56 protein-coding genes (1 of these 56 only partly in view) are annotated in these 55,749 nt (G+C 69.1%); 31 read left to right on the top strand and 25 right to left on the bottom strand.

Annotated elements, in window-relative coordinates; genetic code table 11:
* The first annotated feature begins 132 nt into the window (after nt 1-132).
* Both AB0I12_RS00525 and AB0I12_RS00520 read left to right on the top strand, forming a co-directional pair.
* The gene (locus tag AB0I12_RS00525) at nt 133-666 is read left to right on the top strand and encodes a hypothetical protein (RefSeq protein WP_359922467.1); all 534 of its coding nucleotides are present in this window, start codon (nt 133-135) and stop codon (nt 664-666) included.
* Between the two features lie 109 nt (nt 667-775).
* On the top strand, nt 776-1,264 hold the full coding sequence (locus tag AB0I12_RS00520; protein WP_359922465.1) for a hypothetical protein: 489 nt from the start codon (nt 776-778) through the stop codon (nt 1,262-1,264).
* 68 nt (nt 1,265-1,332) lie between these two features.
* Here AB0I12_RS00520 and AB0I12_RS00515 read toward each other — a convergent pair whose 3' ends face one another.
* A complete protein-coding gene (locus AB0I12_RS00515; protein ID WP_355485921.1) occupies nt 1,333-1,884 on the bottom strand; it encodes a YceI family protein in 552 nt (183 codons plus the stop codon).
* Between the two features lie 225 nt (nt 1,885-2,109).
* Here AB0I12_RS00515 and AB0I12_RS00510 point away from each other — a divergent pair, with 225 nt between their 5' ends.
* The 3 genes from AB0I12_RS00510 to AB0I12_RS00500 all read left to right on the top strand — a co-directional run bounded on the left by AB0I12_RS00510 (nt 2,110) and on the right by AB0I12_RS00500 (nt 3,502).
* The gene (locus AB0I12_RS00510; RefSeq protein ID WP_359922462.1) at nt 2,110-2,598 is read left to right on the top strand and encodes an FBP domain-containing protein; all 489 of its coding nucleotides are present in this window, start codon (nt 2,110-2,112) and stop codon (nt 2,596-2,598) included.
* A 49-nt stretch (nt 2,599-2,647) separates the two neighbouring features.
* Nucleotides 2,648-2,902, top strand: a complete 255-nt coding sequence (locus AB0I12_RS00505; protein WP_355698312.1) for a hypothetical protein — start codon at nt 2,648-2,650, stop codon at nt 2,900-2,902.
* 81 nt (nt 2,903-2,983) lie between these two features.
* Complete coding sequence (locus AB0I12_RS00500) at nt 2,984-3,502, top strand: phosphoribosyltransferase family protein (RefSeq protein WP_359922459.1); 519 nt, start codon at nt 2,984-2,986, stop codon at nt 3,500-3,502.
* A 1-nt stretch (nt 3,503) separates the two neighbouring features.
* Here AB0I12_RS00500 and AB0I12_RS00495 read toward each other — a convergent pair whose 3' ends face one another.
* Both AB0I12_RS00495 and AB0I12_RS00490 read right to left on the bottom strand, forming a co-directional pair.
* Nucleotides 3,504-4,733: an exonuclease domain-containing protein gene (locus AB0I12_RS00495; protein ID WP_359922456.1), complete on the bottom strand. Its 1,230-nt coding sequence runs from the start codon at nt 4,731-4,733 to the stop codon at nt 3,504-3,506.
* 70 nt (nt 4,734-4,803) lie between these two features.
* The gene (locus tag AB0I12_RS00490; RefSeq protein ID WP_355698324.1) at nt 4,804-5,304 is read right to left on the bottom strand and encodes a hypothetical protein; all 501 of its coding nucleotides are present in this window, start codon (nt 5,302-5,304) and stop codon (nt 4,804-4,806) included.
* Between the two features lie 150 nt (nt 5,305-5,454).
* Here AB0I12_RS00490 and AB0I12_RS00485 point away from each other — a divergent pair, with 150 nt between their 5' ends.
* Nucleotides 5,455-5,610, top strand: coding sequence for a hypothetical protein (locus AB0I12_RS00485; protein ID WP_355485930.1), 156 nt, complete (start codon nt 5,455-5,457; stop codon nt 5,608-5,610).
* Nucleotides 5,611-5,710: 100 nt separating this feature from the next.
* Here the strand turns inward: AB0I12_RS00485 and AB0I12_RS00480 are convergent, their stop codons facing one another.
* A complete protein-coding gene (locus tag AB0I12_RS00480; protein ID WP_359922452.1) occupies nt 5,711-6,202 on the bottom strand; it encodes a metallophosphoesterase in 492 nt (163 codons plus the stop codon).
* An 11-nt stretch (nt 6,203-6,213) separates the two neighbouring features.
* Nucleotides 6,214-7,203 carry an oxidoreductase gene (locus AB0I12_RS00475; RefSeq protein WP_359922449.1) on the bottom strand — a complete coding sequence of 330 codons (990 nt, stop codon included), beginning with the start codon at nt 7,201-7,203 and terminating at the stop codon, nt 6,214-6,216.
* Between the two features lie 189 nt (nt 7,204-7,392).
* Between AB0I12_RS00475 and AB0I12_RS00470 the strand changes: the two genes are divergently transcribed.
* A complete protein-coding gene (locus tag AB0I12_RS00470) occupies nt 7,393-7,704 on the top strand; it encodes a hypothetical protein (RefSeq protein ID WP_359922446.1) in 312 nt (103 codons plus the stop codon).
* An 89-nt stretch (nt 7,705-7,793) separates the two neighbouring features.
* On the opposite strand, the gene AB0I12_RS00465 is transcribed toward AB0I12_RS00470, so the two are convergent.
* The 9 genes from AB0I12_RS00465 to AB0I12_RS00425 form a co-directional block, all read right to left on the bottom strand.
* A complete protein-coding gene (locus tag AB0I12_RS00465) occupies nt 7,794-8,189 on the bottom strand; it encodes a hypothetical protein (RefSeq protein ID WP_359922443.1) in 396 nt (131 codons plus the stop codon).
* Nucleotides 8,186-8,413 carry a hypothetical protein gene (locus AB0I12_RS00460; RefSeq protein ID WP_359922441.1) on the bottom strand — a complete coding sequence of 76 codons (228 nt, stop codon included), beginning with the start codon at nt 8,411-8,413 and terminating at the stop codon, nt 8,186-8,188. The genes AB0I12_RS00465 and AB0I12_RS00460 overlap by 4 nt, the downstream gene beginning before the upstream one ends.
* A gap of 168 nt (nt 8,414-8,581) precedes the next feature.
* Nucleotides 8,582-9,058 (bottom strand): hypothetical protein, encoded by a 477-nt coding sequence (locus AB0I12_RS00455; protein WP_359922438.1) that lies wholly within the window; start codon nt 9,056-9,058, stop codon nt 8,582-8,584.
* Nucleotides 9,058-10,182 (bottom strand): hypothetical protein, encoded by a 1,125-nt coding sequence (locus AB0I12_RS00450; RefSeq protein ID WP_359922435.1) that lies wholly within the window; start codon nt 10,180-10,182, stop codon nt 9,058-9,060. The genes AB0I12_RS00455 and AB0I12_RS00450 overlap by 1 nt, the downstream gene beginning before the upstream one ends.
* A 226-nt stretch (nt 10,183-10,408) precedes the next feature.
* The gene (locus AB0I12_RS00445) at nt 10,409-10,669 is read right to left on the bottom strand and encodes a hypothetical protein (RefSeq protein WP_130388988.1); all 261 of its coding nucleotides are present in this window, start codon (nt 10,667-10,669) and stop codon (nt 10,409-10,411) included.
* Between the two features lie 17 nt (nt 10,670-10,686).
* On the bottom strand, nt 10,687-11,364 hold the full coding sequence (locus tag AB0I12_RS00440) for a hypothetical protein (RefSeq protein WP_359922431.1): 678 nt from the start codon (nt 11,362-11,364) through the stop codon (nt 10,687-10,689).
* The gene (locus AB0I12_RS00435; protein ID WP_359922428.1) at nt 11,361-14,105 is read right to left on the bottom strand and encodes an FtsK/SpoIIIE domain-containing protein; all 2,745 of its coding nucleotides are present in this window, start codon (nt 14,103-14,105) and stop codon (nt 11,361-11,363) included. Before AB0I12_RS00435 ends, AB0I12_RS00440 begins: the two co-directional genes overlap by 4 nt.
* A gap of 118 nt (nt 14,106-14,223) precedes the next feature.
* Complete coding sequence (locus AB0I12_RS00430; RefSeq protein ID WP_359922425.1) at nt 14,224-14,619, bottom strand: VOC family protein; 396 nt, start codon at nt 14,617-14,619, stop codon at nt 14,224-14,226.
* 7 nt (nt 14,620-14,626) lie between these two features.
* The gene (locus AB0I12_RS00425; protein WP_359922423.1) at nt 14,627-14,824 is read right to left on the bottom strand and encodes a hypothetical protein; all 198 of its coding nucleotides are present in this window, start codon (nt 14,822-14,824) and stop codon (nt 14,627-14,629) included.
* Between the two features lie 132 nt (nt 14,825-14,956).
* Between AB0I12_RS00425 and AB0I12_RS00420 the strand changes: the two genes are divergently transcribed.
* From AB0I12_RS00420 to AB0I12_RS00400, 5 genes are all read left to right on the top strand, one after another.
* Nucleotides 14,957-18,031, top strand: a complete 3,075-nt coding sequence (locus AB0I12_RS00420) for a PD-(D/E)XK nuclease family protein (protein ID WP_359922420.1) — start codon at nt 14,957-14,959, stop codon at nt 18,029-18,031.
* A 36-nt stretch (nt 18,032-18,067) separates the two neighbouring features.
* Entirely contained in the window at nt 18,068-21,646 is a 3,579-nt protein-coding gene (locus AB0I12_RS00415; protein WP_359922417.1) for a UvrD-helicase domain-containing protein, read from the top strand.
* A gap of 629 nt (nt 21,647-22,275) precedes the next feature.
* Nucleotides 22,276-22,623: a metalloregulator ArsR/SmtB family transcription factor gene (locus tag AB0I12_RS00410; RefSeq protein ID WP_359922414.1), complete on the top strand. Its 348-nt coding sequence runs from the start codon at nt 22,276-22,278 to the stop codon at nt 22,621-22,623.
* A gap of 293 nt (nt 22,624-22,916) precedes the next feature.
* Entirely contained in the window at nt 22,917-23,486 is a 570-nt protein-coding gene (locus AB0I12_RS00405) for an SRPBCC family protein (protein WP_359922411.1), read from the top strand.
* Entirely contained in the window at nt 23,486-24,106 is a 621-nt protein-coding gene (locus AB0I12_RS00400) for a dihydrofolate reductase family protein (RefSeq protein WP_359922408.1), read from the top strand. The genes AB0I12_RS00405 and AB0I12_RS00400 overlap by 1 nt, the downstream gene beginning before the upstream one ends.
* A gap of 214 nt (nt 24,107-24,320) precedes the next feature.
* On the opposite strand, the gene AB0I12_RS00395 is transcribed toward AB0I12_RS00400, so the two are convergent.
* Nucleotides 24,321-24,890: a LysE family transporter gene (locus AB0I12_RS00395; protein ID WP_359922405.1), complete on the bottom strand. Its 570-nt coding sequence runs from the start codon at nt 24,888-24,890 to the stop codon at nt 24,321-24,323.
* Between the two features lie 148 nt (nt 24,891-25,038).
* A complete protein-coding gene (locus tag AB0I12_RS00390; protein ID WP_359922402.1) occupies nt 25,039-25,935 on the bottom strand; it encodes a DUF6531 domain-containing protein in 897 nt (298 codons plus the stop codon).
* A 214-nt stretch (nt 25,936-26,149) separates the two neighbouring features.
* Between AB0I12_RS00390 and AB0I12_RS00385 the strand changes: the two genes are divergently transcribed.
* On the top strand, nt 26,150-26,776 hold the full coding sequence (locus tag AB0I12_RS00385) for a DUF6308 family protein (RefSeq protein ID WP_359922399.1): 627 nt from the start codon (nt 26,150-26,152) through the stop codon (nt 26,774-26,776).
* Between the two features lies 1 nt (nt 26,777).
* Here AB0I12_RS00385 and AB0I12_RS00380 read toward each other — a convergent pair whose 3' ends face one another.
* The gene (locus AB0I12_RS00380; RefSeq protein ID WP_359922397.1) at nt 26,778-28,286 is read right to left on the bottom strand and encodes an LLM class flavin-dependent oxidoreductase; all 1,509 of its coding nucleotides are present in this window, start codon (nt 28,284-28,286) and stop codon (nt 26,778-26,780) included.
* A 71-nt stretch (nt 28,287-28,357) separates the two neighbouring features.
* Nucleotides 28,358-31,384: a BTAD domain-containing putative transcriptional regulator gene (locus AB0I12_RS00375; RefSeq protein ID WP_359922394.1), complete on the bottom strand. Its 3,027-nt coding sequence runs from the start codon at nt 31,382-31,384 to the stop codon at nt 28,358-28,360.
* A 93-nt stretch (nt 31,385-31,477) separates the two neighbouring features.
* On the opposite strand from AB0I12_RS00375, the gene AB0I12_RS00370 reads away from it, so the two are divergent.
* The 4 genes from AB0I12_RS00370 to AB0I12_RS00355 all read left to right on the top strand — a co-directional run bounded on the left by AB0I12_RS00370 (nt 31,478) and on the right by AB0I12_RS00355 (nt 33,828).
* Nucleotides 31,478-32,041: an NAD(P)H-dependent oxidoreductase gene (locus AB0I12_RS00370; RefSeq protein WP_359922392.1), complete on the top strand. Its 564-nt coding sequence runs from the start codon at nt 31,478-31,480 to the stop codon at nt 32,039-32,041.
* A gap of 12 nt (nt 32,042-32,053) precedes the next feature.
* Nucleotides 32,054-32,593 carry a dihydrofolate reductase family protein gene (locus AB0I12_RS00365; RefSeq protein ID WP_359922389.1) on the top strand — a complete coding sequence of 180 codons (540 nt, stop codon included), beginning with the start codon at nt 32,054-32,056 and terminating at the stop codon, nt 32,591-32,593.
* 186 nt (nt 32,594-32,779) lie between these two features.
* Nucleotides 32,780-33,340 carry a hypothetical protein gene (locus AB0I12_RS00360; RefSeq protein ID WP_359922386.1) on the top strand — a complete coding sequence of 187 codons (561 nt, stop codon included), beginning with the start codon at nt 32,780-32,782 and terminating at the stop codon, nt 33,338-33,340.
* The gene (locus tag AB0I12_RS00355) at nt 33,337-33,828 is read left to right on the top strand and encodes a hypothetical protein (protein WP_359922383.1); all 492 of its coding nucleotides are present in this window, start codon (nt 33,337-33,339) and stop codon (nt 33,826-33,828) included. The genes AB0I12_RS00360 and AB0I12_RS00355 overlap by 4 nt, the downstream gene beginning before the upstream one ends.
* Before the next feature lie 61 nt (nt 33,829-33,889).
* Here AB0I12_RS00355 and AB0I12_RS00350 read toward each other — a convergent pair whose 3' ends face one another.
* A complete protein-coding gene (locus AB0I12_RS00350) occupies nt 33,890-35,248 on the bottom strand; it encodes an FAD-binding oxidoreductase (RefSeq protein ID WP_359922380.1) in 1,359 nt (452 codons plus the stop codon).
* Nucleotides 35,249-35,518: 270 nt separating this feature from the next.
* Between AB0I12_RS00350 and AB0I12_RS00345 the strand changes: the two genes are divergently transcribed.
* Nucleotides 35,519-36,070 carry a dihydrofolate reductase family protein gene (locus AB0I12_RS00345; protein ID WP_359922377.1) on the top strand — a complete coding sequence of 184 codons (552 nt, stop codon included), beginning with the start codon at nt 35,519-35,521 and terminating at the stop codon, nt 36,068-36,070.
* On the opposite strand, the gene AB0I12_RS00340 is transcribed toward AB0I12_RS00345, so the two are convergent.
* Nucleotides 36,055-36,966 carry a LysR family transcriptional regulator gene (locus AB0I12_RS00340; protein WP_359922375.1) on the bottom strand — a complete coding sequence of 304 codons (912 nt, stop codon included), beginning with the start codon at nt 36,964-36,966 and terminating at the stop codon, nt 36,055-36,057. The genes AB0I12_RS00345 and AB0I12_RS00340 overlap by 16 nt on opposite strands.
* Before the next feature lie 78 nt (nt 36,967-37,044).
* Between AB0I12_RS00340 and AB0I12_RS00335 the strand changes: the two genes are divergently transcribed.
* Nucleotides 37,045-37,953 (top strand): DMT family transporter, encoded by a 909-nt coding sequence (locus AB0I12_RS00335; RefSeq protein ID WP_359922372.1) that lies wholly within the window; start codon nt 37,045-37,047, stop codon nt 37,951-37,953.
* The gene (locus AB0I12_RS00330; RefSeq protein WP_359922369.1) at nt 37,950-39,008 is read left to right on the top strand and encodes an alpha/beta fold hydrolase; all 1,059 of its coding nucleotides are present in this window, start codon (nt 37,950-37,952) and stop codon (nt 39,006-39,008) included. The genes AB0I12_RS00335 and AB0I12_RS00330 overlap by 4 nt, the downstream gene beginning before the upstream one ends.
* Here the strand turns inward: AB0I12_RS00330 and AB0I12_RS00325 are convergent.
* Nucleotides 38,989-39,705, bottom strand: coding sequence for a hypothetical protein (locus AB0I12_RS00325; protein WP_359922367.1), 717 nt, complete (start codon nt 39,703-39,705; stop codon nt 38,989-38,991). The genes AB0I12_RS00330 and AB0I12_RS00325 overlap by 20 nt on opposite strands.
* Nucleotides 39,702-40,046 carry a hypothetical protein gene (locus AB0I12_RS00320; RefSeq protein WP_359922364.1) on the bottom strand — a complete coding sequence of 115 codons (345 nt, stop codon included), beginning with the start codon at nt 40,044-40,046 and terminating at the stop codon, nt 39,702-39,704. The genes AB0I12_RS00325 and AB0I12_RS00320 overlap by 4 nt, the downstream gene beginning before the upstream one ends.
* 154 nt (nt 40,047-40,200) lie before the next feature.
* Here AB0I12_RS00320 and AB0I12_RS00315 point away from each other — a divergent pair, with 154 nt between their 5' ends.
* The gene (locus AB0I12_RS00315; protein ID WP_359922361.1) at nt 40,201-42,339 is read left to right on the top strand and encodes a histidine kinase; all 2,139 of its coding nucleotides are present in this window, start codon (nt 40,201-40,203) and stop codon (nt 42,337-42,339) included.
* Complete coding sequence (locus AB0I12_RS00310; RefSeq protein ID WP_359922359.1) at nt 42,336-42,986, top strand: response regulator transcription factor; 651 nt, start codon at nt 42,336-42,338, stop codon at nt 42,984-42,986. The genes AB0I12_RS00315 and AB0I12_RS00310 overlap by 4 nt, the downstream gene beginning before the upstream one ends.
* A 183-nt stretch (nt 42,987-43,169) precedes the next feature.
* On the opposite strand, the gene AB0I12_RS00305 is transcribed toward AB0I12_RS00310, so the two are convergent.
* Nucleotides 43,170-44,183, bottom strand: coding sequence for a WYL domain-containing protein (locus AB0I12_RS00305; RefSeq protein ID WP_359922357.1), 1,014 nt, complete (start codon nt 44,181-44,183; stop codon nt 43,170-43,172).
* 54 nt (nt 44,184-44,237) lie between these two features.
* Here AB0I12_RS00305 and AB0I12_RS00300 point away from each other — a divergent pair, with 54 nt between their 5' ends.
* From AB0I12_RS00300 to AB0I12_RS00275, 6 genes are all read left to right on the top strand, one after another.
* A complete protein-coding gene (locus AB0I12_RS00300; protein ID WP_359922354.1) occupies nt 44,238-45,368 on the top strand; it encodes an epoxide hydrolase family protein in 1,131 nt (376 codons plus the stop codon).
* Nucleotides 45,369-45,717: 349 nt separating this feature from the next.
* Nucleotides 45,718-46,068 (top strand): hypothetical protein, encoded by a 351-nt coding sequence (locus AB0I12_RS00295; RefSeq protein ID WP_359922351.1) that lies wholly within the window; start codon nt 45,718-45,720, stop codon nt 46,066-46,068.
* Nucleotides 46,065-46,709 carry a hypothetical protein gene (locus tag AB0I12_RS00290; protein ID WP_359922348.1) on the top strand — a complete coding sequence of 215 codons (645 nt, stop codon included), beginning with the start codon at nt 46,065-46,067 and terminating at the stop codon, nt 46,707-46,709. The genes AB0I12_RS00295 and AB0I12_RS00290 overlap by 4 nt, the downstream gene beginning before the upstream one ends.
* Nucleotides 46,710-46,796: 87 nt before the next feature.
* On the top strand, nt 46,797-49,895 hold the full coding sequence (locus tag AB0I12_RS00285; protein ID WP_359922345.1) for a DUF3427 domain-containing protein: 3,099 nt from the start codon (nt 46,797-46,799) through the stop codon (nt 49,893-49,895).
* A gap of 24 nt (nt 49,896-49,919) precedes the next feature.
* The gene (locus AB0I12_RS00280; protein ID WP_359922342.1) at nt 49,920-50,813 is read left to right on the top strand and encodes an HNH endonuclease; all 894 of its coding nucleotides are present in this window, start codon (nt 49,920-49,922) and stop codon (nt 50,811-50,813) included.
* A 155-nt stretch (nt 50,814-50,968) separates the two neighbouring features.
* Entirely contained in the window at nt 50,969-51,943 is a 975-nt protein-coding gene (locus AB0I12_RS00275) for an aldo/keto reductase (protein ID WP_359922339.1), read from the top strand.
* A 57-nt stretch (nt 51,944-52,000) separates the two neighbouring features.
* On the opposite strand, the gene AB0I12_RS00270 is transcribed toward AB0I12_RS00275, so the two are convergent.
* Nucleotides 52,001-52,864, bottom strand: coding sequence for a LysR family transcriptional regulator (locus AB0I12_RS00270; protein ID WP_359922336.1), 864 nt, complete (start codon nt 52,862-52,864; stop codon nt 52,001-52,003).
* A gap of 61 nt (nt 52,865-52,925) precedes the next feature.
* Here AB0I12_RS00270 and AB0I12_RS00265 point away from each other — a divergent pair, with 61 nt between their 5' ends.
* Nucleotides 52,926-53,909, top strand: a complete 984-nt coding sequence (locus AB0I12_RS00265; protein WP_359922333.1) for an aldo/keto reductase — start codon at nt 52,926-52,928, stop codon at nt 53,907-53,909.
* Here the strand turns inward: AB0I12_RS00265 and AB0I12_RS00260 are convergent.
* Nucleotides 53,906-54,793 (bottom strand): LysR family transcriptional regulator, encoded by an 888-nt coding sequence (locus tag AB0I12_RS00260; RefSeq protein WP_359922330.1) that lies wholly within the window; start codon nt 54,791-54,793, stop codon nt 53,906-53,908. The genes AB0I12_RS00265 and AB0I12_RS00260 overlap by 4 nt on opposite strands.
* 100 nt (nt 54,794-54,893) lie before the next feature.
* Here AB0I12_RS00260 and AB0I12_RS00255 point away from each other — a divergent pair, with 100 nt between their 5' ends.
* Both AB0I12_RS00255 and AB0I12_RS00250 read left to right on the top strand, forming a co-directional pair.
* Nucleotides 54,894-55,310: a hypothetical protein gene (locus tag AB0I12_RS00255; protein ID WP_359922328.1), complete on the top strand. Its 417-nt coding sequence runs from the start codon at nt 54,894-54,896 to the stop codon at nt 55,308-55,310.
* 18 nt (nt 55,311-55,328) lie between these two features.
* Nucleotides 55,329-55,749, top strand: partial view of a GNAT family protein gene (locus tag AB0I12_RS00250; RefSeq protein WP_359922326.1) — the 5' portion only. Its footprint extends 140 nt past the window's final position; the window shows 421 of its 561 coding nt (coding positions 1-421); its start codon is at nt 55,329-55,331; the stop codon falls past the right edge of the window.

Below are 55,749 nucleotides of genomic sequence, written 5' to 3'. Positions count from 1 at the left end.
GGGTAGGGGGTCGATGTGATCCAGGTCACAGTGACCACGATGCGTGTCCCGACGTTACACGGTCAGTGCCGAACAGTCCGCACGGCTCGCTGTGCTGCCGACGGCGCGTCCAACAGGAGGTATCCGGACCCCATGCGCATGCAGAACCTGGCAGTGACCGCCACGCTGATCCCGGTCTTGCTCCTCGCCGGCTGCGGCACCGACGCCGGCGTCGCCGCGGCCGCGCCCGCGGCCCGGAAGGCGACCCGGACCACGACCGTCGACGAGGCGGTGAGCTCCGACGACCCGGTGCTGAACGCCTACTACGGGTACCGCGTCGCGCTCGACGTGATGATGCGCAGCGGCGGCGCGAGGACCAAGCAGCTGGAGCCGGTGATGACGCCGACGATGTTCCAGGCGATCAGCGCGCAGGCGAAATACTTCCGCAGCCGCAAACTGCGCAACACCGGCACCACCAAGGTGCTCTGGGCGAAGCGCACCCTGGCGTCGAACGGCGTCATCGTCAGCGCCTGCTACGACACCTCCGCCGCGCGCACCGTGAACGTCCGCGGCCGCGGCGTCCTCCCGAACACCACCCCGACCCGCTGGCTCGACCAGATGCGCGTCCTCAACCAGCAGGGCCGCTGGGTCGTCGACGGCGGCACCACCACGCCGAACGCCTGCTGAAACCCACGGCTTTATGCCAGTGGGATCACGATCGCGTGCCCCCTGGGTTCCACCGCACCGGCCCGGGAAGACTTCGCCGTAAGTGCCGGCTAGGTCGAGGGGTCCGCCGATGATCGACACGAGTATTGGACGCTGGCTGCCGTTCCTCGGACGCCGCCGTACGCCGGATTCGCTGCGCCCACGCGGTACCAGCTCGCGGGTGAGCCGGCTCGCCGCGCAGTACGACGCCGACGTCGACGCGGCCCTGCAACGCCTCTGGCCGAAGGCGCGGATCTACCACGATCGCGAGTTCACCCGGGACCGCGCCGACTTCCTGCTGGTGGTCCGCGGCCGCGGCGTAATGATCGAGACCAAGGTCAAGAGCGACCCCGGCCTGTTCCGCGGCTCCACCCTCCCGCCGCTGCTGGACCGCCTGCAGCGCGACGGCCGGCGCCTGGTCGTCCTCGTCAACCAGGGCGACCCGACTCCCGCCCGCGACCTGATCACCACCAAGCTCGGCGACAAGGGCCGCATCGTGGTCTGGTCCGGCCCCCACCACGACACCGAACTCCGCCGAGCAGTCGAGTCCCTGCTCCAGCAAACCACCCGCCACGCCTGACCCTGGACACGAAACGGGGACCTTGGACAGGCAGCAGCTTGTCCAAAGTCCCCGTCGGGTGTGTGCGGTCAGGCGTTCTTGATCGCCGAGACCTCGAGCTCCAGCGTGACCTTCTCGCTGACCAGGACGCCGCCGCCCTCGAGCGCCGCGTTCCAGCTGACGCCGAAGTCCTTGCGGTTGATCACGACCGAGCCCTCGAGGCCGAGCCGCTGGTTGCCGAACGGGTCGGTCGCCGTACCGGTGTACTCGAAGGTGACGTCGACGGACTTGGTCACGCCGCGGATCGTCAGGTCGCCGGTCACCACGAACTCGGCGTCGCCGGCCGGCGCGATCGCCGTCGACACGAAGGTGATCTCCGGGTTCTCGTCCATCGCCAGGAAGTCGTTGCTGCGCAGGTGCTCGTCGCGCTGGCTGTTGCGGGTGTTGATGCTCTTCGCCTGGATCGTCACCCGGCCGGACGAGTTCGCCGGGTTCTCGCCGTCGATGTGGAACGAGCCCTCGAACTCGTCGAACGCTCCCCGTACCTTGGTCACCATCGCGTGCCGGGCACTGAAGCCGATCCGGGTGTGCGAGGCATCGAGGGTGTAGTCACCGCTGAGAGCGGCGTACTCGCTGGACATCGCGGATTCCTCCAGGAAAGTAGTTGAACTTTAGACAGTACAGGTTTCACCCTTCCGGCCCGGATGTCCACTCCCCCAACCGGCGTGTCCGAGTCGTGGACGCGGACCTGACCGCAGAACGGACTCGAGCCACCGCGCCAACCGTTGCCCGTAGCAACAGAGTTATCCGGTTGCGGCCGCGCGGGCGAGCTTGTCTCATAGGTGGTCGGAGATCGGAGGACCGTCGTGGAACCGCTCAGCGCCGAGGACGTCAGGCGCTCGTTCGTCAATTCGTCCAAGAGTCAGATCAAGGCGATGGCACTGCCGCCCAAGTTCGCCGAGCTGCCCTGGGAGTCGCTGGACTTCCTCGGCTGGCGCGACGGCAAGGCGCCGAACCGCGGCTACCTCGTCGTACGGCGGGACGCCGGCGTGACCGGGATCGCGGTGAGCACGCAGGCGTCGGGCGCGGCGCGCCGGTTCGCAGGGCTGTGCGACCTGTGCAACACCGCGCACCACGTGAGCGACGTCGCGCTGTTCGCGGCCCGGCGGGCAGGCTCGGCCGGGCGCGAGGGGAACACCGTCGGCATGTACATCTGCGCCGACCTGGCCTGCTCGCTGTACATCCGCGGCCTGAAGGAACTCGACGTCCCGCAGGGCGAGACCGCCACGCCGGACGTTCGCGCGGAACGCCTCGCGACCCGCCTGGAGGCTTTCGTCCGCCGCGTGTGTGCCTGACACTACGCTGGTACCCCACAGTCGGCCTCGGAGCACCAGGGAGAGCGCGATGACCGAGTTCCGGATCACGCACGAGATCCACAAGACACATCCGGATATCCGCGAGCGGCTCACCGCGACCACGATCGAGGCGATCAACGAGTCGAGCGCCCGCTCCGCCGACGACGCGGCCCGGGTGCTGCGCCACAAGCTCGCCGAGATCAACGTCCAGATGAGCGAAGACGCCTGCCTGGCCGCGATCGAACGGATCCGCTCCGGCAAGCAGCTCCGCTTCGAGGTCGAAACCGTCCCCGACGAGGAGTAGCTCTCAGACCGGCGTTTGCGCGGCGCGTACGGCGTGACGCCGCGGGAAGGGCACCGGCGCGCCGCAGGTAGGGTGCGGGGCGTGGAGCTTGCTGAGCTGGGACGTCGGGTACACGCGACCGCGCATCTGACCGGGGAGTTCTTGCTCCGGTCCGGGCAGACGACGACGGAGTACTTCGACAAGTACCGCTTCGAGGCGGATCCGGTGCTGCTGGACGAGGTGACCGCGGCGATGGTCCCGCTGATCCCGGACGGCACCGAGGTGCTGGCCGGCCTGGAGATGGGCGGTATCCCGGTCGTCACCGCCCTCGGACGGCACACCGGCCTGCCGTGCGCCTTCGTCCGCAAGCACGCGAAGTCCTACGGCACGTGCCGCCTGGCCGAGGGCGCCGAGACCGAGGGCCGCCGGGTCACCATCGTCGAGGACGTCGTCACCACCGGCGGGCAGATCGTCCTGTCCACCCACGAGCTCCGCGCTCTGGGAGCCACCATCACCGACGCCCTGTGCGTCATCAACCGCAACCCCAGCACCCCGGCGCCGCTCACCGAAGCCGGCCTGACCCTGCACGCCCTGCTGACCCCGGAGCACCTGCGGCCCTGATTCAGCCCGCTTTCCGGGGGGCGTCCGGGAGGAGCCGGCGGAAATCGTCGGCGGAGATGATCGGGACGTTGAACTCCCGGGCCGCACGCGCCTTCACGGACAGGCTGTCGACGTCGGCGGCGACCACGAACGTGGTGTCGGGGCGGACCGCCTCCTGCGGCGCGAACCCGGCCGCCACCGCGCGGTCCCACCACACCTCGCGCGGCTCGACCATGTCCCCGGTGAACACCAAGGTGCTCCCGGGCGGAAACCCCCGCGCCCCAGGACGATCCGGTACGACGTACCGCCCGGCGCTCGCCCGGAGCAGCGCGTCGTCGACGTCGGACGCGCGCTGCCCTAGCATGACCGCGACCTTGTCGAGATCGCTGCGCTGGTCGGGCGTGATCTCGCCGGTCCCCCACGACGCGGCCGCCAGGGCGGACACGTAGAACCGATGCAGGTGGTCCACCTGCGGACGGGTGAGGCCCAACTCGGTTGCCACCTGCACCAACTGATCCGCGTCCGCCGCCGTGATCTCCCGATCGGCGATGAGCGTGTCCAGAAGCACCAGATACGAATCAGCCTGGGGTGGCTCCGGGACGCGCGGCAGCTGATCGACGAGCCGGCTCATCCAGCCGTGCCGCCCGCCGGCGTGGACGGGCCGGACGGTCGGCGCGACCTCCGACCCGGGCAGGTCGGGCCAGGGCAGGCTCCGGACCTCTTCGTAGGCCCACTGCCACGGCGGCGGCGACGCGAACGCCCCCAAATACTGAGCGAACAGCTCGGCGGTCGCGCGCGTGTCCGCCAGCGCCGAGTGCCAGCCCTCGATCGAGATCCCGGCCGCCGCGCAACAGGCTCCGAGCGTCCGCTTGGCGCCCGGATGCAGATATCCCGCCAGCGCCATCGTGCACATCGACCGCTCGGTGATCAGCGGAACCGCGACGCCGAGCCGCGCGAACTCCGCCCGCAGGAAACCCAGGTCGAACTCGACGTTGTGCCCGACAACCATCCGCCCGGCCAGCAACTGCCCGAGCTGTCGCGCGACGTCCCGGAACTCCGGCGCCGCCAGCACATCGGCGGTGAGGATCCCGTGGATGTGCTGCGGGCCGAGGTCGCGCTGCGGATTCAGCAACGTCACCCACTCACGCTCGACCTGCCCGCGCGCGTCCAGCAGCACCACGGCGATCTCGATGACCCGGTGCCGATGGGTCGGCAGCAGGCCGGTCGTCTCGGTGTCGATGACCGCATACATCCCGGGCCTCCTCCGGCTCGCTGACCGACTGGAACAACCCAATCACAGCCCGCCGACAGTTTCCGTCCGCTCAGGAATCCGGCACGTCGACGGCGATCTCCGCGCCCAGCTTCGCGCCCTGTGCGAGCTGCAGCTCGTCACCGCTCCAGAACCGGCCGGGGTCGTACCAGTTCGGCCGCCGGCCGCGCAGCAGTCCCATCGCCTCGTACGTCACCGCGACCACCTCGGCGCAGTACGCCGACTCCAGCTCGAGCTCCCGCGATCCCTTCCGCAGCGCCGGCACCCGGCCGCGCACCCACCGCGACGCGAGCCGGGCCGTCGACGGAAACGGCGTACCGTCGAGCCGCGCGACGGTCTTCAGGACGGCGTCCTCCATCGCGCGGGTGACCGGATGGTCGAGCTGCCGCAGCCAGGCGCGCTGGCCGTACTTGCGGCCCCACACCACGACGGCGTCCCGCAGGTCGTGCAGCTGCACCCCGCGGTGGTGCTTCCCGGTCCAGACGTCCGGGAGCGAGCGGCCGAGCTCGGCGTGCCACATCAGCGGCGGCAGGTCCTCGATGACGATCGCCATCCCGACATGGTTGACCGGGCTGTTCGTGGTCAGCTGAATGGCTCGGTCCGCCGCGCTGTCGCCGCGGAACAGCCAAATGTCACCTGTTCGTGTCAGTTCCGTAGCGTCATCCAGTGAAATCCGGCTGGTCACATCGCTAGGTTAGTCGCCATGAAGGTATGGAAGGTGGTAGGGCTTGCGGGGCTCGTCGGCGTCGCCGCGACGGGTGTCGTGATCGCCCGCGGAGAGCGCAAGCGCAAGGCGTACACGCCCGAAGAGGTCCGTGATCGTCTCAAGGCCCGGGTCAAGGAAGCAGCGAACGCCTGACCCCGGCTGCGAAGCCCGGCCGGGCAGTCGTGGATGCGCCGTAACTCGGTGGTACGGCGGCATCCACGTCTGCCCGGCCGTTCTGGTTGCGGTACGCAACCTAAAGGTTGTGCAAGGCAACCTGTTCCAGGCGTCCGCTGGTGATCGTCGCGGTCTGGTAGGTGCAGTACGGCTGCCGCCTGCGGTCGGTCGGCGACCCCGGGTTGAGCAGCCGGAGCCCACGCGGGCCAGTCGTGTCCCACGGGATGTGGCTGTGCCCGAACACGAGCAGATCCACCCCCGGGTACGCCGCCTCGCAGCGAGCCTCGCGCCCCTTGGCCGGGCCGGTCTCGTGCACCACGGCCACCGACATGCCGTCCAGAGTCACCCGCGCGACCTCGGGCAGGCGCGCGCGCAGCTCCGGGCCGTCGTTGTTGCCCCAGCACCCGATCAGGCGCTTCGCGCGCGCCTCCAACTCGTCGAGTAGCGCGACACTCACCCAGTCACCCGCATGGACGACCACGTCGGCGCCGTCGACCGCCTCCCATACCGGCGCCGGCAACTTCTTCGCCCGCACCGGCAAGTGCGTGTCAGAGATGAGCAGGAGGCGCATGCGCCCACTCTCTACGCCTCGAGGGACTCGATCAACTCCTGCTCCCTGGCCGGGCTCAGGCCTGCCTTTCGCTCACGGTCCAGGCCGAGCTCGCGTTCCCAGGCGAGGGCGTCCGCCAGGAACTCCCGGCGGGACCGATGGGTCAGCCCGGCCGCCGCCGCTGCCGCGCCGCTGCGCGACGACCAGCCCTCGTACCCCGGCTCGACCAGCCACATCGCCAGCGAGTCAGGCCCCATGTACTGGTCGACCTTCTGCTCCACCAGCCACTCCCGCGGCGCGCGCACCACAGGCCCGGTGTGACCGCCGACCTCCCGGGTCAGCTCGATCCACTCACCGAACGGCACCAAGGGCCCACGAACGTCGAACGTTCCGGTCCGTCCCTCGGTCGCGTTGTCCAGCAGCCATCCGGCAAGGTCCCTTACGTCGATCACCGACGTCGCCAGCTCGGGCGTGTCGGGCACCAGCAACGGCTCCTCGGGCGCCCGCGCCGCCCGCGCGACCCAGGCCCCCGCGCGGTCGCTGCGATCCCCGGGGCCGCCGATCAGCCCGGCCCGCGCGATCACCAGCCGGTCCCCGACGACCTCGCGCGACGCGAGCTCACACGCGACCTTCGCCTCGCCGTACAGCTCCCGGTCCACCGCGTCCGCGGCGGCCGGCTCCCGCAGTACGGCGGTCTCGTCCGCGCCGGGCGTGTCGTACTTCTCGTACGCGTTCACCGACGACACGTACGTCCAGTGCTTCGCCCGCGCGCCGAACGCGGCCAGCGCCCCCTTCACGAACCCCGGCTCCCACGACACCTCGAACACCGCGTCCCAGTCCCGCACGGGCACCCCGTCGTACGCATCCGGACGACTGCGATCGGCGGCCACCAGCGTGGCGCCGTCCGCGACCGCGCCGCTCTCGCCGCGGGCCAAGCACGTCACCGCGTGCCCGCGTGCGATCGCCTGCGTCGCGATCTCCCGACCGAGCCACGCCGTACCACCGAGGATCAGAATCTCCATGCGGGCCAGCCAATCAGGCGGCGGCAACGATTCCCAAGCACCTTTGCCGAGGGCAGAAACTCCCGTCGGTGATCCGCCGCCCGCGTCAGGTCACCGTCATCGTCGCCCCCTTGCCAGCCGCACGATCCGGGCGCACTGTCGAACCATCAGGACACCCAGGGGTGAGTGTCTGTGGCAGCAGGGGGAGAGATGGCTGGTTTCGTTCAGATCATCGAGTACCGCACGTCCAAGCCGGACGAGATCGCGGCGCTGATGGAGGACTTCCGCGCCAAGCGGGAAGCCGACGCGGGCGGCGCGGCGCCGACGCGCGGCATGACCTGCGCCGACCGGGACGAGCCGGGGCGCTACTTCGCGATCGTCGAGTTCGCCTCGTACGAAGCGGCGATGGAGAACTCCCGGCGGGCCGACACCACCGAGTTCTCGGAGCGGATGATGGAGCTCTGCGACGGGCCCGGCACGTTCTACAACCTCGAGAAGGTGGACGAGCAGGAGTACCGCTGATCCTCAGGTACGGCGTACGCCGGCTCGCCCGGGCGTACGCCGTACCGAGGTGACCGGTGCCGGAAGGGGTCACCCGGCACCGGTGGATCTCAGCGGAAGACGCGGTACGTCGACCAGCCGGCCGGCGGCGCCGCGCCGTGCGGACCGAGGTCGCGGTCGGAATGCAGCGGGTCGGGGTCCTGCCGCTCGGTCGTGGAGTGCAGATCCGGCCACGGCCGGGGCGGAAGCGACTCGCGCGGCGGCAGCCTCAGGTCGGGATCGGGACCCAACTCCGGGTCGAGCCATTCGATCACCGTGGCACCGCCGTGTCCGTGGATCGCGACCACCGACTCGATGCTGTCCCAGACCGTCGTGGTCGGGTAGTCGCCGTACCAGCGCAGCGCGACCGCGCCGTCGGTGAACTGCACCCCCTCGGCGACGGGTCCGGTGCCGCTGACACCGGAGACGTCCTGATGACGGATCAACCGGAAGCGACGGGAGCTCATGTCGGCGCGACCTCCCACAGCCGCTCCCCCGGCAGCCTCCGCCCCGGTCCTGGATCGTGGTCCGGAATCGGGTCGCTCGTCACCCGCAACCCGGCGAACCTGCGCGACATGGCCGCCGCGTACCGCTCGGCCAACTCCGCCTCGGCCCGGTAGTCGGCGACCACATGATCCCCGAACCAGACCCTGACCCGACGACGCTCCACCCGGACCGCACCGTCGGCCATTTCAACACACCCGGCACCGAATCGAGCCGGATCCCACCAACGCCCTCGCAAGCCAACCCTTCACGTCAATCCCTTCCACTGCCCTGTGGGGATGGGTTCACAGGAAGTGACGGCCCCGCGAGCGGTTCATGACGCGATTCCCACGAGATTTCTCACAGCCCGTGAGATTCAGCCGAGCACCCAACCACGCCAGGCGTCGAGGTCATCGGCGTCGAGGGTGGTTTGCGGTGGGAAGCTGTGGAGGCCGACACCGGGAAGGTACGCCGCCACGATCCAGGACATCGCCTCCGCGAGGACGAGGGCGACACGAGGCTGCGTCGCAGCGAGTTCGTCGAAGATCGCACGCGCTTCCTTCGTCTGCGCCTCCTCGTTCCTCGAGCCCGAGATGCGCACGTCGACCACGCCGGTGTACCGATCGATCGCCGACACGTCCTCCGGCGCCGGGTCGGACTCACCGTAGATGTTGGGCCCGACGAGCAGCAGAACCCGCCCGTCAACGGTCCGTGCACGTCCACGGAAGAAATACTGATCGGCCTGCAGCTCCGGATCGTCCAGCCGCTCCAGCTGCAAGGTGTCCGCGAGCCACCCGGCCAGCGCAACCAACGGCTGCTCGGCGGCCATGAAGATCGTGTCACTGTTGGACATCAGTTCTCCTTCGTATACGTGATCAGACGTCCGTCACCGACGATGACATGAACGACATCAGCGACTTGTCCGCCGGGCTGACCGCACGCTCTCCGGAACGCTCTCGACGCGACGTCCTCCGACAGATCGATCCCTCTGCCGTCAATGAGGATCTCGTTTCCCTCGCCCGCCTGATTGCTCGCCTCGTGGATGTTCCGCTTGATCGCGTTCGGCTTCCCGCTGATCGGCGTCTTGAACTCGACAACGACGCCTGCAGCGCCCCTGGCCTTTCGTACCATGCTGTCGGGGTTCCGCACCTTGTCCCTGGTGTGGTCTGCCGGCCTCGCGTCCACGCGCCACCCCTCTTCTGCGAGCCGCTCGGCGATCGCCCGCTCCTTCGGCGTGAAGACGTTCTCAGGGTCGACGATGCCGGGCGAGAAGCTCACGTCGAGCGGCCGCGGGTTGAAGGCCGGATCGAAGTCCAGGTCGTCCAGTGTCGGGAGGTCCGGGAGTTCGATGTCGACGACGATCGGTGAGCGAGAACCTTCTTCGGGGTCGTCGAACGTGGCCTCGATGAGGTCGGTGGTGATGGTGAAAGTGGCGTGCTCCCAGTGCCGGTCCTCCGCCATCGTCTCGAGGAAGGCCTTGACTGCTTCGGTGAGGTCAGGGTCGAGTTCGAAGTCGCGAGTCAGGCGGTCCGCGCGCTGGTGATCTTCTCTGTCGCCGCGCGCTTCGGGCTCCGGAGCCTCGTCGTCGGGCTCGCCGCCGAACTCGAAGTCCCGGGTGAGCCGTTCGGCTCGCTTCTGCTCGTCGCTCTTGTCACGTTCTTCGACGGTGAGTTCGCCGGTTTCGGTGACGGTGATCTCGAGTTCCAACGGTTCCGGGTCGTCGCGGTTCTCGTCGTCCTTCTCGTGGGCCTTGCGGTACTTCTCGAAGGCTTTGCGGGCGACGGTGATGACGGCGGGCTCGTCGTCCTCGGGGACTTCGACGTCTTCGTAGGTAACGCTGAGGCGCTTGGCCTTCAGGTCGACGGAGCCGCCGGTGGCGCGGTTGCGCTTGGCTGAGTCCGAGGACGGGCGGTTCGTGGACGGGCCGCGGTCGCCGACGAGGCCTTCGGCCCAGCCGCGGGCCTTCGGTGGGGCCATCGACAGGAAATGGGCGGCGGCTTCGCAGGCGCGGGCCGCGGCGTCGAGTTGCTGGGCGGCGACGGTCGCCTGGCCGCGGGACGCCAGCAGTGCCAGCTGGGCGTTCTCCCGGCAGCGAGCCGCCGTACGCGTGAGCTGTTCGACGACGCGCGGGATCTCGTCGAAGCAGTCGACCAGGCCGCGGGCGACCCGCTGCAGCTCGGACGGCACCGTGGTGACTCGGGTGTCAGATCTGGTCGGCGTAGTTCTTGCAGCCGGCCGAGGCGATCTCGAGTGCCTCGGCGGCCTGTTCCACGGCCTTGCTCGCGGCTTCGAGGATCTCGGTGATGTCGCGGTCGATGCCGGTGGCCGTACCCGCGATCAGGCTCTCCACCAGTTGGCTGTGCTGGGTGAACCTGAGCTTGAACCCGGCCAGGCCGCCCGCCGCCTGCTTGGCCTCCATCGAGACCTGGTGCAGCTGTTCCTTGAGCCGTAGTACGTCCGACACCTCAACCCACTCCCAAACTAGTTGCGCTTCTTCGGCAGCACGATCGCCGTACCCGCCACCACGACCGGCACCAGGATCCCGAGCCACCAGGGCAGCCCGGCCGCCATCAGCACCAGCACCGCGGCGGCACCGCCCCAGCCCCACCAGCGCGCGCCGGGCAGCCGGGGCAGCCCGAGCACCCGCGACGCGGCCAGCATCGTGACGGCGGCGATCGCCGCGGCCTCGACCCCGGCCAGGAACGAGCCGGTCAGCACCCACACCAGCACGAACCCGGCCAGCGCCAGGGCCGCGCTGATGGTACGCCGCTTGCGCCGCTCCTGGAGCGCCCGGGCCTTGGTCCGCACTTCCTCCAACTGGTCGACGCTCTCGGCGAGCTGTTCGGTGATCCGCTCGGCGATCTTCTCGATGTCGTTGAGCGCACGGATCTCGGGCAGCGTGTGGTTCGCCCGTGTTCCTTCGGCCGGCAACCCGGCGCGCTGCAGGCTTTCGGCGGCCTTCTCGGCGAGCGAGTTGAGCCGCGTCTGCAGCTTGCGCCCGCGCTCGGCCATCGCGTCGGCCTCGGCCGCCGCGGTCGCCTCCGCCTTCGACTTGTGCGCCGTCACCCGGTCCTGCGCCTGCTGCGCGTCGGCCCGCGCCATCGCGACCGTCCGCAGCGCACGCGTGTAGTCCGACCACTCCTGCTCTTCGGTCTTCATCGCCGCACCAGCTCCACCGCGCGATCCACCTCGTCCGACCGCAGCGCCGCGTACGGTACGACGACCTGCGCCTCCGGATGCAACCCGTCCCACAGCAACGCCCGGTGCGGCTCGGACGCCCAGCGCACCAGCGGACCCGCCACCGCGCGTACGCCGTCCTGCGGGTGCCGCAGGAACAGATGCGTCGCCACGTTCGCGCGCCCGTATCCGAGCTGCTCGGTGCAGACGTGCAGCCGGTTCCACCACCCGAAGGTGATGAGCCCCTGTGCCGGCCCGTCCCGCACGATGTCCTGCAACACGTTCGCCGGGCTCTCGAAGAAACCCTCGGCATGCACCTGCATTCGCGGTACGCCGTGGAACCCGAACCCGAGCAGGTACGTCCCCGCGGCCTCCCCGCTCCGCATCGCATCCCGCAGCGCGAACAGCCGCGGCGCGATGTCGTCGTGCTTGTCGACGGTCTCGACCTCGCACCCGAGCTGCCGCAGCACCTGCACCAGCGCATCCTTGCCCTCGGCAACAGACGGCGCCGAGTTCGTACCGTCGACGAAGAGGAAGCGTGGCGGCTCCATTGCCCCGGCGGCCGTCGACACCGCCAACCCGGTCAGCACGCCGAGAGCGTCCGCCGGCCCGTCGCCCAGCACGAGTACGCCGGCGCCGGGCTCGGGCTGCACCTCGACCGCGACCGGCTCCTCGGTCACCGCGATCGGCAGCCCGGTCCACGGCCGGCCGAGCTCGGGCTTCACCGCCGTCGCCGTGTCCGTCAGCCGCGCGGGCTCGGCCAGGTGGAACACCCGCGGCGGGTGCACCGCCGTACCCGCCCGCGTCCACAGCTCCTGACGCAGCGAGTCCAGCACGGCCTTGTCCGCGAAGCTCACCAGCACATGCTGGTTGTCGTCCGGCGAGCCGAAGTTCGCGTTCAGCACAGCCTCGCCGCGGAACTGCAGCTCCGCCGCCGCCGTGTTCCCACTGCGCAGGATCGCCTGCGAGTCGGCCGGCGTCGTCTTCAACGCGATCCGGTACGGCACCTGGCCGAAGATCGAGTCCCGCCGCGTCGACAACCGCTTGACGCCCTCGATCGTCTGCGTCGCCAGCACAACGTGAACGCCGTACGCGCGCCCCAACCGGACCAGCCGCTCGAGCAACTTCGCCGCCTCGTCCGCCAGCTCGTCGTCGTCCTCGAGCAGCACCTGGAACTCGTCCAGTACGACGAGGATCCGCGGCGGCCGCTCCGGGCCCGCGGGCAGCTCCGCGATGTCGGCGACGTTCCCGTGCGACTTGAAGATCTCGCTGCGCCGGGCGAGCTCGTCCGACAGGTGACGCAGTACGGCGAGACCGAACGCGCGGTCGCTGTGCACCCCGAGCACCCTGATCTGCGGCAGCCAGTGCGGCCGATCCGGGCCGGGGCCGAGCGCCGAGAACTCGACACCGTGCTTGAAGTCCAGCAGGTACATCTCCAGGTCGGACGGCGAGTACCGTGCGGCCAGTCCGTGGATGAGCACGAGCAGCAGGTTCGACTTGCCTTGGCCGACCGCGCCGCCGACCAGCACATGCGGCAGGGCCGGGTTGCCGCTGCGCAGCCGCACCAACGCCGGCGTGCGGTCGTCGTACCCGATCACCGTGCCGATCTCATCCTTGACCGGCTGCCACCAGGTCGAGCGGTCCGGCAGCGTCCGGTCGAAGTCGATGGTCGGCAGGACGGCGATCTCGGCCTGCTCGGCGATCACGTCGCAGATCCCCGCGGCGACGGTCGCGTCGAACGGCGGATCCAGCCGGGCCGGCGGCAGCTGCGCGATCTCGACCCGGTCGTTGACGACGGCAACCGGATTGAGGAGATCGAGCAACTGCTTCGAATCGACGTCGAGCTCGGCCGCCGTCGACGCGTCGTAGTGGACGAGGAAACAGATGCCGCGCCGGCCGGCGGTCGCGGCCAGCCGGAGCAGGTCGCGCTGGGCGAGTGTGTCGATGCCGAACGGGTAGTCGAACAGGACGACCACCCGATAGGGGTCGGTCACCTGACCGGTCTCCTTCAGCAGGTCCTCGAAGCGTTCGTGCCCGAGTTGCGCCTGCCGGCTGGCACGCAGCGACGACACGTCGACGAGGCCGGACAGCACCGTGTGCAGCTGTTCCGCGGTGTGCGTTGCCCTGGGCACCAATTGCGGATACTTTGTGGTCAGGTGTCCGAGTAGACCCATCATCCCGGTCAGCTTCGGGTCGAACGCGTCGATGCGCAGCCGGAACGGTTCCGATGCCGCGACCAGCCGCAGCGCGATGCTCTGCAGCAGGCGGCGTGCGGACTCGTGACGGTCGCCGGTCACCTTCCAGCCGTTGGTACGCAGCAGCGGCGCGACGACCGGCGTACCGGACTCCAGTTCGCCGACCCGCACGTACGCCGGGACGCCCGCGCCGATCAGCTGTCGCGAACGCCAGCGGGCGTCGTTCGGCGGGATCGATGCCAGTCCGGGGGCGAGCCGGTCCGCGAGCAGCCGGGCCCGGGGCTCCGCGTCGGACAGCGCCTCCGCCGTCTTGGCGTCGACCAGCGACCGCGACTCCCGCCGGGCCGCCGCTGTCTGTTCCTGCAGTTGACGATGCAGCTTCACGGCGCGCTGGTGCTCGCCGTACGTCAGGCGGCGGGCGTTGTCCAGCAACTGCCCCAACGCATGCTGCAAACCGCGGATCCGCGCTTCCAGGAGCTCCGGTGCGGCCGGACCGGGCGCACTTCCCCCGTCAGGCTTCTCCGTCACGAGCATCGTCCTTCCACACTTGCCCCGCGACCGTACTGATTGCCCCGTTGATTGCCTGGTGTAACCATGTCACACCAGTGGCCCCAGTGGTCACTCCAGGTATCAGTAGTCTCACCTGCTAATCAGGAGCGACGATCTCGAGCTCGTAGCCGTCGGTGTTGTGGAGGAAGGCGGCGTAATGCTGCGGCCCGCCGGCGTACGGATGACGGTCGGCGAACATCAGCGTCCAGCCGTGCTCGGCGGCCTCCGCGACGATGCCGTCGACCTCGGCCCGGCTGCCCGCGTTCAGTGCCAGATGGTTCATGCCGGGCCGCATCCGGTCGTGCTCGGCGGCCGACATCGCCGGGCTCTGCTCGACGACGACATAGCAGCCGTCCGGGGCAGCCCAGGTCATCCCGCCCGGCCAGCCGTCACCGTCCTTCCAGCCCAGCCGGTTGAGGACCCAGCCCCAACTCGTGACGGCCCGGGACAGGTCCGGGACCCAGATCTCAACGTGATGCACAGCGGCGGCCATCGGAGCATTATCTGTGCTCGGCGTCATGATGCGACACGGCCATCGAGATCGCGCCGGACAACAGCAGCCAGCCGAGTGAGGCGACCAGCCACGGCCACCATGGACGGGCCTGCGCGGCCACGGCGACGGCCTTGCCGAACAGCCCGCCGGAGGGCGCGAGAACGAGCACGAGCAACACCCGCGCGAACCGCGTCTCCCTGGTCACTTCTTCATTGTGCGAGGCAGCCGCCGACCCTGCAGAAACCTTGGCGTTTCGCGCCCCTTCATCTTTCTGTCCGTGGCAGGGTTTACGGTCTGCGGTGACAGTGCGGTGACAGTGGACGGATCGGGGGCTGGAGTGAGCACGACCCGGATCGAGAGCACGGCGTACGGCGCCGCCGCTCTGGAGCGCCTGCACGCCGTCGTCGCGCGGCTGAAGGCCGACGATCCGATGACCCCTGTCACCCTGCTCCTGCCGAACAATCTGGCCGGCGTCGTCGCCCGCCGCCACCTCGCCCGCTCGTCGATCGGCGGGCTGTATCTGGCGACCCTCGAGCGGCTGGCCGAGCAGATCGCGGCCGGTCTGCTGACGCCGCGTCGTCCGGCCACCCGTCCGATCGTCGCCGCCACCTGGCGGACGGCGCTAGCGAAGGCGCCCGGGATCTTCGAGGAAGTCGCCGAGCACCCGTCGACCATTCAAGCGCTCGCATCCGCGCATCGTGAGCTCCGCGACCTCACCGATCCCGCGCTCGACAACGTCGCGCACGCGTCGGCGCTCGGCCCCGATCTGGTTCGGCTGCATCGCTATGTCACCACCGAGTTGGCCGCCGACTGGTACGACGAGACCGACCTGCTGCGCGCCGCCGCGGCGCGCATCGCGGCGTCGCCCGAGGTCGTCGGCGAGCTCGGGGCACTCGTGCTGTATCTCCCCCAGGAGCTCACCCAGTCGCAGGCTGCTTTCGTCGCCGCGCTCGGCGACGCCGCGGCCGATCTCACCGTCATCGTCGGTTTGACGGACGTACGACGGGCCGATCGCGCCGTCCGGCGGTCGCTCGAGCGGATCGGGATCGACCTGCCGCCGTCGATCTCGAAGAACTACCCGGTCGCCACCGAGATCCTGAACGCGTCCGACGCCGACGACGAGGTGCGTTGCGTGGTGCGTGACGTCGTCGCGGCGCTGGAGCACACGCCGGCGCATCGCATCGCGGTGCTGTACGCCGCGGCCTCGCCGTACGCACGGCTTCTGCACGAGCACCTGGCCGCCGCGCGCATCGAGGTCAACGGACCGGGGACGCGTCCGGTGCACGAGCGGGCGATCGCGCGCACGCTGCTCGAAGTGCTGGCACTCGTCGACCAGGATCTGCCGCGCGCGGACGTGTTCCGCGCGCTGGCGAACGCGCCGACGCGGGACTTCGCCGGCGAGCGCATCCCGGTGCCGCAGTGGGAGCGGATGTCGCGGGCGGCCGGAGTGGTGCGCGGCGACGACTGGGACACCCGCCTGGCGCGGTATGCCGAGTCCGAGCGGCGGACCGCTGACCAGGAGGAAGCCGCCGAGGATCCCCGGCCGGCCGCGATCCGGCGCGCGCAGTACAACGCATCGATGGCCGAGCGCCTGCACAGGTTCGCTTCGACCCTGCGTCGACGGCTCGGGAGTCTGGCGGAGCTTGAAACGTGGTCCTCGCTGTCCGAGGGCGTGCTGCAGCTCTTCCATGACTTGCTCGGGGACTACTCGTCGCTGCCGATCGAGGAGCAGTACGCCGCGGCCGCCGTCGAGGGGTCGTTGAAGGGTCTGTCGACACTCGATGAGCTCGGGACGCCGGCGAGTCTCGCCGTCCTGCGGGACGTCCTCGATCTGGAGCTGCAGCAGTCACTCCCCCGCGTCGGTTCCTTCGGCACCGGCGTGCTGGTGGCGCCGTTGTCGGCGAGCGTCGGGCTATCGGCCGACATCGTGTACGTCGTCGGTCTGTCCGAGGATCTGTATCCGGGCCGGGTCCACGAGGACGCACTGCTCCCCCACCGGGTGCGCGAGGCCGCCGCGCCGGAGCTCGCGTCGTTCCGCGATCGTCTGGACGAGAAGCAGCGGCATCTGCTGGTCGCGTTCTCGGCGGGCGCGCGCGTGGTGGCGTCGTTCCCGCGCGGCGATCTGCGCCGGTCGTCGCGACGGCTGCCGACGCGCTGGTTGCTCGGATCGCTGCGGGAGCTGACCGGTGACCACGGTCTGCCGGCGACGCAATGGGATCGGTACGGCGAGGTGCTGCGGACGTCGGCGTCGTACGCCGGTTCGTTGACCACGGCAACGATGCCGGCGACCGAGCAGGAGTGGCAGACTCGGGCCGCCGCGGCGAAGCTGTGGGTGCAGGACCGGGTGCTCGTGCAGGCCCGGGAATTGCTGCGGGGGCGTGCTTCCAGCGCGTTCACACGCTTCGACGGCGACCTGTCCGGCGTGTCAGGTCTGCCCGAGTTCGCGGTCGAGGACCGGATCGCCTCGCCGACCTCCCTGGAGTCGTATGCGACGTGCCCGCACGCGTACTTCGTCGAGCGGCTGCTCCAGGTGGAGCCGTTGGAGGCTCCGGAGGATCTGCTCGTCATCTCCCCCGTCCAGGTGGGCAACCTGATCCACAACAGCCTCGACGCGTTCGTCACCCGGCTCGCCGGTTCGCTGCCTGGGTACGGCGAGCCTTGGACGGAGGAGCAACGCGCCCTGCTGCTGGCGATCGGCGCGGATCTCGCGGACCAGTTCGAGGCCGAGGGCCTGACCGGCCACCCCCGGCTGTGGCAGCGCGAGCGGCTGCGGATCCTCGGCGATCTGATGGTGCTGCTCACCGACGACGACCGCTGGCGTTCGGAGCGGAACGCGTCGGTCGTGGCCAGCGAGTTGACGTTCGGGTTCGACGGCGAGCCGCCCGTCGAGATCCCGGTGCCGTCCGGACGGGTGCTGTTGCGCGGATCCGCGGACAAGGTCGACCTCGGCGCGGACGGCACGATCTACGTCACCGACGTGAAAACCGGCGGCTTCTCGCGGTACGAGGGCATCGAAACGGATCCCGTCGCCGGCGGAACCAAACTCCAGCTGCCCGTGTACGCGTACGCAGCCCGCGCGCGCCTGGGCGAGCCGTCCACGCCGGTCGAGGCGTCGTACTGGTTCGTCCGCCGCGGCGGCAAACGGATCCCGGTCCCGCTGACCCCTGAGGTCGAGGCGCGGTACGTCGACACGCTCGACGTGATCGTGTCGTCGATCGCGGCCGGGTTCTTCCCGCCGAAGGCGCCCGAGGTGCCCGACTTCCTGTGGGTGCAGTGCCCGTACTGCAATCCCGACAGCCTGGGGCACAGCGAGGTCCGGGCCCGGTGGGACCGCAAACGTCACGACCCTGTCCTCGAGCGCCTGGTGCGGCTCATCGACCCGACCGCGCTGGAGGTGGCCTCGGATGAGTAGCCGTCGCCGCCCGGCGCTCCGGCCAGGAGGCTGCCGATGACCGAGCAGTTGCTCGACGGGGCCGCCCGCGACCGGATCCGGTCCGACACCGACACCACGCTGTTCGTGGAGGCGGGTGCCGGGTCCGGGAAGACGCACGCACTGGTCGACCGGGTCGCCACGCTGGTGCTGCGCGACGGCGTACCGCTGCGGACCGTCGCCGCCGTGACCTTCACCGAGAAGGCCGGGGCGGAGGTGCGGGACCGGCTGCGGGTCGAGTTCGAGCGGGCGCGCAAGGGTTCGGCCGGCCGGCTCGCCGATGCGGCGCTCGACGATCTGGACTCCGCGTCGATCGGGACGCTGCACGCGTTCGCGCAACAGATCCTGCTCGCACATCCGATCGAGGCCGGGCTGCCGCCCCTCATCGACGTCCTCGACGAGGTCGGCTCGTCGGTCGCCTTCGAGGAACGCTGGGCCGAACTGCAGCAGCAACTTCTCGACGACGATTCGATCGCCGAGCCGCTGCTGCTCGCGATGGCCGTCGGCGTCGAGCTGAAGCACCTTCGGTCGCTCGCCCGCCTGTTCGGCAACGACTGGGACCTGATCGCGGACCGGGTCCTGGTCGACCCGCCCGAGCTGGTCGCGATGCCCGACCTCGGCGGCCTGGTCGCCGCGGCGGCGCAGATCGGCGCCGCGGCCGACTCCTGCCTCGACGCCGACGACCGGCTGCTGCCGAAGGTCCAGCAGATCCGGGAGCTCGGCCTGATGCTCGACGCCGCGTCCGACCAGGAGACGCGGCTCGCGCTGCTGCAGACGTTCCGCGGCCTCAAGGTGGGCCGGATCGGCCGGAAGGAGAACTGGCCGGACATCGCGAAGGTCCGCGCGGACTGCACCGAGGTCGTCGAGGTCGCCGGTTCCCTCGTCGAGCTGCTCCTTGATGCTTGCCTTCGGCACCTTTCGCACTGGATCGCGGAGCGGGTGCTGGAGTCGGCGGAGCTGCGGCGGGCCGAGGGCCGGCTGGAGTTCCACGACCTGCTGGTGCTCGCGCGTGACCTGCTCCGCCGCGACGCGGACGTGCGTGCTGCTCTGCAGGAGCGGTTCGAGCGATTGCTGCTGGACGAGTTCCAGGACACCGACCCGATCCAGATCGAGCTCGCGGTCCGGATCGCCGGCGGCGCGGAGGCCGATGCACCGGACTGGCAGGACGTCGAGGTTCCCGAGGGGCGGCTGTTCGTGGTCGGCGACCCGAAACAGTCGATCTACCGGTTCCGGCGCGCCAACATCGCAACGTACCTCACCGCCCAGGAGTTGCTCGGCGAGACGGTCGCCCTCACCACGAACTTCCGCACGGTGCCGGCGATCCTGCAGTGGATCAACACCGTGTTCGGCACGTTGATCCAGCCGCAGGAGTCGGCGCAGCCGTCGTACCAATCCCTCTCCCCCCACCGCGCCAACCCGACCACCGCCACGTCGGCTGCCGGCTCGTCCTCATCCGCGGGACCCGCCGTCACCTCCTCGGCTGCCGGCCCCGGTGCCACCTCGGCTGCCAGCCACGGCTCGCTGTCGTCTGCGGGCAACGCACGCCCGTCGCGCCTGGGGAGCCGACCCGACCGCGACGCGCCCGCCCCGCCGTCACCTGACCCGGTCCAGGGCGACCAGCTCTCGATCTTCGACGAGCCCACGCTGTTCGACGAGCCTTCTCCCGACGAGGTGGCTGACCTCGCCGCCGTCCTCCCGTTCCGCCGCCGCGACGACGCCGTCGACGTACCGGTCGAGGAAGCACCCGAGGATCCAGCGGCAGGGCCGGCCGTGACGATCCTCGGCGCCGTACCGCACGACGACCTCCCCCGCGCACAAGCCTCCGTCCTGCGCGAACGCGAAGCCACCGACGTCGCCTCCGTCATCGAAGAGGCGCTCCGCGACGGCTGGCTGGTGTACGACGAGCGCACGGAAACCTGGCGCCCCGCGGAAGCCGGCGACATCGCGGTCCTCGTCCCGGCCCGCACCTCGCTCCCGTTCCTGGAGGACGCGCTCGACCGCGCCGACATCCCGTACCGCGCGGAAGCCAGCTCGCTCGTCTACCAGACCGCCGAGGTCCGCGACCTGCTCGCCTGCGCCCGCGCGCTCGGCGACCCGAGCGACCAGCTCGCGCTCGTCACCACGCTCCGCTCGCCGCTGTTCGGCTGCGGCGACGACGACCTGTACACCTGGAAACGCGACGGCGGCCGATTCATCCTCACCGCCCCGGTCCCCGACCAGCTCCTCACCCACCCGGTCGCCGAGGCGATGGAGTGGCTCCGCCGGACGTACTACGCCGCCCGCTGGCTGACCCCCAGCGAGGTCCTCGCAAAGATCGTCGCCGACCGCCGGATGCTCGAAGTCGCCGCGATCGGCCCGCGCGCCCGCGACGCCTGGCGCCGGATCCGGTTCGTCGTCGACCAGGCCCGCGCGTGGTCCGAGGTCGAACACGGCGGCCTCCGCTCGTACCTCGCCTGGGCCGCCCACCAAGGCGAGGAGACGTCCCGTGTCGCCGAGGCGGTGCTGCCCGAGACCGACGCCGACGCCGTCCGGGTGATGACGATCCACGCCGCGAAGGGTCTCGAGTTCCCGATCGTCATCCTCTCCGGCATGACCGCGTCCCCGAACCGCCAGCGCGGAGTCCAGGTCCTCTGGCCGCTCACCGGCGGGTACGCCGTCAAGCTGAAGTCCTCCGTCCAGACCGAGGACTTCGACCTCGTCCAGCCCGTCGACGAGCAGATGGACGACTACGAACGCCGCCGCCTCCTGTACGTCGCCGCGACGCGCGCCCGCGACCACCTGGTCGTCTCGCTGCACCGCTCCGGCAACCGCCGCCACACCAGCAACGCCGAGCTCCTCGCCACCGCCGGCGGCGCCGACGCCCCCCACGCCACCGTCTTCACCAGCCCGCCGGTCCCCGACCGCGAGCCCACCGCCGGCCCCGACGTCACCCCGCCCATCTCCCGCACCGATTGGGAAACCCGAGCCACCGCCGCCCAATCCGCCAGCCGCCGCCCCTCCGCCCGCTCAGCCTCCGGCCTGGAAGGCACGGGCCCCGAGCTCACCCTCACGGATCCTGCTTCCGGCGCCGCCCACGAACCCGTCGACCCCGGCACCGCGAAGGCAGCCCGCGACCTCGAACTCCCGCCCTGGTCCAAGGGCCGCTACGGCACCGCAATCGGCCGCGCCGTCCACGCCGTACTCCAGGTCGTGGACCTCTCCACCGGCGCCGGCCTCGAAGCCGCCGTGTCAACGCAATGCCTCGCCGAGGGCGTCCTCGAGTACGCCGACGTGGTCACCGCCCTCGTCCGCTCAGCCCTCGCATCCGACGTCGTACAACGCGCCGCCGCCCGCGACCACTGGCGCGAGTCGTACGTCGGCACCGAGCAACCCGACGGCACCATCCTCGAAGGCTTCGTCGACCTCATCTACCGCGAAGACGACGGCCGCCTCACCATCGTCGACTACAAAACCGACGTCATCCCCGCCTCAGCCCTGGACGCGAGAGTCGCCTACTACGCCCCCCAACTCCAGGCCTACGCCCAAATCCTCCCCAACACAGCCCCGCCAGTCCTCCTCTTCCTCAACCCCACCACCGCCGTAGAACGCCCCCTCTAACCCCGACCACTCCCGAGCGACAGCAGCCCCCTCCCCCGGCCCCAAGCCGCACCGACCCGCCGCCTCACGCCGGTCCCAGCCGCTTCACGCCGCCCCCACCAAGCCCCGCCACGCCACGCCGGGTCGCGTCGCCCACGTCCGGTTCACACCGACCCCACAATCCCCGCCGCGTAACGGCCAGGTGGCGTCGAGCCCCACCACGTCACGCCGAGCCCCACCGCACTATGCCGGGTCGCGCCGACCCCAGCCGGTTCACACCGACCCCACCAAGCCCCACCGCGTCACGCCAAGCCCGCCAAGCCCGCCAAGCCCGCTAAGCCCGCTAAGCCCACCGGATCACGCCGAGCCGACGTCCCGGGCCATCCGCGCGACGCGCCTCGTACAGCCGCCAGCACCGCCGCCGCCTCCGGCCACCTCCGCACGCCAAGCAGCCGGCCAAGCAACAGCTCAGGCCGCCTAGCCATCCCGCTAGCCAACCCGCTGACGTGCGCTGCCTTGCTCGGCCAATGCGGCCAATGCACGTGCTCGGCTCACGATCCGTCTCCATGACCACACACCGCCCGAGCCCACCGCGGCCCGGCATCGGACACACCCTTGACGCATGCCCATATGGGCATATGATGGCGTTCATGGCACGAGCAGCCACGACGTCCGACGTCTTCAACGCGATCGCCGAGCCCCAGCGCCGGCAGATCCTGGTGCTGTTGCGGACAGGCGAACGCCCGGTGACCGAGCTGGCCCAAGAGCTAGGCATGACCCAGCCCGGCGCATCCAAGCACCTGCGGGTACTCAGGGAGGTCGGGCTGGTGCAGGACCGCAAAGCAGGCAAACAACGCCTGTACGGACTCGACGCCCGCGGACTGCGCCCGGTCCACGAGTGGATCGGCGGTTTCGAGCAGTTCTGGAACGAGAGCTTCGACCGGCTGGACGCCTACGTACAGGACCTCAAGCACGCAAGGCAGGAGCACAACCAATGAGCGCGAAGGCCCAGGGTGCACCCGCGCACCCCGCGTCCGCACCGGGAGTACCGGCGCAGTCCGAGACCGGACCTGGCGCCTCGGCGCCACCCGAGACCAGACCTGGCGCGTCGGCGCAGTCCGAGACGGGGCCTGCGATATCAGCGCAGGCCCAGACACAACCCGCCGTGCCAGGGCAGCCCCAAACGAAATCAGGAGCATCGGCGCGAGCCGACACCGAATCTGCGGTACCAGTGCAGCCCCAAACGGAACCAGGGGCATCGGCGCGGGGCGACACCGAATCTGGGGTACCAGTGCAGCCCCAGACGGCACCAGTAGCGTTGGCGCGGGCCGGCACGGAATCTGCGGTACCAGCGCAGTCGGACACGGCACCAGGGGTATCGGCGCGGGCCACGACGGCCGACCGCGAGGTCGTCATCTCCCGCATCATCGACGCCCCACCGGCGCTGGTGTTCGAGGCGTTCACCGATATCCGGCACCTGTCGCAGTGGTGGGGTCCGGACGGGTTCACGACCACCACGCGGTCGTTCGAGTTCCGCGTCGGTGGCGAGTGGGTCTTCGTACTGCACGGCCCGGACGGGACCGACTATCCCGAATGGATCTCTTGGACCGAGATCGTCTCACCCGAGCGGATCGCCTTGGTACACGGTGAGTTCCGCGACGACCCGAACGCCTTCGAGTCGCTCATCACGTTCGAGCCCGAAGGTACGGCGACCCGGATCGAGATGCGCACGGTCTTCCCGACCAAGGAACTGCGCGACGAGGCAGTCGAGAAGTACCACGCGATCGAGGGCGGCCAACAGACCCTGGGCAACCTGGCTGCCTACATCACCGAACTCCTCCTGAAGGGAACAAACGACTGATGGCAGCCAAGGTGTACTTCGGCGTATCGATGTCGCTCGACGGCTTCATCGCACCCGACTCCCCGAAGGACCTGATGGGGAAGCAATGGATGGAGCTGCAGCAATGGGTCTTCCCGCTGCGCTTCTTCCGGGAGAACCTGAAGCTCGGCAAGGGCGGCGAAGAAGGCCGCGACAACGACATCGCGCGCGAGACGTTCGAGCGCACCGGCGCGAGCATCATGGGCAAGCGGATGTTCGACGCCGGCGAACGAATGTGGCCGGAAGAGGCGCCGTTCCACACCCAGGTCTTCGTCGTAACCCACGAGAAGCGCGACCCCTGGGAACGCCCGGGAGGAACCACCTTCCACTTCATCAACGATGGCATCGAAGCAGCACTCGACCAGGCCCGCCAAGCCGCGGGCGACCGTGACGTCCGCATCGCCGGCGGCGCCGAAACAATCCTCCAGTACCTCAACGCCGGCCTGATCGACGAGTTCTCAATCGCCCTGTCCCCCGTACTGTTCGGCACCGGAATCCGCCTGTTCGACGGCATCGACGCCAGCCGCATCGCCCTCACACAGACCCATGCGGAGTCCTCCCCCAAGGTCACCCACCTGACCTACACCGTCCACGACCGCTAGCCCCCCAGAAACGGCAACCATCCAACGTCACAACAGCGGCGGACGCTGCATGGTTGTCTGGTGCAAGTTCCTCGCGTCTTCAACACCCGGAGTTGTCAGATAACGCGTCCGCGGTGGCAGCAGTTCCCATGAACTGTTGCCACCGCGGACCAGCACAACGTGGGCTGCACCCAGCACGATTGCCACGTCCCCGCCGCGAACGATCGGCGCTCAGTCAGGCGACCAGACGAACCGCGAGTACGACGATCAGCAGGCTCGACGCCGACGTGGTCACGAGCCGGCCGGTTGCCCCGGTCAACAATCGCCCGAGCAGCGCGCCACCGCCAGCGAGTAGCAGTTGCCAGCTGGCTGACGCCGCGAACGCTGCCACGACGAACACGATCCGCTCGCCGACTCCCGTGACCCCGGACCCGCCCAGTACCAGCGCGGCGAAGTAGATCATCGTCCACGGGTTGAGCATCGTCATGCCGAGCATCCCGAAGTACGCCGTCGACGCGCCGATCGGTGTCTCCTGCTGAAGCGCAACGATCCGCCGCTCACGATAACGCCGTACCGCCTTGGCCGCGCCGAGCACGGCCAAGGCGATCAACACAACAACCGATGCCCACCGCAACGGTCCGACGATCGGCAACAGTAGCGGAGCCAGCACAGTGCCGGCACCCGCGGCCACCGCCGCGTACACGCCATCAGCCGAAGCAACCCCGAGAGCCGCAAACGCCCCGATCCGCAACGAACTCCGCGCAGTCAACGCCACCAGATAGGTCCCGACAGGCCCGACCGGCATAGCAACCCCAAACCCGGCCAAGAGCCCCGCGACCACCACCCCGATCACAACGGACCGAAGCTCGACCCCCTACAACGACCGGCCTGCTGCTGAACCCGAGCCGCCAAGGCCACAGGTTCCACCAGCAACAGTCCAAAGGTCGTAGTAATCATGCGCTCATCATGAGGTGCTGCCCGGCCCTCCTCAACCCAATTACCGATTGCCAAGGCGTCCAGGAAGCCGGGCGGGGACGACCGCGAGTCGAGGCCGACCGCCGCCCGTTCGTGACGGTCTGCACGCGCCCCGCGGCCCGGCTGACTTCCCGCGTGAACCCGATCTCCCGCCCGTCGGACGCCAGGTACCGCGCACCACCCGGCGACAGCTCGAGCCGATCCGAGTACGAGGCCCGCCACCCGGCGCCGAGCGAGCCGGCGGACGGGTCGTTCGAGTTGTACGTCCGGGTCACCGTCAGCGGTACGCCGAGGGCGGCGACCGACGCGTCCGTCTCGACAGCGGTCAGCGCGCCCGTCAGCGAGTTGACCGGATCGGACTGCATCGCGAACGGCCCGAAGAACGCCCGCGCCTGCTTGTCCGGGAGCACGAACCCGGGCGCACCCGCGTAGATCATCACCGAGGCGCCCGCCGATCCCTTGCCGTTCGTCAAGGACACGTCGAGCAGGTTCGGTGAGCCGACGAACTTGCAGTCCAGCGGAACGGTGACCGACCAACTCAGCGACTGGGTCCGGGCCGGCTTCGGTTTCGGCACGTTGTCACAGGGCCAGTGGTTGACCTGCCATGTGCGGGCGTCGGTGATCCGGAGGTTGCACAGGTCGATCGTCAGGTTGAACGTCCGGGCCTGGAAGGTGAAGGTGACCCCGGTGCCGGCGTGCGCCATGCCGCCGTCGTTGGCGACTTCCGTGCCGGTGCTCAGGACCTCACCGTTCCCTGAGACGGTCAGGTCCGGGTGCAGGCAGGGATACTCGTCCGGTCGCGCCGCCTGCGCGGCCGGTGGGACGGGCACGAGCAGAAGGACCGCGAGGACGAGCAGAAGGAGCCGGTGCCGCATGGTTGCCTCCGCTCAGTCGTGGTGTTGTGACAGAGAGTTTACGGAGTTCAGCGTGCGGAGAGAGCGGATGATTACAGGTTGTGGATAACGGGAAGTGACCCTGGCGTGCAGGTCGCCCAGGAGTCGCTACGATCTGCGGAAACAGACTGACTAAACGTTCGAATGCTGTCCGCCCGCTGGCGGGTCTGCCACCACGAGTGTGAGGGTGTGGCTCATGAACATCGGTACCCGGAAGATCGTCGTCGACGAGGCGATCGCGCAGTTGCGGCTGTACGCCGAGACGAACGGCGCCGTGCTGCAGTACTACGACGGGTTGCCGGGGATGACCACCGTCGGCGGCTCCGACCCGAACCAGGTCACGCTCGACGACCTGGGCCGGATCATGGTGATCGGCGCCGACCTGCGCGCGATGGACATCCCGTGGCTGCTCGAGGTCGAGGCCGAGAAGGAGCTCGCGGCGATCCCGGTCGACGCGCGCCTCGAGGACGCCGAGCCAGGCAGTGAGCTGTTCGAGGCGGCGATGGCGCTCGACGACAAGTTCACCGGCCACCGCGGCTTCGGGCACGCGAAGAAGTCGAAGCTGCTGCACCTGAAGCGGCCGTACCTCTACCCGGTGACCGACAGCTTCATCCGGATGACCTACGGCTCGGCGTCGGCCGGCGCCGAGTTCCTGAAGGCGGTCCGCGAGGACCTGGTGAACCCGGCCAACGTCCGCGACTTCAAGCTGCTGCAGGTCCGCCTGATCGCGGAGCCGGCGACCTCGGCCGCCCGCCTGCTCGGCGAGGTCCCGACGCTCCGGCTCCTCGACATCCTCGCCTCTCTCCTGGGAGAGGCGAAGTAACTCAGAGCACCCCGAGCCGCGCCAGCGGCTCGACCAGCTCCCGCTCCTCGTAGGACAGGTGCGACAGCAGCGTGTCGTCCAGCAGGTCGACGGCGGCACGCAGACCGTCGATGTCGCCTGACCCGTCAACCAGTGCGACGAGAGCCTTGTCGACGCCTTCGAGGACGTCGTGGATGATCTTGTGCTCCTCCTGCAACCGGTCGACGACCGGCTCCAGCGCGGGGTCGGCCCGGCGGAGGTGCGGGAACAGCGAGGCGTCCTCCAGCGAGTGATGCGTCGTGACCAGCCGGCAGTAGGACTCGCAGTACGTCCCCAGCGTCCAGTTGTTCTGCCGCATCGTCATGGTGTTGATGTGCGAGCGCGCCGCACCGACCCCGAGCGTCCCGGCCGCGACCTGCTCGACCAGATCGCGGACCTGGTCGAGCTCCGCGCGCAGATGGTCGTGGACGTCGATCAGGTGCTGACCGGACTGAAACTGGTACGGCGTGTACGTCCGCGACGGGTCCGGCGCCGGCCCGGTCGGCCGCGCGGACTCGTCCAGCAGCTGAACGGCGCTACGCCGCACAGCGGGAGGTGGTGTCGGCACGACGCCGAAGCCACCGGCGGGAACAGGCGCCGTAGACACCACGCCGCCCGACCGGGCGACCGAGACGGCCTCGCGCACACCAGCTGCCACCTCAGCGAAGCGCCGGATGTCGTCCGGGTCGTCCGAGGCGAGGATGTAGGTGCTGATGCCCTCCCCCAGCGTCAGCTCGGCGAGCTGGTCGATCCACAGCTCCTCAGGACCCTGCAGGAACCCCCCACGCCCACTGAACTGACCGGACACGTTGTACAGCCGTCGGACCGCCGAAGGATCCCGTCCCGCCTCTACGGCAGCCTCGTCGATGATCTTGTTCATCGCGGCGAGCTGGTCCGGCCCGGCGTACCCGCTGCTCGGCAGCCAGCCATCAGCGAGGCGTCCGGTCAGGGCGAGCATCCGTGGCTTGTAAGCACCCAACCAGATCGACACGTCGTGGGCGGGCGCCGGGCCGCGCTTGGCACCGGCAACCGTGTAGTGCTTGCCGGCCAGCCGGATGCCGCCGCCGCCAGGAGTCCAGACCTCGCGCATGATCGCGATGGCTTCCTCCAGTGCAGTGATGCTCTGTCCGGTCGTCAGCCGCGGCCCACCGTTCGCCGCGACCGCGTCGAGGAACCCGCCCGCGCCCAGGCCGAGCTCGACCCGTCCGCCGGTGATCAGGTCCAGCGTCGCGACGCTGCGCGCCAGCACGACCGGGTGCCGGAGCGGCAGGTTGGCGACATTCGTGGACACCTTCACCCGCGAGGTCTGGGCGGCGACGACGGACAGCAGCGTCCAGGCGTCCATCAGCCGCGGCTGGTAGGGATGGTCCTGGAAGGTCACCAGGTCGAGCCCGACCTGTTCGGTCAGCTGGGCCAGCGCGATCACGCGGTCCGGGGTGTCGACCGCAGGGGTCAGGAACGTGCCGAAGACCAGCTCGTGGCCGTAATCCATGATTCACCTTTCGAAGTTCGCTCCGCGGGCAAAACTACTTCGCTAGGCAGATAATCTCAACTACAGAACATCTATTGCCGAACTAGCAGCGCGAAAGCCTGTGCCGGGCCGAGGGCCACGCCCCGCTCGTACGCCGCTTGGTACCCATCGGCCCCGAGCGCCTCTGAGGCCGCCATAACCGCACGCTCGAGATCCGCAGCCTCCGCCGCAGCTGTCAGATAGTTCTCGGTCGCCCGCGTGGCGGCCGCGCTCCCCAGCAACGTGGCCGCGAGCGTCTTGTCGGGGTGACAGGCCGCTATCCCCTCCAGCGCCCAGCACTGACCTCGCAGCGAGTCGAACTGCTCCGCGACCCGGAACGCCTCCGCATGCAGCTCCAGTGCCTCTTCGGGCCGGCCTTGGAGCTCCCGGACGAACCCGAGCTCCGCCAGGACGATCGACAGATACAAGACAGATTCCGACTGTCGACGGGCGGCATCGATCAGCGCCTGCAACCGCGACGAGGCCTCGTCCAGGGCGCCGGTACGACGGGCGGCGAAGCCGAGCACCAACTCCGCGAGCGCCTGCGTCGCGCGCTGCCCCTGCTCCGTCGCCAGCCGAAGCCCACGCTCGCCGTACGTCCGGGCCGACTCGAAATGCCCGCGCCGGATCGCGGTCCATCCGAGCATGCCGGCCGCGCTGGCGACCTCGGGCCACAGTCCGATCTCCTCCGCGGCCTCCATGCCTTCGAGGTGCAGCCGCTCCGCCTCCTCGAAGTCCCCGACGAGCTCCGCGTGCGCCCCGAACCACCCTGTCGCCTGCAGAACGCCCCACCGATCCCCCAGCGAGCGGAACGTGCCGATGCTCTGGCACGCGTCGTCGTACAGAGCAGGCAGGTCGGCCCGTACATGTGCGTGCTTGGCCCGAGCAGCCAGCACGGCGGCTATGCCCCACTGATTCCCGTCGGCCTCAAAGCTCTTCAGCGCCTGGTTGAGCAGCGACAAGCACGTGGACAGGTCGCCGGCATCGCTGGCGGCGTGAGCGATCCACCACTGCCCCATGGCGTCCGCGTCGTCCAGCCAGCGGTCCCGCTCGGCGGCGGCGTCAGGGTGCCCGAGCAGGTACATGAACCCCGCCCGCCACACACCGGCCCGCGCCGAACCCGGCACAGCCTCGAGAGACCGCATGGCCTCCACATACCGACCACGCAGGAACCAGTACCAAGCCAGAGCGTCCACGAGCCGCTCCGCGAGGTCCAGCTGCCCCGTGGCCACAGCTCGATCCAGTGCGGTCCGGAAGTTCGCCGAGTCGTCGTCCAGCAGCTCCAGCCACCGGCCTTGCCCGTCACCGAACAAGCCGGGCCGGGCGGTCTCCGCAAGCGACACGTAGTACGCCAGGTGCCGCTGCCGTGACGACTCGAGCTCACCCGTCACCGTCAGCTTGTCGATGCAGTACGCCGCCACCGACTCGAGCAGCCGGAACCGTTCCCCGTCAACTGGTACGACGAGCGACCGGTCGACCAGGCGCACGAGGACATCCAGTACGTCGTCCTCACCGCAGACCACCGCCGCGGCATCCGCCGTACAGCCATCAGCATGTACGGCGAGGCGCCGCAGTACGGACTGCTCGTCCGGGTCGAGCAGCTCCCAGCTCCAGTCGATCATCGCGTGCAACGTCTGCTGCCTTGGCGCAGCACCACGATGTCCTGTCGCCAGCAACCGGAAACGGTCGTCCAGCCGCGCTACGAGCCCGCGTACTCCCAGAGCGCGCACACGCGTCGCAGCCAGCTCCAGCGCTAGCGGGATCCCGTCCAGCCGCCGGCACAGTACGGCGACGTCCGCAACGGTCTCGTCCGTCAGCGCGAAGCCACGCGACGCCGCAGCCGCCCGCGTGACGAACAACTGCGCCGCACTGCACTCGCCGACCTCGTGCACACCTGCCGACAGCGGAGGTACGGACAGCGGCGGCACACTCCACACCACCTCACCGGCCAGCCCCAGCGGTTCACGGCTCGTCGCCAGCACACGGAGGCCCGGCGCGGCGGCCAGCAAGCGATCCGTCAGCGCGGCGACCTCGTCGACGATCTGCTCGCAGTTGTCGAGTACCAGCAGCCGGGAGCCCATCACTGAGGCCAGTCGATCGACAACGGGCGAATCTTCCGTGTCCCGAAGGTCCAGAGCGGCCTGCACGGCGTCCGTCAGCGAGTTGGTGACCGATAGCGCGTCGGGAGTCACGGCGGCCAGCTCGACCAGGACGACCCCGTCCGCGAACCTGTCCGTCACGCCGGCCGCAGCAGCCAGTGCCAGGCGAGTCTTGCCCACACCTCCCGGACCGGTCAGTGTCACCAGCCGTGATGTGCCCAATCGGGCACTGATGTCGGCCAGCGCATCGGAGCGGCCGATCAGCTCAGTCATCTGTGCAGGGAGGTTGTTCCGTGCGTGCGGCAGCTCTTGCGTGAGGATCGACTGCTGCAGCGCGACAAGCTCTGGCCCTGGGTCCAGCCCGAGGTCATCGAGCAGCAGTTGCCGCAGCTCGTCGAAGCTCTCCAGCGCCTCCGTCTGCCGACCGGCCCGGTACAGCGCCTTCATGTGCGCAGCCCGCAGACCCTCGCGCAGCGGATGCTCCTTGACCAGGGCGGCGAGGTCAGGAACCGGCAGATCAGCCCGCTCGAGTGCGGTGAGCCGCTGATCGGTCAGCCGCGCTACGGCTGTCTCGGTGAACGCATCGTCCGCGAAATCGGCGTACGCCGGGCCGCGCCACAACGCCAGCGCCTCGTCGAGCGACCCGGCAGCCAGCAGCTCGCCGAAGCGCAGCGCGTCACAGTTCGCGGCAGAAACCGCCAGCGAATACGCGGCCGGGCCGGACTGCACGAGCGAGCGGCTGCCAGGCTCAGCGTCCTCCAACGCTCGCCGCAGCTGGGACACCTTCGCGGAGAGCGTGCCTGACGGGTTCCCAGGGAGCTCAGAGCCCCACAGGTCGTCGATCAGCCGGTCCGAGGGCACCGGCCGGCCCTCGTGCACCAGCAGGTCAGCCAGCAACGCACGCACCTTCAGCCCTTGGATGACCACAGGCGTCCCCGCGTCCGTCCAGGCCGTCACCGGTCCCAGCACCCCGAAGCGCATGACGGCACCTTATTCCGGTCCGCCGGAAACGACCGGAAAGAAACCGTAAACCCCTTCCGGCAAAGTCTGTTTCAGACGGAAGGAGGACGGCGGATGCGACTGGCAGTGATCATCGGCAGCACCCGGCCTGGGCGGTTCGGGCCGACCGTGGCGAACTGGCTCGGCGAGCAGGCAGCCAAGCAGTTCGAGGTCGACCTGGTCGACCTGGCCACTGCGAATCTGCCCGCCGGACTCCCCGACGCCGAGGAGGAGGCACCGCGGGAGGTCGCCGCAGTGGGCACCAGGCTGGCTGCCGCAGACGCGTTCGCCGTCGTCACCCCGGAGATCAACTGCAGCTTTCCGGCCACGCTGAAGACCGCACTGGACTGGTACTACGACGAGTGGCACGCCAAGCCGGTCGCAATCGTCAGCTACGGCCGGGAAAGCGGCGGCTGCTACGCCACCGCACAGCTGCGGCAGGTCTTCAGCGAACTCCAGGCCGTCACCATCCGCAACACCGTCGCACTCCCCTGCTACTGGGAGCAGTTCACCGCGGACGGCGGCTGGCCGCGGCCGTCCGCCGGCTACGAGGCATCCGCCAAACTCATGCTCGACCAGCTCGTCTGGTGGGCCGCAGCACTCCAGGACGCCCGCAAGCGGCGCCCGTACCGACACTGAGAGGAAAGACCCATGAGGAAGCTGATCGAATCCACCTTCATCACCTTGAACGGCGTCATCGACGAGCCGCAGAACTGGAGCCCGCCGTACTGGGACGACGAGCACGCGGCGTACTCGCAAGGCCTGATGGAGGGCGTCGAGGCCCAGGTGCTAGGCCGCGTCACCTACGAAGGCTTCGCGGACGCCTGGCTGTCCCGGGCCGGCGACCCCTTCGCCGACCTGTTCAACGCGATGCCGAAGTACGTCGCCACGCGCACGGTCACCGAGTGGAAGTGGAACGCCCAGCCGCTCGAAGGCGACGCCGCCGAGGCCGTCCGCCGGCTCAAGGAGTCCGAGGGCGGTGACCTGATCAAGTACGGCACCGGGTCGTTCTCGAAGACGCTGCTGGAGAACAAGCTCGTCGACGAGTATCACTTCTGGTTCTTCCCGGTCGTCGCCGAGGGCGAAACCATGTTCCGCGGCACCGGCATAGACATCACCCATCTCGAACTGCTCGGTACGACGACGTTCAAGTCCGGCATCGTCGTCCACAAGCTCGGTCCGAAGGCCTGACCGTACGCCGCCGCTCCGGCCGGTCACCCGCTGCGGGTGGCCGGCCGGAGGCTTGTGCGCATCGGACCTGGGTACCGGTCGGGGCCAACGGGGTGCTGAGGCGGCGCTGGGGACCGCCTGCCAGGGATTCTCGCGATCGGCCGGTGCGGATCGCGGATCCGCCCATGCGATCGGACTGGAGTTGTGATGGGTACCGTCCTGACCATCGTGATCATCGCCGTGGTGCTGCTCGCCGCGGCGGCGGTCTTCGTCCTGTACCAGCGCAGACGCTCGAGCGAGCTGCAGCAACGGTTCGGCCCGGAGTACGAGCGCACCCTCGAGGAGTCGGGCGATCGCCGCAGCGCGGAGCGCGAGCTGCGCGGACGGCAACGCCGGGTGTCGCGGCTGGAGATCACGCCGTTGAGCCGTGAGTCCGCGCGGACCTACCGCGCCGAGTGGGCGAAGGTGCAGCAGAGCTTCGTCGACCGTCCGGCCGGAGCGGTCGCGGACGCGGATCGGCTGGTGCTGCGGATGATGCGCGAGTCCGGGTACCCGGTCGACGAGTTCGAGCAGCGCGCCGACGACGTGTCCGTCGACCATCCCGACGTCGCGATGCACTACCGGGAGGCGCACCGGATCGCGGTCGCGCACGCCCGCGGCGACGCCGACACCGAGGACCTGCGGCAGGCAGTCACGGCGTACCGGCACTTGGTCGACGCCCTGCTCGACGACAGCGAGAACCGGACCACCACGAAGGAGCAAGCATGACCACGCCCGACCGTCGTGACCTTCCCCTGGACGACGACCGCATGCTGAACGACGACGATCTCGTGACCGACTCCGAGCTCAGCGGCCGCCGCGGCCTGGACGACGAGCGAGGCCTCGACGCCGGCCGTGGGCTGGACGACGACCGTGCAGCGGCCGGTGCTCCGGACAACCGGATGACAGCCGCCGGCACCGCCGAGCGTGACGACCGGACAACGACGGGCGATGCGCCGTTGGTGGCCGAGGAAGCCGGCGTCGACTACCGGGCCCGCTGGGACGTCGTCCAGCAAGGGTTCGTGGACGATCCGCGCAACGCCGTCAGCGAGGCCGACAAGCTCGTCGACGACGTGCTCAAGCACCTCGCGGACGGCTTCGACCGCCAGCGCCAGGATCTCGAGCACCAGTGGTCGGGCGGTGAGCCGTCGACCGAGGACCTCCGCTCGGCACTGCAGCGGTACCGCGCGTTCTTCCAGCGCCTGCTCACGCTGTGAGGTCGTGAGCCGGGGCCGGCGGCCGGTACGACGACGTACCGGCCGCCGGTCGTTTTGTTGCCTAGGGCGCGATGTTCTGGTTGAGGTGGAACACGTTCTCCGGGTCGTACTTGCGCTTGACCTCGACCAGCCGGTCGTAGTTCTGCCGGTAGTTGTCCCGGATCCGGCCCTGGTCGTCGTCGGCCATGAAGTTGATGTACCCGCCGGACTCGGAGTGCGGTGCGACGTCGTCGTAGTACGACCGCACCCACTCGACGCCGGCCTCGTTGGCGGCCGGGTCCGGCCACATACCGGCGATCACGGTCGCGAAGTTCGCTTCCCGGTAGGCGAACGCGGTCCCGTCCGGCGTCACCCGGTGACAGGCGCCGTCGATCGGGTAGATGTGCACGGTCGAGTTCACCGCGGGCAGACCGGGCGCGTGCCGCAGATGCGCCTGGATCGCCTCGTCGGTCAGCTCGGTGACGAAGTTCGCCTTCCAGTAGTGCTGCAGACCGGGCGGCACGAGCGCGTCGAAGGCACTGTTCAGCGCCGGGTACGGCATCGGGCCGACATGCTCGGCCATCACCGGCGCGAACTCGCGGAACTTCGAGATCTGGGTCTCGCCGTCGTCCAGGTCGCCGGCCCAGCAGCCGACGATCGCCACGAACGGCTCACCGTGCCGGTCCTCGGGGATGAACGGCAACGGCGGCGCGATCTGGAACGCCGGGAACCCGCCCAGCTGCTCGGGCGCGTCCTTGATCAGGTCCCGGAACCCGGACAGTACGGCGGCTGCGTCGGACAGCTCGAAGAACATCGGGCCGCCGTAGATCATGGACACCGGCGCCAGCCGGAACTCGAGCGCGGTGACCACGCCGAAGTTGCCGCCACCGCCGCGTAACGCCCAGAACAGGTCCTCGTTCTCCTTCTCGCTGGCGATCACGAACTTCCCGTCGGCGGTCACGACGTCCGCCGAGACCAGGTTGTCGCAGGACAGCCCGAGACCCCGGGCCAGGTACCCGATCCCGCCGCCGAGGGTCAGTCCGCCGACGCCGGTGGTCGAGATGATCCCGCCGGTGGTGGCCAGCCCGAAGGCGTGCGTGGCGGCGTTGAAGTCGCCCCAGGTCGCACCGCCGCCGGCCCGCGCGGTCCTGGTCACCGGATCGACCCGGACGTTGCGCATCCCGCTCAGGTCGATGACGAGACCGTCCTCGACCGTGCCGAACCCCGGCACACTGTGCCCGCCGCCGCGGATCGCGATCTCCAGCTGGTTGCTCCGTGCGTAGTCGATCGCCGCCATCACGTCACCGGCGTTCTCGCACCGGACGACCACCTGCGGATGCTTGTCGTGCATCCAGTTGTTGACCCGGCGCGCCGCGTCGTACCCCTCGTCACCTGCTGTGAAGACTTGCCCGCGCGTGCGTTCTCTCAGTTCCTCGATCATGTTCGCTCCCCGAACCACTGCCGACTGCCGCAGATCGGCGCGCGCGTACCGAACCTCCACGCACACCGCGCAGACCGGTCGTCGCCGTCGAGCGCAGCGCGAGATTTCCCCCAGAGAGCGTCTGGACCCCCGACGGGCAGCCGGCCTTCCCCCAGACCCGCCCGTTCTCCCCGACCCTGCCAAGCGGGACAGAATTCGTCAATACCGATGTCAAAGCGGCCCGGACGGCTCCGACCAGGAGGCACAGGCAGCCAAGATCCGGAGGACACCATGCGGAAGCTCATGTACTACGTGCACCAGTCGCTCGACGGTTTCGTCGAGGGACCGAACGGCGAGTTCGACTGGGCCCAGCTCGGGCCGGAGCTGGGCGCGTACTCGATGAGCCTGACCGAGCGCGCCGACCTGTTCCTGTACGGGCGGCCGGTCTGGCACATGATGTCGTCGTACTGGCCGCACGCCGAGGCGATGAACCCGGACCAGCACGCGATCGAGTTCGCGCCCGTGTGGCGCCGGGCGGCGAAGGCGGTGCTGTCGACGACGCTCGAGAGCGCCGAGTGGGACGCCCGGGTCATCCGCGCCGCCGAGGACGTCGCGGCGCTCAAGGCCGAGCCGGGCAAGGACATCCTGCTGACCGGGGGCTCGGGCGCGGCGGCGGCGCTGGCCGAGCTCGGCCTGGTCGACGAGTACCACGTGGTCGTGCACCCGGTGGTCCTCGGCGGCGGCAAGCCGGTGCATCAGGCAACGGGCCGGCGTACGCTCCGGCTCGCCGAGACGCGATCGTTCGACAACCGGACCGTCCTGCTCCGTCACGACCTGGTCTGATCGGTGGCCGCAGCCGCCAGCGCATCGGCCACCGCCGCGACCGCGGGCGTCCGGGTACGGCGGGTCAGCAGGAAGACCGCCCGCCCGACATCCGCCTCGGCAGGCCGGCGTACGGCGACGCCCGGCGCGCCGGCTCCGATGACGAGATCGGGAAGCAGCGCGCCCGCGCCCGTCGTCCGGACGAGCTCGAGCAGGATCAGGAAGTCGTCGGAGCTGTAGCGGATGTCGGGCTCGAACCCGCCGAGCTCGCGGCAGACCCGGACATGCATCTCGCGATGACCGGTGCCCGGCTGGCAAGCGGCCCAGGGCAGATCCGCCAACTGCTCGACCGGAACGCGCTCCGCGGCTGCGAGCGGATGATCCGCGGGCAGTACGACGCGGATGTGCTCGCGGAGCAGGTGCTCGCGGAGCAGATCGGTGTGTACGGCGCGCGGCTGGCCGTCGTACTCGTCGCCGACCATGACGTCCAACTGCTGCAGCCGGAGAGCGGGCGCGGCCTGCTCCACTTCCAGCTCGGCGGCTTCGACGCGGATGTCGGGATGCGAGGCCGCCAGGCTGCGAATCGCCGGAGCGACCACGCGAATGAACGCGGACTGGAACGACGCGATCCGGACCAGGCCCGCGACCCGGCCCGCGGCGACCGCGGCCAGCTCGGCCTCGGCGGCCTCGACGCCTTCCAGCAGGGACGTCGCGTGCCGGACCAGCACCTCGCCCGCCGCGGTCAGGCGCACGTTGCGGCCGATCCGCTCGAGCAGCGGCGTACCGGCCTCGCGCTCCAGGACGGCGAGCTGCTGGGAGATCGCGCTGGGCGAGTAGCCGAGCGCGCGGGCCGCGCCGTGCACGGTCCCGCGGCCGTGCACCTCCCGCAGCAACCGCAGTCGGTGCAGATCCATCATTCGTTCAGCTTAGCTTCACAATGCTGTCCGTGAAGCCGCGATGGACGTGAACAGTCCCTGGCCCTGACCATCGATGGCGTGGGACGCCTCTTCTGCCTTCTTTCCGCCGTCACCTTCGGGGTCATGGCCGTCTTCGGCAAGCTCGCGTACGACGCGGGCGTATCGGTCGACGCACTGCTGCTCGTCCGCTTCGGCCTCGCCGGCGTACTGCTGCTGGCCGTCGCGCTCGCCCGCGGCGCCCTGCGCAACCTGCCGCGCCGGGCCGTTGTCACCGGCCTGGGGATGGGTGTCTTCGGGTACGCCGCCCAGTCCGGGCTGTACTTCTCCGCGCTGGCGCGGATCGACGCGTCACTGGTCGCACTCCTTCTGTATCTCTACCCGGTGCTGGTGATGGTCGGGGCGATCGCACTGCGTCGCGAACAGGCCTCGCGGCGGCGGATCGGCGCCCTGGCAGTCGCGCTGGCCGGGATCGGGCTGGTGCTCAGCGGGGCGATGACCGGCCGGTTCGACCTGCTCGGCGTACTGCTGGCGTTGGGCGCACCGATCGTCTACACGTGCTACATCCTGGTCGGCGACTCGCTGACCGCCGACGTACCGCCGCTCGCGTTGACGGCGCTGGTGTGCATCGGAGCGTTCGGCACGTTCCTGGTGCTGGGGCTCTTCCGCGGAACCGATCTGACGTTCGCCCCGATTGGCTGGCTGTGGCTGGCCGCGGTCGCGCTGGTCAGCACCGTCGCGGCGATCCTGTTCTTCTTTGCGGGCATGGCTCGGGTCGGTCCGTCCGTGGCCTCGATCCTGTCGATCTTCGAGCCGGTCGTGACGGTGGTCGCGGCGGCCCTCGTCTTCGGCGAGCAACTGAGTGCCGTGCAGTGGTTCGGCGGCGGTCTCGTGCTCGCGTCGGTCGTGATCGTGCAGTGGCCGCGCCGCCAATCGTTGCCGGAACTTTCGCGGACTTCGCCGGAGGTGACGGCAGACTTGGCGGTATGAGCGGGCGGGTGGCGTGGGCAGGAGTCGTCGCGTTCGTGACGGCGGCCGCGGTCGGTTGCACCGGAAACGACGCGGCTCCTCCTGCGCCCGGCACCACCTCACCCATGCCGTCCGCCGCTCGACCCAGCACCTCGCCGCCCTCGACCGTCACGCCCTCGACCGCCGCGCCGTCGAGCGTCAAGCCGTCGACCGTCGCGAATCCCGTGTCGCTGCAGGCGTTGATGACGAAGAAGTACAACGGCGGCAACCTCCGTCTCGGCCGGGTCCTCGCCCGCACCCCGGCGTACACCCGGTACTACGTCACCTACCGGAGCGGGACGCTGACGATCTCGGGGATCATGAACGTCCCGTCCACACCGGGTCCGCACCCGGCGCTCGTCCTGAACCACGGCTACATCGACCCGGCCGTGTACACGAACGGCCGCGGCCTGATGCGCGAGCAGGACTACCTCGCACGCCGCGGGTACGTCGTCCTGCACACCGACTACCGCAACCACGCGCAGTCCTCGAAGGACCCGGACTCCGAGCTCACCCTGCGCCTCGGCTACACCGAGGACGTCGTCAACGCGGTCCTCGCGCTGCGCACCTCGCAGTACGTCGACCCGTCACGGATCGCGCTGCTCGGCCGCTCGATGGGCGGCGGCATCACCTACAACGTGCTCGTCACCCAGCCCGGTCTGGTCAAGGCCGCCGTGGTGTTCGCGCCGGTCAGTTCGCAGGCCGCGGACAACTTCGACCGCTGGATCCGGGCGGACCGCCCGATCGCGAGCCAGATCCTGCGCAGGTACGGCGAACCGGCGCGCAACCCGGCGTTCTGGCACAACATGTCCGCGGTGAACTTCTTCGACCGCGTGACGGAGCCGGTGCTGATCCACCACGGCGAATCCGACTCGACCTGCCCCATCGCCTGGTCGCGCACAAGCCTGGCCGCGCTGAAGGCGGCCGGGAAGACCGCGACGCTGTACACGTATCCGGGCGAGGAGCACGCGTTCGGTCCCGCCTGGCCGACCTCGATGGCGCGGACCGTCAGCTTCCTCAAGCAGCACGGCGTTTGACGACGCTGACGGCGTACGGCAGCGGCTGCCACTCGTCGTTCGGCATCCGCAGGATCGCCCACCCCACCGCGGCGAACCCCGCTGCCTGCAGTCCCCAGCCGACCAGATCCAGCGGGTGACTGCTGATGATCACCGAGATCAGGTGCAGCGGCTGGGACGCGGCCACCGCGACCGCTGCCCACCGGCCGCCGACGCCGGAGCGCCACATCGCGATGCCGAGCAGGATCGTGCCGAGCACGTGCCCGACCACGAACACGATGCCGGCGACATCCACCGAGCCGTGTGTGGCCTCGGCGATCCTGGTGATCGTCGCCTGGTCGGCACCCGCCGTGCCGGCGGACCAGATGAACGCGTCGCTGGACGCAAGCCACGGCAACGACAGATAGCCCGGGACCATCAGGAACAGCGCGATCCCGGTCAACCACGGCGCGCCGCGACGAGCGAGCCGGCCGACGAAGTACACGCCGGGCACCAGCGTGACCAGCGCGATGTAGGACAACCAGAGGATCGTCGAACTGCGATCGAGGTGACCGACGATCTTGCTGGTGATCGTCGAGACGTCGTCCGCCGTGTCGTACGGCAGCAGGAACCGGAGCAACGCCACCGCGGCCGGCCCGATCGGCAGTATCACCGCTGCCGCCCACCGCCAGACGGGCCGGATGTCGGCGCTCGTCGTACGGCTGATCGTCTGTGTCATCGCGCACCTGCCAGCTCACGAGTCGGCAGCAGTACGGCGATGACGCCGACCACCGTCGCGCCGACGCCGAATCCGGCCGCGACGACCGCGGCCGTCGGCACGCCGGACGCGAAGAACGCCGGTACGGCTAGCAGCGCCGACGCGAGCCGCAGCGTGATCAGCGGCGCGAGCGCCCACCGCCTCCCCCGCCAGGCGAACCCGACCAGCACCAGGCTGATCAGCCCGACCACCGCGGTCCCGACCGCGATACTCATCGGCGGGTGGTCCCCGTCCGTGAGCAGCGGCGTCGCCAGGTCGAGCAGTGCCAGCAGACCGAGCAGTACCAGTCCGAATCGGTACATCTCCCTACCCCCTTGGTTTCGGTGTTGGTCCCACCGTCGCGTCGGTTGCAGCCGTTTGCTTGGGGGTGGATTCCTGCGGCGGCGGGCAGTTCCCCGCCCGATCCGGGATCGCGATCCCGAGACGCCGGGAACCCTGCGGGCGCACAATCCCGGTATGACCATCTCCGCGAACAGCCGAGGCCTCGCCGCCGCGCTGGCCGCGCTCGTCGTCGCCGAGGTGGTCTTCGCCGTCGCCTACGGCGTCTCGCTCGGGTGGGGCTGGGGCAAACTGGTCGACACCTTTGTGGTGACGAACGGACTAATGGGTCTCACGTTCGGCCTGTGCGGGGCGGTCATCGCGTGGCACCGGCCGGCCAATCCGATCGGTTGGCTGTTCCTCGCGGACGGGATCGGCCACGCCACCACGCCGTTCGCCTCGACCCTTGCGTATGTCGTCCATGACGGCCTTGCGCAGCAGGTGCTCGTCACGGTCGCGCTAGGGGCCTGGCCGTGGTCGATCGGACTGTTCCTGCCGCTCGCGCTCTTGTTGTTCCCTGACGGCCGCTTGTTGTCGCCGCGCTGGCGGTGGGCCGTGATCGGTGTGGTTGTGACCGCGCCGCTCTTCGTCCTCGAGATGACCGGCAGCGGCGAGCCGATCTCGTCCGGGTTGCCGACCGGGTACCTGACACTGCCGAACTACGACTCCTGGCAACCGCTGTGGACCGCGACCGAGCTCCGCAACGTGGTCGCGCTCCTGCTCGCACTACTCTGCCTCGCGATCCGCTACCGCCGCGCCGACGAAACGGGCCGCCGGCAACTGCTGTGGTTGCTGCTCGCGTCGGTGATCGCCCTGCTGTTCGTCATCCCGTGGGCCTTCGTCGCCGGCACCCCGATCCTCGTCCTGCTGGCGATTCCGCTGATCCCGATCGCTGTCGCCGTCGCGATCGTCCGGTACCAGCTGCTCGACATCCGCCTGGTCGTCTCCCGCGCGCTGACCTGGGCACTGCTGTCACTGGTTGCCGTCGGCATCTACGCCGCGCTGGCCGCTCTCCTCGACTCGCTGATCGCCTCCCAGGTCGGCCGATCGGCCGCGGTCACCGTCTTCGTCGCCCTGATCATCGCCCCGGTCCTACCCCGCCTCCAGGCCCTGGTCGACCGCGCCCTGTACGGCGACCGCCACGACCCGGCCCGCGTGGCATCCCGCGTCGGCGAGCAGCTGTCGGCTGGTCTACCGGGTGTCGTCGCCGCCATACGTTCCGCCTTACGCCTGCCGTATGTCGGGTTGGCCGTCGACGGTCGTGTGACAGCGGACGGTACGCCTTCAGCTTCGGTCGTACACCTGCCGTTGTCGTACGGCGGTGAGGTGGTCGGGACGCTCGAGGTGGGTCTGCGGTCGGGCGAGTCCGGGTTGTCGTCGGCCGATCGGGATGTGCTCGGACTGGTCGCCGTACCGCTGGCGGTCGCGGTGCACGCCACGCGGCTGTCCGCCGAGCTGCAGGCGTCGCGGGAGAAGCTCGTGTCAGCACGTGAGGAGGAACGACGACGATTGCGCCGGGACCTGCACGACGGCCTGGGCCCGACCCTTACCGGCGTCGCGTTCTCCGCCGACGCGGCCGCGAACCTCGTCTCCTCCGACTCCACCCGAGCCATCGAGCTCCTCGCGCGCCTGCGCGCCGACACCCGCTCAGCCATCACCGAGATCCGCCGCCTCGTCGACGACCTCCGCCCGCCGGCCCTGGACGAACTCGGTCTCGTAGGCGCCCTCCGTCAACGAGCCGACCAGATGTCGATCCGCGCCGACGGGACAGCTCTGCGGGTCCGGGTCGTGGCGTCCGGGCTGCCTACGCTGCCCGCGGCGATGGAGGTCGCCGCCTACCGGATCGCGACGGAGGCCCTGACCAACGTCGTACGACACGCACGCGCAACCTCCGCCGTACTGGCCCTGCGCTGCGGCGACGAACTGGAGATCGTCGTGACCGACGACGGTCCGCCTAGCGAAAGTTGGCACCCGGGAGTCGGCCTCCACGCGATGCGAGAACGAGCCGCCGAACTGGGCGGCACCTTCGAAGCCGGCCCCACCCCCACCGGCGGCCAGGTCCACGCCACCTTCCCTCTCACTGCACCTCCCCCACACACAATCAACTCCTCCCACCGCACAGCCGCATCGAGCACCCAGCCACCCAGCACACGGCCGGAAGCCGCAACCAGCCGCCCCGCGCCCGCCGCGCACACCGCCGACCCGCCTGCCGATGCCCCGACACCCCACGCCAACTCCGAGCAGCGCCCGGCTGATTCCTCCTTGGAGTCGCGATGATCCGGGTCGTACTGGCCGACGACCACCCGGTCGTGCGCGCCGGGTTGGAAGCGTTGCTGAGTTCCCTCCCGGGCATCGAGGTCGTCGGCGTCGCCGCGACCGGGCGCGAGGCGATCCGCGAAGTCGTGACGAACCGCCCCGACGTCGCCGTACTAGACCTCCAGATGCCCGACCTCGACGGCTTCGCCGCCACCCGCGAACTCGCCCGCTCAGCCCCCGACGTCGCCGTACTCGTGCTCACCATGTTCGAGGACGACGACTCGGTCTTCGCCGCCATGCGCGCCGGCGCCCGCGGCTACCTCGTCAAAGGCGCCGAGCAGGAGGAGATCGCCCGCGCCATCCGCGCCGTCGCCGCCGGCGAGGCGATCTTCGGCCCCGGCGTCGCCCGCCGCGTACTCACCTTCTTCACCGCCCCACCACCCGCCACCCCGTTCCCCGAACTCACCACCCGCGAACACCAGATCCTCGACCTCCTCGCCGCCGGCCTCTCCAACCCCGCCATCGCCGCCCGCCTCGACCTGGCCCCGAAAACCGTCGCCAACAACGTCTCCACCATCTTCACCAAACTAGGCACCACCGACCGCCCCACCGCCATCATCCAGGCCCGCAACGCCGGGCTGGGGGTACCGAAGGACGGGCCGCAGTAACCCTCGGCTCGGTCCCGCGCCGCACTCTGGATCAGACGCCCCAAGGTGCGGGCGATGGTGTGCACGGTCGACAGGTAGTGCACCGGTGAGACGCTGTACACGGCGACCGGTTCACGCTCAGGTGCACTACCTGGCCGACCGACACGTCCTGTCGAGATGACACACCCCACACCTGTTCGCCGCTTAACTCCGGTGCTCCGGCGGCTCGATCGCGTTGAGATAGCGCCTGCCGACGGTCTCCAGGTGAGCAACGAGGGCAGGCGGGCCGTCGACGTGGAAGTCCAGGCCGAGCATCCCGATGTAGACGGCGATCGTTTCGAGGGAGTCGGCGCCGGTGACGAGGATGCTGGTGTTGTCGTCGACGGACTCGACGATGCCGACCGCGGCGTGGATGCGGGACAGGACGTCCTGCGCCGGCGCGTGGACCGTGATCCGCGCGTGCACCTTCCAACCGGTCGACGCCACGTCACGCAGCACGAAATCGGTGTACGCCTCGTCCGCCATCGGCCGCGGCTGGTACCGCCGCCCCGTTGCCATCCGCAACGACATCCAGTCGACCCGGTACGAGTGCCAGTCCGCCTGCTCGTCCCGCGCCACGAGATGCCAGTACCCGTGCCAGCTCACCAACCGGTACGGCTCCACCAGCAGCGGCAGGTCCCGCCCCACACCGGACCCGGCCTTGTACATCGAGTCCCCCTCCGGTACGGCGTACTCGAAGCGGAGGTAATGCTCGTCGCGAATACAAGCCGCGATCGTCGCCAGTACGCCGGGATCGATCTCGGGAGCGTCGACGTTCGAGCGCGTGTTGTCGGGGCCCTTCTCCATCGCCCGGTTGATCGCGTTGACCTGCCGCTGAAGACGATGCGGGAGAACCTGCTGGAGTTTGGTCAGCGCGCGCTCGCTGCTCTCCGCCATCCCGGTGACGCCAGCCCCGGTACGCAGGCCGACGGCGACCGCGACTGCCTCCTCGTCGTCGAGCAGCAGCGGCGGAAGTTTCGCGCCGATCCCGAGCTGGTAGTGGCCGGCCGGGCCGCGCGTGCCGTCGACCGGGTACCCCAGTTCGCGGAGCCGGTCGATGTCGTTGCGCACCGTCCGCGTGGTCACCTCGAGCCGCTCGGCCAGCTCGGAACCGGTCCACGCCGGCCGGGTCTGCAACAGCGCTAGCAGTGCTAGCAAACGCGTCGAAGTTTCCAGCAAAACAGTCTCCTGATTAGGAATCTAATGTTCCTATACGGATTCTACGGTAGAGCCATGAACAAGAACGAGAGCATCCGGTCCTTCACCGTCACGATCGACCAGGCCGACCTGGACGACCTGCAGAACCGCCTCGCGCGGACCCGGCTCCCCGAGGCCGCCCCGGGCGACAACTGGGACCTCGGCACGCCGAACCACTACCTCCGCGAGATGGTGGACCGCTGGCAGAACGAGTTCGACTGGCGGGCCCAGGAAGCCCGGATGAACGAGTTCCCGCACTACCTGACCGAGATCGACGGGCAGACGATCCACTTCATCCACGTGCCGTCCGCGGTCGAGGGCGCGACCCCGCTGCTGCTGGCGCACACGTACCCGGGTTCGTTCGTCGACTTCCTCGACATGATCGGCCCGCTCACCGACCCGGTCGCGTACGGCGGATCCGCCGAGGACGCGTTCTCCGTCGTCGTACCGTCGATCCCGGGCTTCGGGTTCAGCACCCCGCTCGTCGAGCGCGGCTGGACGATGGCGCGGGTGGCCCGGACGTTCGACACGCTGATGCGGCGGCTCGGGTACGACTCGTACGGCGTGCACGGCTCGGACGGCGGCGCGATGATCGCCCGCGAGCTCGGCGTACTCAACCCGCCCGGCTTCCTCGGCCTGCACGTCCTGCAGCTGTTCTCGTTCCCGTCGGGCGACCCGTCGGAGTTCGAGAAGTTCACGCCGGCCGACTACGCGGCGCTCGAGCACCTGAAGTGGTTCCAGTCGGTCGGCGGGTACAACGCGATCAACTCGACCCGCCCGCAGACCGTTGCCGTCGGCATCTCCGACTCACCGGTCGGCCAGCTCGCCTGGAACGAACTCTTCAACAACTTCGGCAACGGCACCAGCCTGGTCACCCCCGACCAAATCCTCACCGAGGTCTCCCTCTACTGGTTCACCAACACCTCCGCCGCCGCCGGCCGCTACCACTACGAAGAGGCCAACTCCGGCGCCGAACCGTCCTTGAACCACGCCCCCACCGGCGTAGCCGTCTTCGCCGACGACTTCAAGACCATCCGCCCGCTGGCCGACCGCGACAACCCCAACATCGTCCACTGGTCCACCTTCGAAAAGGGCGGCCACTTCGCCTCCCTCGAACGCCCCGAAGAAGTCACCGAAGACCTCCGCAAGTTCTTCCGCAACCTCTGACCAACTGTCGAAGGGCCGGCCTCTGGGCCGGCCCTTCGGTCTGTGACAAGCACCAGGGAGCCCGGAGCGCAGAAGCGCCCCGGGCTCCTTTGAGCTCCACCCATCTGGAGGGACGTCCGGGCAGAGCCTCCTCCATCGGCCAAGACACCCCCGCCGGCCTGTGGATAACTCACGTCCCGGTAGAGCCTGAGCTCCTATCCTGAACACGCGCCATCGGTCCAGCTTGAACAGGTAGCGGCCGAAATCGGCTGGGACCTAGACGAACCGCTCGACGACTCCGACTTCAAACCGAAGCCCGAAGAAATGACACCGTCCTTTAGGCTGGGCAGAGGCTAGCGAGGGAGTTGAGATGTCGAGCGAGACGCCGCAAGACCGGCCGAATGGTGACCGAGTCAACGTCATCGACACGGCCACCGCCGCGCACAACCTCCCACGGATGCTGCAGCGGTTCCGTGCGGGGCAGGCCGAGCCGTTGATCTTCGGCGACAGCGGTCAACCAGAAGGCGTGGTCATCCCGTTCGACCGGTGGGAACAGCTCGAAGAGTTGGCAGCGGACGCGGAGCAGGCCGCCGAGGTTCGCGAAGTCACCCGGCGACGCCTGGCCACGAACCGCGTAGAGGACAACGTCTCGGCCGACGAGCTGGCCGAGGAATTCGGCTGGAACCTCGACAGCGACAACGAACCGCCCGCAGCGCGATGACGGCGAAATACCACCTGATCATCGATCCGGAGCTCCGCGACGAGCTTCGCGACCTCTACGCCCGCGCCAAGGCGGATCCCAACGGTCCTGCCGCCAAGCAGTTCGAAGCAGTTCGCCTCGGCCTGAGTGCCCTGCGCGAGGGCCGCGAGGACGAGTTCGCCGGCGAGCGCCTCGGCCGCTCGGACAATCATCCAGATCTCCGCGACTGCGCAGAGATCAAGATACCGGTAGTGGAGGAGTTCAACAGGCGCGGGCGCCCGATGGGCCCGTCCCATAGACTCACCTATCGAGAATTCGACGGCCCGACCGACTCGCACCTACCGGTGCGGCAGGTCGTCGCCTTCGCCCCTCGCAAGGACGGCGAGATCTTCGACGTAACCGCCACCCGCCTCGGCCGCACCAAAGGCGTCGCCCTCGACGAACTCGACCACCTCCCAACCGTCCGCCCGGCAACGGGCCCCGCCAAGGAGGCCGGTCGCCCCGTCGGACCTCCCCGCATGCCGCTACCACCCGACCTGGCCCAGGCCTTCAAGGCAATGGAGGGCCTCGCCCCACCCACCAGCACCGCACCACCAGCAACAAACCAGATGCCAACAGCCCAACGGAACACGCCAAACAGAGGATCGGCCAGGGACAGGTAAACACAAATCTGCCCACCTGCAACACGCGCTTAACGCCATAACTGTCGCCGCGATCTGGCAAGCTCCTCGGCGAGGGGTGATAGGGGAATGAAGCCAGGCATCTACGACGAACTGGTGACGAACAGCCTGCTCGAGGCGATCAGGCAGTTCGACGGCGAGGCGCCAGTCCTACACGACGTCGACGACGCCGACCAGCCGGAAGTCCTAGCACGACACGTCGGGGATGCCGTCCGTCGTGTGCTAGGTAGCACCCGCGACGAAGGCAAGCGTGTTGCTCTGGTCAACGACCTACTGCAGCGCCTGGCCGAGCACGGCGATCTACTCCCCGCCGAACCGCCTCGTCAACTGCATGCGTTGTATCCCTCCGCGCGTCCTGGGACGACAACCTACGGCTCCTCCCGCCCGGGTACTCCGCTGTCGGAGGCGGCGCTACTGACGAACTCACCGGGCGAGCCATCGCTTGGGCCTGAGCTTCGCGCCGAGATCGACACCTCCGATCAGGTGGATCTCGTCTGCGCGTTCGTGAAGTGGTACGGCCTTCGACTGCTGGAACCCGAACTCGCGCGACTCCGGCTCCGAGGAGCTCCGTTCCGCGTCATCACCACCACCTACCTGGGCGCGACGGATCGCACTGCCCTCGACAAACTGGTGAACGACTTCGGCGCCGAGGTCAAGATCCAGTACGACGTACTCCGTACGCGGCTCCACGCGAAGGCCTGGCTGTTCCGCCGCGAGACCGGCTACGAAACGGCGTACGTCGGCTCGTCGAACCTCTCACGAGCGGCGCTACTCGATGGTGTCGAATGGAACGTCCGTCTCTCCCGGATCGCGACGCCGGGCTTGCTGAACAAGTTCGCGGCGACGTTCGACACCTACTGGAATGACTCCACGTTCGAGTCGTATCACCCTGAGCGCGACCGTGATCGACTCGACGACGCCTTGGCTGAAGCCAGTGGCCGCACCTCGTCCAATCGAGTCACGATCTCGCTGGCCGGGCTTGAAGTACGCCCGCGGCCGTATCAAGCGGAGATGCTGGAGGAGATCGAGGTCGAGCGTGAGGTCCACGACCGGCATCGCAACCTTGTCGTCGCGGCGACCGGCACCGGCAAGACCGTCATCGCGGCCCTCGACTATCGACGCCTCCGCGACGCTGCCCTGCAGCGCGGTGAACCTGCGCCATCGCTTCTCTTTGTTGCCCATCGACGCGAGATCCTGCAGCAGTCTCTGCGCACGTACCGCGAGGTCCTCGCCGACGCCAACTTCGGAGAGGAGTACCACTCCGGCGCTCGTCCCGAGCGCTGGCGGCACGTGTTCGCCTCGGTGCAGGCGTTAACGGCGTACGACGTCGCATCGATGCCAGCGGACGCATTTGAGATCGTGGTCGTCGACGAGTTTCACCATGCCGCGGCACCGACCTATCGCCGGCTTCTCAATCATCTGCAGCCGCGCGAACTACTCGGGTTAACCGCGACTCCCGAACGCACCGATGGCTTCGATCTATTGAGCTTCTTCGACGGGAGAACCGCCGTCGAACTTCGCCTCTGGGATGCGCTTTCAGCCGATCTGCTCTGCCCGTTCCATTACTTCGGGATCGCGGATGACACTCGGCTTGACGATCTGCAATGGAAGCGCGGCCGGTACGACGAGCGGGAGCTCGAAAAGCTGTACACCGGAAACGACCGACGATCAGCCATCGTCCTCCGCGAGGTTCGGGACAAGCTCCCCAACGTCGGCGCCATGCGAGCGCTCGGGTTCTGTGTCTCCATTGCCCATGCCGAGTACATGGCGGATACCTTCAGCGCAGCAGGAATCCCGGCAAGAGCCGTCTCCGGCGAGACATCGACGGTCGTGCGTGACCAGGCGTTGCGCGATCTGAAGGATCGCCGCGTGAATGCACTGTTTGCCGCCGACCTGTTCAACGAAGGGCTCGACCTTCCAGAGGTCGACACCGTGCTCCTCCTTCGACCGACAGAGAGCCCGACGGTCTTCCTTCAGCAGTTGGGTCGCGGACTGCGTCACGCCGATGGTAAGCCGGTGTTGACCGCCCTCGACTTCGTCGGGCACCAGCGCAAGGAGTTCCGGTTCGATCTCAGGTTCAGGGCCCTCACCGGCAAGACCCGGAAAGGGCTGGAAGATCAAGTCAAGCAGGGGTTCCCGGCCCTGCCTTCTGGTTGCCAGATCGTGCTTGACAAGGTCGCGCAGGAGGTCGTCCTCTCCAACCTAAAGGGTCAAGTCGCAGGTCGTTGGCAGGACATGATCCGAGAGCTCAAGGCGCAGGGTGACCAAGACCTCGGGGGCTTCGTGCGAGAGTCGGGAGTCGAGCTCAGCGACGTACTCCGCTCGGGTCGGAGCTGGACATCGCTTCGGCGCGACGCGGGCCTGCCTACGCGTGCTGGATCGACGCAGGAGACCGCCCTGCTCCGTCGGGTTCGAGCGCTTGCCCACGTCGACGATCCAGAGCGCGCTCAGGTCTATCGACGACTGTTGCAGGACGACGGGCCGGCGTACGACGAACTCGCACCCATGCACCGCACGTTCGCCCGCATGCTCTTCTTCTCGCTGTGGCCGAACGGCGGCGGATTCACGTCGTATGAGCAAGGCTTTCACGCTCTTCGTCAGGAGCGCGCTGCCCGCGACGAACTGATCGAGGTGACCGACTTCGCTCAGGATCACGCCCGCCATCGCGCGCTACCACTCAGAGGCCGACTCGGCGACCTCGCGCTCCGGGTACATGCCCGCTATCAGCGCGAGGAGATTCTGGCGGCGCTCGATTACGCCACCTTCGAGCGCCGCCCGAGCACGTTCCAGTCGGGTGTCTTGTACTCAGAGGAGCGGAATTCCGACGCCTTCCTCGTCACCCTGGTCAAATCCGAAGCGGACTACTCCCCCACCACGATGTACCGCGACTACGCGATCAGCCCGACACTTTTCCACTGGGAGACTCAAAGCAATACGTCGGTCACCTCAAAGGTGGGCCAGCGATACCTCAATCACCGCGACCAGGACACGAAGATCCTGATCTTCGCCCGCGAACACAAGCTCACCGAGCTCGGCACGGCGCCGTATCTCTTCCTCGGCCCAGCCACGTACACCTCGCATACCGGCGACCGTCCGATCGCTATCACCTGGCAACTCGACTATCCGATGCCCGTCGAAATGTTCCAAGCCGCGTCGGTCGTGGCATAACCCACCGCCTGGAGGCAAACGCAGTTGCCGCACCTCAGCCTGTCCGACGAACTCGCGCTGCGCGAGCGAATCCTCGAACGCCTCGCCCATCTCTGCGATCAGTCAGGCGGAACTGTCACTCGCGTCCAACTCGCCAACTTCGAGATCGACGGGGAGCGCCTGCCCCTGATCGATCAAGGTCGCGGAATCCGAAATCCCCGTGACTTCCGCGCGACACTGTCGATCCTCAGTAAACCGGATGGGCAGTACGACGACCGGCAGGTTGATCATGGCTACTACGTGTACGCGTACCAAAGAGATTCCGCTGAAGGCGACAACCGAAAGCTCCGAGCAGCCATCGAGCCCAGCTTGCCGATGATCCTGCTCCGTTGGCTGGAAGCAGGCGTGTTCGTGCCGATCTTCCCTGTCTACGCCGTCGCCGACGACCCCGCCGCCCGCCTCTTCTTGATCGCGTTGGACGAATCGCTGCGCTTCATCCCCAACCCGCAGAACCTGAAGGAGCAAGTGAAGCAGTATGCCGAACAGGTCACCCGCAGGCGACTGCACCAGCCGGTGTTTCGCGCGTCCGTGATCCGCGCCTACGAAACCCGCTGCGCTGTCTGCCACCTGCACCATGGCGAGCTACTCGACGCCGCGCACATCCTGCCTGACTCGCATGCGGACGGCGTCCCGCACGTCACCAACGGTCTCAGCCTCTGCAAGATCCACCACGCCGCGTACGACCAGAACCTGATGGGCATCCGCCCAGACAACGTGGTTGAGATCAATCGAGACCTGCTCGCGGAGCGCGACGGCCCGATGCTCACGTACGGCCTGCAACAGATGCACGGCAGCACAATCACCGTTCCCCGCCGCAAACCAGAACGCCCCAACCCCGAAGCCCTCGCCTTCCGCTACGACCAGTTCAAGGCGAGCTGAGCATTACGCAGTGTTCAGCGCACATAGCACGGCGACGCAGGTGCCGCGCGTAGCACCGGGTGGGTCGATCCAGAGCCGACTCAGAACGTGGGGTGATCGGACTGTGCAGATTCTTCTGTTGGAAGTCTGGGCGGGGCGGAGGGAGGGTGGAAGCCATGGACTTCACTCAGCTTGGACGGACAGGTCTGTCGGTTAGTCGGATCGTCTTGGGGACGATGAACTTTGGGCCTCTGACCGAGGTGGGGGATGCGCACGCGATCATGGATGCGGCGCATGACAAGGGGATCAACTTCTTCGATACGGCCAATGGGTACGGGCGGGCGATCTACCCGGGGCGGACCGAGGAGATCATCGGGGAGTGGTTCGCCAAGGATGCCAAGAACCGGGACAAGACGGTGCTGGCCACCAAGGTGTACGGGGACATGGGCGATGGGTGGCCGAACGAAGGGCGGTTGTCGGCGCTCAACATTCGGCGGGCGCTGGACGCCAGTCTGACGCGGCTGCAGACGGACTACATCGATCTGTACCAGTTCCACCACATCGACCGGAACACGCCGTGGGAGGAGATCTGGCAGGCGATGGAGGTCGCCGTGCAGCAGGGCAAGATCCTGTACGCCGGGTCGAGCAACTTCGCGGGGTGGCACATCGCGCAGGCCCAGGAGGCTGCCAAGCGGCGTGACTATGTCGGGCTGGTCAGTGAGCAGTCGCTCTACAACCTGGCGCAGCGGGACATCGAGCGTGAGGTGCTGCCGGCGGCGCAGGCGTACGGGCTGGGTGTGATCCCGTGGTCGCCGCTGCACGGTGGGCTGCTGGGTGGTGTGATCCGGAAGGAGAACGAGGGTGTACGGCGCCTCGAAGGGCGCGCCAAGGAGACGCTCGAGAAGCTCCGGCCGCAGATCGAGCAGTACGAGGCGCTCGCGGACGAGCTCGGACACGAGCCGGGTGACCTTGGGCTCGCGTGGCTGCTGCACCAGCCCGGCGTGACCGGGCCGATCGTCGGGCCGCGGACGATGGAGCAGCTGGAGTCCGCCGTACGCGCGGTCGACATCAAGCTCGACGAGAAGACTCTCACCCGCCTCGACGAGATCTTCCCCGGCTACAAGACCGCCCCAGAGGACTACGCCTGGTAGGACACTTCCCGGGGACCTTGGACATCTCAGGTGATGTTCAAGGTCCCTGTTGTGTGTTCACGCTCCGAGCGCCGCGAGGAACACACGTACGGCGTCGCGGGTGTCGTCGGAGCGCCAGGCGACGGCGAGTTGGGCCGGTGGGAGGTCGGGGACGGGGCGGCAGGTCAGGCCGGGGCGTTGGTAGAGGCTGGCGTTGCCGACGGCGAGGAGGGCTACGCCGACGCCGGCGGTGACGAGTTCGAGGACCTCGTCGGCGGCCGTGGCCTCGGCCGCTACCACCGGTGGGCGTGGTCGCTCGTCGACGGCGAGCCAGAAGTCGCGGAGCGGGCCGGCCGCCGCGGGGAGGGCGACGAACGGCTCATCCAGGAGTAATGAGAACGGGATCTCGGACCGGTCGGCCAGCGGGTGCTGATCGGGCAGCGCGACCCAGCGAGGTTCGGTGATCAGGACGCGGGTCGCGAAATCGCCGGCGACCGGGAGCCAGACGAACGCCACATCGCTGGTGCCGTCGCCGAGCCCGGCGGTCGGGTCGTCCCAGCCGACCAGGCGGAGCGAAACCGTCCACCCCGGAAGCATCGAACGGAAGCGTGCGACGGCCGGGCGTTGCAGGTCTCGCCCGACAGCAGTCTGCATGCCGACGACCAGTTGCTGTGGATGGGCCGCGGCGCGTGCGTCGGCGTACCCGCGGTCCCAGGCTGCGAGCACGTCCCGCGCGACCGGGAGTAGCGCACTCCCCTGCGACGTCAGCTCCAGGCCGCGCGGCTGACGGGAGAAGAGGTCGAAGCCGAGCCGCCGCTCGAGGGCGCGGAGCTGCTTGGACAGCGCGGGCTGGGAGACGAACAGGCGCGCCGCCGCGGCGGTCACGGTCGACTCCTCGGCGGCGGCCACGAAGTACCGGAGTTCCCGCAGGTGCGCGTCCATAACCAACGGTTATACCAACAGGTCTTGGTGCAACCGGCACCGGCCGATCGATGCTGGGCGCATGACGAACACACGCAACCTCGGCGGGCTCGACGTGCCGGCGATCGGCTTCGGCGCGATGGTGCTCTCCCCCGGCATGTACGGCGCGATCGACGACGACCGGGCGCTCACCGCGCTGACCGCAGCGATCGACGCCGGCGGGACGTTCATCGACACCAGCGACGCGTACGGCGACGACGGGCACAACGAGAAACTGGTCGGCCGGGCGATCCGTCGAAGGCGCGACGAGGTCACCGTCGCGACGAAGTTCGGACTGCGCCTCAGCGACGGCGCGGAGCCGCATCCAAAAGACGTCGGGTTCGCATTCGAGCAGCTGCTGGTCAACGCGGAGCCGAAGTACGTGCAGCAGTACGCCGAGAACAGCCTGCGCAACCTCGGCGTGGACGCGATCGACCTGTACTACCTGCACTTCCCGGATCCGCAGGTGCCGATCGAGGACAGCGTCGGCGCGATGGCCGAGCTCGTTGCCGACGGCAAGGTACGACACCTCGGCGTGTGCAACGTGACCCCGCAGGAGCTGCGGCGCGCGTACGACGTACACCCGATCGCCGCCGTACAGACCGAGTGGTCGATGTGGCGGCCGATCGACCCGGAGCTGCTCGACGTGGCGCGCGAGCTCGGCGTCGGCGTCGTACCGTGGAGCCCGCTCGGAGCCGGCTTCCTGACCGGCACCGTGCAGGCGCTGGACAAGGACGACTTCCGGAACAACGCGCCGCGCTTCGACGCCGCGAGTCTGCAGGCGAACAACGCATCGTACGAGGCGCTGCAGGCGCTCGCCACCGACCTCGGCATCACCCGCAGTCAGCTTGCTCTCGCGTGGCTGCTGCACCAGGATCCGGCGGTCGTACCGATTCCTGGCAGCCGTACGCCGGCGCACATCGTCGAGAATTTGGCGGCCGCGGACATCACGCTGCATCCGGACACGCTGACGCGCATCGACGCGGTGCTCGCCCGCCTGACACCGGTGGGCGGCACGCTCCTCTAAGCGTGGACCGCCGTCGTCGGAAGCATGCCAAGCAGGGCGTCGGCGGCGAGGGAGGCGGCGGTTCCGGTCGGTACGGCGACCGAGACCTGCCAGTGCGACGCAGCGCCGGGGGCGAGGGCGACGGTGACGTGATCACCGCGTTTGGCGGCGATCCGTTCCGGGACGAGTGCCACGCCGAGGTTGTGGGCGACGAGCGCGAGGAGGGTGTGCACGTCGTTGACCTCGATGGTGACCGGGTGCGCGACCCCGGCGTCGGCGAACGCGCGGTCGGAGATCGCGCGGGCGCCCCAGGTCCGGTCGAAGTCGACGAACGACTCCCCCGCCAGATCGTCGAGCGTCACGCCGGACGCGTTCGCCAGCCGGTGGTCGGGGGCGCAGACGAGCACCATCGACTCCCGCGACAGCGGTCGCAGGTCGAGCCCGTCGACCGGGTCGCCGGCGGTCGCGACGAAGGCGACGTCGAGCCGGCCGGAGGCGAGTTCGTCCAGCATCGGGGTGGAGCCGCCCTGGCGGACCTCGATCTCGACCCCTGGGTACGCGGAGCGGAACTTGGCGAGCAACGCCGGTACGTCGACCACCCCGAGGCACTGCTCCAGCCCGACGGTGAGGTGACCGCGCAGCAGGCCCTGGACCGCGGCGACCGCGTCTTTCGCGGCCTCGGCGGCGGCGAGCGTACGGCGGCCTTCGCACAGGAGCGCCCGGCCCGCCTCGGTGAGCTCCACGCTCCGGGTGTTGCGCACAAACAGCGAGGCGCGCAGCTCACGCTCGAGCGCGCGGATCGAGGCGGACAGACCCGACTGGGAGATCGACATCGCCTCGGCGGCCCGCGTGAAGTGCTTCTCCTCGGCCACCGCCACGAAGTGTTCCAAGTGCCTCAGCTCCATGACTAAGAACTGTAGTCGATCGAAAGAAATCGATTCACCTGTCCCACATCTCAGGCAGCCGCCGCGCAGGATGCGGCCCCGGCCTCGGTAGGGTGTGGGCATGGCGGATGAGGAGTTTCGGGTTGAGGTCGTGCTCGGGAACGACGAGCACGGGTTGACGTTCTGGGAGCGGTTGCGGGCGATCGATCTCGACGACGATGCGCAGAAGCGGCTCGGGAGTCCGGTGACGGTGACCCGGGACGGGAACCGGATGCTGATGTACACGCACACGCTCGAGGACGCGCAGGAGGCTGAGCGCACCGCCAAGGAGCTGGTGGCCGACGACCGCCTCGAGGCGCACTACACGATCACCCGGTGGAACGCCGAGGAGCAGGACTGGGCCGACCCGAGCGTCCCGGTCGGCCCGCACGACGCCACCGAGGACGCCGCGAAGAACGCGAACATGGAGGTCCCGGACCCGCGCTACGTGGTGATGCAGGCCTACAAGCCTGAGTTCCTCCGCGACCTGGGTCTGTAGAACCCCACCGGGGCAGACATGGATGTAGTGCTGGCGCCGGTGCGTGCGGAGGATGTGCCGCTGTTGCAGCGGTTCGCGGTGGAGCCTGGGCTGATCGGGCTCGACTGGGGCGGGTTCCGGGATGCGCAGGCGCCCGTTCGGCGGTTCGCCGAGGACGGATTCCTCGGCGTTGAGGATTCCCGGCTGATGGTTCGGACCGGGGACACGACGGCCGGGATCGTGTCGTGGCGCTCGGGGTCGTTCGACAGTGTCACGAACTACTGGGAGATCGGGATCGCGCTGCTGCCGGAACACCGCGGACGTGGGATCGGTTGGCGGGCGCAGGCGATGCTGACGGCGTACCTGTTCGAGCACACGCCGGCGTACCGGATTCAGGCGGCGACGCATCCGGAGAACCTCGCCGAGCAGAAATCGCTGGAAAAGGCGGGTTTCCGGCTCG

Source organism: Kribbella sp. NPDC050459 (assembly GCF_040655315.1).
Classification (GTDB): Bacteria; Actinomycetota; Actinomycetes; order Propionibacteriales; family Kribbellaceae; genus Kribbella.
Note: the sequence above shows the minus strand (reverse complement) of the source record. Positions and strands in the feature narration are given on the sequence as shown.

Coding starts and splice junctions, on each gene's coding strand:
- AB0I12_RS00525 (WP_359922467.1), top strand. CDS start 133: ATGCGCATGCAGAACCTGGCAGTGACCGCCACGCTGATCCCGGTCTTG.
- AB0I12_RS00520 (WP_359922465.1), top strand. CDS start 776: ATGATCGACACGAGTATTGGACGCTGGCTGCCGTTCCTCGGACGCCGC.
- AB0I12_RS00515 (WP_355485921.1), bottom strand. CDS start 1,884: ATGTCCAGCGAGTACGCCGCTCTCAGCGGTGACTACACCCTCGATGCC.
- AB0I12_RS00505 (WP_355698312.1), top strand. CDS start 2,648: ATGACCGAGTTCCGGATCACGCACGAGATCCACAAGACACATCCGGAT.
- AB0I12_RS00495 (WP_359922456.1), bottom strand. CDS start 4,733: ATGTATGCGGTCATCGACACCGAGACGACCGGCCTGCTGCCGACCCAT.
- AB0I12_RS00490 (WP_355698324.1), bottom strand. CDS start 5,304: ATGGCGATCGTCATCGAGGACCTGCCGCCGCTGATGTGGCACGCCGAG.
- AB0I12_RS00485 (WP_355485930.1), top strand. CDS start 5,455: ATGAAGGTATGGAAGGTGGTAGGGCTTGCGGGGCTCGTCGGCGTCGCC.
- AB0I12_RS00480 (WP_359922452.1), bottom strand. CDS start 6,202: ATGCGCCTCCTGCTCATCTCTGACACGCACTTGCCGGTGCGGGCGAAG.
- AB0I12_RS00475 (WP_359922449.1), bottom strand. CDS start 7,203: ATGGAGATTCTGATCCTCGGTGGTACGGCGTGGCTCGGTCGGGAGATC.
- AB0I12_RS00470 (WP_359922446.1), top strand. CDS start 7,393: ATGGCTGGTTTCGTTCAGATCATCGAGTACCGCACGTCCAAGCCGGAC.
- AB0I12_RS00465 (WP_359922443.1), bottom strand. CDS start 8,189: ATGAGCTCCCGTCGCTTCCGGTTGATCCGTCATCAGGACGTCTCCGGT.
- AB0I12_RS00460 (WP_359922441.1), bottom strand. CDS start 8,413: ATGGCCGACGGTGCGGTCCGGGTGGAGCGTCGTCGGGTCAGGGTCTGG.
- AB0I12_RS00455 (WP_359922438.1), bottom strand. CDS start 9,058: ATGTCCAACAGTGACACGATCTTCATGGCCGCCGAGCAGCCGTTGGTT.
- AB0I12_RS00450 (WP_359922435.1), bottom strand. CDS start 10,182: ATGGCCCCACCGAAGGCCCGCGGCTGGGCCGAAGGCCTCGTCGGCGAC.
- AB0I12_RS00440 (WP_359922431.1), bottom strand. CDS start 11,364: ATGAAGACCGAAGAGCAGGAGTGGTCGGACTACACGCGTGCGCTGCGG.
- AB0I12_RS00430 (WP_359922425.1), bottom strand. CDS start 14,619: ATGGCCGCCGCTGTGCATCACGTTGAGATCTGGGTCCCGGACCTGTCC.
- AB0I12_RS00415 (WP_359922417.1), top strand. CDS start 18,068: ATGACCGAGCAGTTGCTCGACGGGGCCGCCCGCGACCGGATCCGGTCC.
- AB0I12_RS00410 (WP_359922414.1), top strand. CDS start 22,276: ATGGCACGAGCAGCCACGACGTCCGACGTCTTCAACGCGATCGCCGAG.
- AB0I12_RS00400 (WP_359922408.1), top strand. CDS start 23,486: ATGGCAGCCAAGGTGTACTTCGGCGTATCGATGTCGCTCGACGGCTTC.
- AB0I12_RS00395 (WP_359922405.1), bottom strand. CDS start 24,890: ATGCCGGTCGGGCCTGTCGGGACCTATCTGGTGGCGTTGACTGCGCGG.
- AB0I12_RS00390 (WP_359922402.1), bottom strand. CDS start 25,935: ATGCGGCACCGGCTCCTTCTGCTCGTCCTCGCGGTCCTTCTGCTCGTG.
- AB0I12_RS00385 (WP_359922399.1), top strand. CDS start 26,150: ATGAACATCGGTACCCGGAAGATCGTCGTCGACGAGGCGATCGCGCAG.
- AB0I12_RS00380 (WP_359922397.1), bottom strand. CDS start 28,286: ATGGATTACGGCCACGAGCTGGTCTTCGGCACGTTCCTGACCCCTGCG.
- AB0I12_RS00375 (WP_359922394.1), bottom strand. CDS start 31,384: ATGCGCTTCGGGGTGCTGGGACCGGTGACGGCCTGGACGGACGCGGGG.
- AB0I12_RS00370 (WP_359922392.1), top strand. CDS start 31,478: ATGCGACTGGCAGTGATCATCGGCAGCACCCGGCCTGGGCGGTTCGGG.
- AB0I12_RS00365 (WP_359922389.1), top strand. CDS start 32,054: ATGAGGAAGCTGATCGAATCCACCTTCATCACCTTGAACGGCGTCATC.
- AB0I12_RS00360 (WP_359922386.1), top strand. CDS start 32,780: ATGGGTACCGTCCTGACCATCGTGATCATCGCCGTGGTGCTGCTCGCC.
- AB0I12_RS00355 (WP_359922383.1), top strand. CDS start 33,337: ATGACCACGCCCGACCGTCGTGACCTTCCCCTGGACGACGACCGCATG.
- AB0I12_RS00350 (WP_359922380.1), bottom strand. CDS start 35,248: ATGATCGAGGAACTGAGAGAACGCACGCGCGGGCAAGTCTTCACAGCA.
- AB0I12_RS00345 (WP_359922377.1), top strand. CDS start 35,519: ATGCGGAAGCTCATGTACTACGTGCACCAGTCGCTCGACGGTTTCGTC.
- AB0I12_RS00340 (WP_359922375.1), bottom strand. CDS start 36,966: ATGATGGATCTGCACCGACTGCGGTTGCTGCGGGAGGTGCACGGCCGC.
- AB0I12_RS00330 (WP_359922369.1), top strand. CDS start 37,950: ATGAGCGGGCGGGTGGCGTGGGCAGGAGTCGTCGCGTTCGTGACGGCG.
- AB0I12_RS00325 (WP_359922367.1), bottom strand. CDS start 39,705: ATGACACAGACGATCAGCCGTACGACGAGCGCCGACATCCGGCCCGTC.
- AB0I12_RS00320 (WP_359922364.1), bottom strand. CDS start 40,046: ATGTACCGATTCGGACTGGTACTGCTCGGTCTGCTGGCACTGCTCGAC.
- AB0I12_RS00315 (WP_359922361.1), top strand. CDS start 40,201: ATGACCATCTCCGCGAACAGCCGAGGCCTCGCCGCCGCGCTGGCCGCG.
- AB0I12_RS00310 (WP_359922359.1), top strand. CDS start 42,336: ATGATCCGGGTCGTACTGGCCGACGACCACCCGGTCGTGCGCGCCGGG.
- AB0I12_RS00300 (WP_359922354.1), top strand. CDS start 44,238: ATGAACAAGAACGAGAGCATCCGGTCCTTCACCGTCACGATCGACCAG.
- AB0I12_RS00295 (WP_359922351.1), top strand. CDS start 45,718: ATGTCGAGCGAGACGCCGCAAGACCGGCCGAATGGTGACCGAGTCAAC.
- AB0I12_RS00290 (WP_359922348.1), top strand. CDS start 46,065: ATGACGGCGAAATACCACCTGATCATCGATCCGGAGCTCCGCGACGAG.
- AB0I12_RS00285 (WP_359922345.1), top strand. CDS start 46,797: ATGAAGCCAGGCATCTACGACGAACTGGTGACGAACAGCCTGCTCGAG.
- AB0I12_RS00275 (WP_359922339.1), top strand. CDS start 50,969: ATGGACTTCACTCAGCTTGGACGGACAGGTCTGTCGGTTAGTCGGATC.
- AB0I12_RS00270 (WP_359922336.1), bottom strand. CDS start 52,864: ATGGACGCGCACCTGCGGGAACTCCGGTACTTCGTGGCCGCCGCCGAG.
- AB0I12_RS00265 (WP_359922333.1), top strand. CDS start 52,926: ATGACGAACACACGCAACCTCGGCGGGCTCGACGTGCCGGCGATCGGC.
- AB0I12_RS00260 (WP_359922330.1), bottom strand. CDS start 54,793: ATGGAGCTGAGGCACTTGGAACACTTCGTGGCGGTGGCCGAGGAGAAG.
- AB0I12_RS00255 (WP_359922328.1), top strand. CDS start 54,894: ATGGCGGATGAGGAGTTTCGGGTTGAGGTCGTGCTCGGGAACGACGAG.